58 protein-coding genes, 2 tRNA genes, 3 rRNA genes and 1 pseudogene (2 of these 64 only partly in view) are annotated in these 57,500 nt (G+C 45.2%); 63 read left to right on the plus strand and 1 reads right to left on the minus strand.

Translation table 11 applies throughout. The features are described 5' to 3' along the window. The 15 genes from MKZ04_RS17190 to rsmI form a co-directional block, all read left to right on the plus strand. A 23S ribosomal RNA gene (locus MKZ04_RS17190) occupies positions 1-330 on the plus strand (it extends 2,600 nt beyond the left edge of the window). A gap of 132 nt (positions 331-462) precedes the next feature. Then, positions 463-578, plus strand: a 5S ribosomal RNA gene (gene rrf, locus MKZ04_RS17195). A gap of 169 nt (positions 579-747) precedes the next feature. After that, positions 748-939: a sigma factor G inhibitor Gin gene (locus MKZ04_RS17200; protein WP_020449787.1), complete on the plus strand. Its 192-nt coding sequence runs from the start codon at positions 748-750 to the stop codon at positions 937-939. 212 nt (positions 940-1,151) lie between these two features. Next, entirely contained in the window at positions 1,152-1,769 is a 618-nt protein-coding gene (locus MKZ04_RS17205; protein ID WP_023855986.1) for a 5-bromo-4-chloroindolyl phosphate hydrolysis family protein, read from the plus strand. Between the two features lie 16 nt (positions 1,770-1,785). Continuing rightward, entirely contained in the window at positions 1,786-2,979 is a 1,194-nt protein-coding gene (locus MKZ04_RS17210; protein ID WP_328031813.1) for a toxic anion resistance protein, read from the plus strand. A gap of 139 nt (positions 2,980-3,118) precedes the next feature. Then, positions 3,119-4,561, plus strand: coding sequence for an aminotransferase class I/II-fold pyridoxal phosphate-dependent enzyme (locus MKZ04_RS17215; RefSeq protein WP_318602750.1), 1,443 nt, complete (start codon positions 3,119-3,121; stop codon positions 4,559-4,561). Then, a complete protein-coding gene (gene tmk / locus MKZ04_RS17220; RefSeq protein WP_026579005.1) occupies positions 4,558-5,196 on the plus strand; it encodes a dTMP kinase in 639 nt (212 codons plus the stop codon). The genes MKZ04_RS17215 and tmk overlap by 4 nt, the downstream gene beginning before the upstream one ends. 74 nt (positions 5,197-5,270) lie before the next feature. Then, on the plus strand, positions 5,271-5,600 hold the full coding sequence (locus tag MKZ04_RS17225) for a cyclic-di-AMP receptor (RefSeq protein ID WP_003178156.1): 330 nt from the start codon (positions 5,271-5,273) through the stop codon (positions 5,598-5,600). Positions 5,601-5,611: 11 nt separating this feature from the next. Continuing rightward, positions 5,612-6,052 carry a YaaR family protein gene (locus MKZ04_RS17230; protein WP_020449792.1) on the plus strand — a complete coding sequence of 147 codons (441 nt, stop codon included), beginning with the start codon at positions 5,612-5,614 and terminating at the stop codon, positions 6,050-6,052. An 11-nt stretch (positions 6,053-6,063) separates the two neighbouring features. Further along, on the plus strand, positions 6,064-7,053 hold the full coding sequence (holB, locus tag MKZ04_RS17235; RefSeq protein WP_341046471.1) for a DNA polymerase III subunit delta': 990 nt from the start codon (positions 6,064-6,066) through the stop codon (positions 7,051-7,053). Between the two features lie 2 nt (positions 7,054-7,055). Next, the gene (locus tag MKZ04_RS17240) at positions 7,056-7,883 is read left to right on the plus strand and encodes a PSP1 domain-containing protein (protein WP_020449794.1); all 828 of its coding nucleotides are present in this window, start codon (positions 7,056-7,058) and stop codon (positions 7,881-7,883) included. A 14-nt stretch (positions 7,884-7,897) separates the two neighbouring features. Further along, a complete protein-coding gene (gene yabA, locus MKZ04_RS17245) occupies positions 7,898-8,260 on the plus strand; it encodes a DNA replication initiation control protein YabA (protein ID WP_020449795.1) in 363 nt (120 codons plus the stop codon). 64 nt (positions 8,261-8,324) lie between these two features. Next, positions 8,325-9,068 carry a tRNA1(Val) (adenine(37)-N6)-methyltransferase gene (locus MKZ04_RS17250; protein ID WP_020449796.1) on the plus strand — a complete coding sequence of 248 codons (744 nt, stop codon included), beginning with the start codon at positions 8,325-8,327 and terminating at the stop codon, positions 9,066-9,068. Beyond that, entirely contained in the window at positions 9,055-9,348 is a 294-nt protein-coding gene (locus MKZ04_RS17255) for a GIY-YIG nuclease family protein (RefSeq protein ID WP_020449797.1), read from the plus strand. Before MKZ04_RS17250 ends, MKZ04_RS17255 begins: the two co-directional genes overlap by 14 nt. Continuing rightward, positions 9,323-10,198: a 16S rRNA (cytidine(1402)-2'-O)-methyltransferase gene (rsmI, locus tag MKZ04_RS17260; RefSeq protein WP_142238597.1), complete on the plus strand. Its 876-nt coding sequence runs from the start codon at positions 9,323-9,325 to the stop codon at positions 10,196-10,198. Before MKZ04_RS17255 ends, rsmI begins: the two co-directional genes overlap by 26 nt. Before the next feature lie 49 nt (positions 10,199-10,247). On the opposite strand, the gene MKZ04_RS17265 is transcribed toward rsmI, so the two are convergent. After that, on the minus strand, positions 10,248-10,538 hold the full coding sequence (locus tag MKZ04_RS17265) for an AbrB/MazE/SpoVT family DNA-binding domain-containing protein (protein ID WP_085959887.1): 291 nt from the start codon (positions 10,536-10,538) through the stop codon (positions 10,248-10,250). A gap of 507 nt (positions 10,539-11,045) precedes the next feature. Between MKZ04_RS17265 and metG the strand changes: the two genes are divergently transcribed. The 48 genes and pseudogenes from metG to MKZ04_RS17505 all read left to right on the plus strand — a co-directional run. Then, positions 11,046-13,034: a methionine--tRNA ligase gene (gene metG / locus MKZ04_RS17270; protein WP_341046474.1), complete on the plus strand. Its 1,989-nt coding sequence runs from the start codon at positions 11,046-11,048 to the stop codon at positions 13,032-13,034. A gap of 83 nt (positions 13,035-13,117) precedes the next feature. After that, complete coding sequence (locus MKZ04_RS17275) at positions 13,118-13,885, plus strand: TatD family hydrolase (protein WP_020449800.1); 768 nt, start codon at positions 13,118-13,120, stop codon at positions 13,883-13,885. 244 nt (positions 13,886-14,129) lie between these two features. Further along, entirely contained in the window at positions 14,130-15,326 is a 1,197-nt protein-coding gene (locus MKZ04_RS17280) for a G5 and 3D domain-containing protein (RefSeq protein WP_020449801.1), read from the plus strand. 167 nt (positions 15,327-15,493) lie between these two features. Next, positions 15,494-16,054, plus strand: a complete 561-nt coding sequence (gene rnmV / locus MKZ04_RS17285) for a ribonuclease M5 (protein WP_341046477.1) — start codon at positions 15,494-15,496, stop codon at positions 16,052-16,054. Further along, positions 16,047-16,925, plus strand: coding sequence for a 16S rRNA (adenine(1518)-N(6)/adenine(1519)-N(6))-dimethyltransferase RsmA (rsmA, locus tag MKZ04_RS17290; RefSeq protein ID WP_020449803.1), 879 nt, complete (start codon positions 16,047-16,049; stop codon positions 16,923-16,925). Before rnmV ends, rsmA begins: the two co-directional genes overlap by 8 nt. A gap of 159 nt (positions 16,926-17,084) precedes the next feature. Further along, positions 17,085-17,966, plus strand: a complete 882-nt coding sequence (yabG, locus tag MKZ04_RS17295) for a sporulation peptidase YabG (protein WP_023855980.1) — start codon at positions 17,085-17,087, stop codon at positions 17,964-17,966. A gap of 224 nt (positions 17,967-18,190) precedes the next feature. Beyond that, entirely contained in the window at positions 18,191-18,451 is a 261-nt protein-coding gene (gene veg / locus MKZ04_RS17300; RefSeq protein ID WP_003178187.1) for a biofilm formation stimulator Veg, read from the plus strand. A 156-nt stretch (positions 18,452-18,607) separates the two neighbouring features. Next, positions 18,608-18,793, plus strand: coding sequence for a small, acid-soluble spore protein, alpha/beta type (locus MKZ04_RS17305; protein WP_003178189.1), 186 nt, complete (start codon positions 18,608-18,610; stop codon positions 18,791-18,793). 298 nt (positions 18,794-19,091) lie between these two features. Further along, complete coding sequence (ispE, locus tag MKZ04_RS17310; protein ID WP_341047180.1) at positions 19,092-19,961, plus strand: 4-(cytidine 5'-diphospho)-2-C-methyl-D-erythritol kinase; 870 nt, start codon at positions 19,092-19,094, stop codon at positions 19,959-19,961. A 56-nt stretch (positions 19,962-20,017) separates the two neighbouring features. Beyond that, positions 20,018-20,871, plus strand: a pseudogene (purR, locus tag MKZ04_RS17315) (pur operon repressor); the annotation flags it as partial. Beyond that, a complete protein-coding gene (gene ridA / locus MKZ04_RS17320; RefSeq protein WP_020449807.1) occupies positions 20,869-21,246 on the plus strand; it encodes a 2-iminobutanoate/2-iminopropanoate deaminase in 378 nt (125 codons plus the stop codon). The pseudogene purR and the gene ridA, both read left to right, overlap by 3 nt. Before the next feature lie 180 nt (positions 21,247-21,426). Beyond that, positions 21,427-21,720, plus strand: coding sequence for a septation regulator SpoVG (gene spoVG, locus MKZ04_RS17325; protein WP_003178198.1), 294 nt, complete (start codon positions 21,427-21,429; stop codon positions 21,718-21,720). Positions 21,721-22,021: 301 nt separating this feature from the next. Then, positions 22,022-23,392 carry a bifunctional UDP-N-acetylglucosamine diphosphorylase/glucosamine-1-phosphate N-acetyltransferase GlmU gene (glmU, locus tag MKZ04_RS17330; protein WP_079289492.1) on the plus strand — a complete coding sequence of 457 codons (1,371 nt, stop codon included), beginning with the start codon at positions 22,022-22,024 and terminating at the stop codon, positions 23,390-23,392. A gap of 20 nt (positions 23,393-23,412) precedes the next feature. Then, positions 23,413-24,363 (plus strand): ribose-phosphate diphosphokinase, encoded by a 951-nt coding sequence (locus MKZ04_RS17335; RefSeq protein ID WP_020449809.1) that lies wholly within the window; start codon positions 23,413-23,415, stop codon positions 24,361-24,363. Between the two features lie 80 nt (positions 24,364-24,443). Continuing rightward, positions 24,444-25,070, plus strand: a complete 627-nt coding sequence (locus MKZ04_RS17340) for a 50S ribosomal protein L25/general stress protein Ctc (RefSeq protein WP_341046484.1) — start codon at positions 24,444-24,446, stop codon at positions 25,068-25,070. Between the two features lie 116 nt (positions 25,071-25,186). After that, positions 25,187-25,753 (plus strand): aminoacyl-tRNA hydrolase, encoded by a 567-nt coding sequence (gene pth, locus MKZ04_RS17345; protein WP_020449811.1) that lies wholly within the window; start codon positions 25,187-25,189, stop codon positions 25,751-25,753. 56 nt (positions 25,754-25,809) lie between these two features. Continuing rightward, positions 25,810-26,040, plus strand: a complete 231-nt coding sequence (locus MKZ04_RS17350; protein WP_003178210.1) for an anti-sigma-F factor Fin family protein — start codon at positions 25,810-25,812, stop codon at positions 26,038-26,040. Between the two features lie 64 nt (positions 26,041-26,104). Further along, on the plus strand, positions 26,105-29,638 hold the full coding sequence (gene mfd / locus MKZ04_RS17355; RefSeq protein WP_341046487.1) for a transcription-repair coupling factor: 3,534 nt from the start codon (positions 26,105-26,107) through the stop codon (positions 29,636-29,638). A gap of 137 nt (positions 29,639-29,775) precedes the next feature. Further along, positions 29,776-30,312, plus strand: coding sequence for a stage V sporulation protein T (spoVT, locus tag MKZ04_RS17360; protein ID WP_020449813.1), 537 nt, complete (start codon positions 29,776-29,778; stop codon positions 30,310-30,312). A gap of 224 nt (positions 30,313-30,536) precedes the next feature. Continuing rightward, positions 30,537-32,129: a putative polysaccharide biosynthesis protein gene (locus tag MKZ04_RS17365; protein ID WP_341046488.1), complete on the plus strand. Its 1,593-nt coding sequence runs from the start codon at positions 30,537-30,539 to the stop codon at positions 32,127-32,129. After that, positions 32,119-33,588, plus strand: a complete 1,470-nt coding sequence (mazG, locus tag MKZ04_RS17370) for a nucleoside triphosphate pyrophosphohydrolase (RefSeq protein WP_020449815.1) — start codon at positions 32,119-32,121, stop codon at positions 33,586-33,588. Before MKZ04_RS17365 ends, mazG begins: the two co-directional genes overlap by 11 nt. A 6-nt stretch (positions 33,589-33,594) precedes the next feature. Continuing rightward, entirely contained in the window at positions 33,595-33,858 is a 264-nt protein-coding gene (locus MKZ04_RS17375; RefSeq protein ID WP_003178218.1) for an RNA-binding S4 domain-containing protein, read from the plus strand. 76 nt (positions 33,859-33,934) lie between these two features. Further along, on the plus strand, positions 33,935-34,243 hold the full coding sequence (gene yabP / locus MKZ04_RS17380) for a sporulation protein YabP (RefSeq protein WP_011197470.1): 309 nt from the start codon (positions 33,935-33,937) through the stop codon (positions 34,241-34,243). Continuing rightward, on the plus strand, positions 34,240-34,866 hold the full coding sequence (gene yabQ / locus MKZ04_RS17385) for a spore cortex biosynthesis protein YabQ (RefSeq protein ID WP_020449817.1): 627 nt from the start codon (positions 34,240-34,242) through the stop codon (positions 34,864-34,866). Before yabP ends, yabQ begins: the two co-directional genes overlap by 4 nt. A 16-nt stretch (positions 34,867-34,882) precedes the next feature. Beyond that, the gene (locus MKZ04_RS17390; protein ID WP_020449818.1) at positions 34,883-35,260 is read left to right on the plus strand and encodes an FtsB family cell division protein; all 378 of its coding nucleotides are present in this window, start codon (positions 34,883-34,885) and stop codon (positions 35,258-35,260) included. 79 nt (positions 35,261-35,339) lie between these two features. Then, a complete protein-coding gene (locus MKZ04_RS17395; protein WP_003178226.1) occupies positions 35,340-35,738 on the plus strand; it encodes a S1 domain-containing RNA-binding protein in 399 nt (132 codons plus the stop codon). 150 nt (positions 35,739-35,888) lie between these two features. Next, a tRNA-Met gene (locus MKZ04_RS17400) sits at positions 35,889-35,962 on the plus strand. A 10-nt stretch (positions 35,963-35,972) separates the two neighbouring features. After that, positions 35,973-36,044, plus strand: a tRNA-Glu gene (locus MKZ04_RS17405). Between the two features lie 210 nt (positions 36,045-36,254). Next, positions 36,255-38,744: a stage II sporulation protein E gene (gene spoIIE, locus MKZ04_RS17410; protein WP_145654493.1), complete on the plus strand. Its 2,490-nt coding sequence runs from the start codon at positions 36,255-36,257 to the stop codon at positions 38,742-38,744. Between the two features lie 76 nt (positions 38,745-38,820). Next, positions 38,821-39,558, plus strand: a complete 738-nt coding sequence (locus tag MKZ04_RS17415) for a vWA domain-containing protein (protein WP_023855976.1) — start codon at positions 38,821-38,823, stop codon at positions 39,556-39,558. Further along, positions 39,527-40,561: a protein kinase domain-containing protein gene (locus MKZ04_RS17420; protein WP_341046492.1), complete on the plus strand. Its 1,035-nt coding sequence runs from the start codon at positions 39,527-39,529 to the stop codon at positions 40,559-40,561. The genes MKZ04_RS17415 and MKZ04_RS17420 overlap by 32 nt, the downstream gene beginning before the upstream one ends. A 102-nt stretch (positions 40,562-40,663) precedes the next feature. Further along, positions 40,664-42,094 (plus strand): tRNA lysidine(34) synthetase TilS, encoded by a 1,431-nt coding sequence (gene tilS, locus MKZ04_RS17425; RefSeq protein ID WP_341046493.1) that lies wholly within the window; start codon positions 40,664-40,666, stop codon positions 42,092-42,094. Further along, complete coding sequence (gene hpt, locus MKZ04_RS17430; protein ID WP_003178236.1) at positions 42,078-42,617, plus strand: hypoxanthine phosphoribosyltransferase; 540 nt, start codon at positions 42,078-42,080, stop codon at positions 42,615-42,617. The genes tilS and hpt overlap by 17 nt, the downstream gene beginning before the upstream one ends. A gap of 96 nt (positions 42,618-42,713) precedes the next feature. Continuing rightward, positions 42,714-44,633: an ATP-dependent zinc metalloprotease FtsH gene (ftsH, locus tag MKZ04_RS17435; protein WP_020449823.1), complete on the plus strand. Its 1,920-nt coding sequence runs from the start codon at positions 42,714-42,716 to the stop codon at positions 44,631-44,633. A gap of 200 nt (positions 44,634-44,833) precedes the next feature. Then, entirely contained in the window at positions 44,834-45,610 is a 777-nt protein-coding gene (locus MKZ04_RS17440) for a type III pantothenate kinase (RefSeq protein WP_003178242.1), read from the plus strand. A gap of 11 nt (positions 45,611-45,621) precedes the next feature. Continuing rightward, positions 45,622-46,491: an Hsp33 family molecular chaperone HslO gene (hslO, locus tag MKZ04_RS17445; RefSeq protein WP_020449824.1), complete on the plus strand. Its 870-nt coding sequence runs from the start codon at positions 45,622-45,624 to the stop codon at positions 46,489-46,491. 52 nt (positions 46,492-46,543) lie between these two features. Then, complete coding sequence (locus tag MKZ04_RS17450; RefSeq protein WP_341046494.1) at positions 46,544-47,434, plus strand: peptidyl-prolyl cis-trans isomerase; 891 nt, start codon at positions 46,544-46,546, stop codon at positions 47,432-47,434. Between the two features lie 75 nt (positions 47,435-47,509). Further along, the gene (gene cysK / locus MKZ04_RS17455) at positions 47,510-48,433 is read left to right on the plus strand and encodes a cysteine synthase A (RefSeq protein WP_023855972.1); all 924 of its coding nucleotides are present in this window, start codon (positions 47,510-47,512) and stop codon (positions 48,431-48,433) included. Between the two features lie 198 nt (positions 48,434-48,631). Further along, positions 48,632-50,062, plus strand: coding sequence for an anthranilate synthase component I family protein (locus tag MKZ04_RS17460; RefSeq protein WP_026578990.1), 1,431 nt, complete (start codon positions 48,632-48,634; stop codon positions 50,060-50,062). Continuing rightward, on the plus strand, positions 50,059-50,643 hold the full coding sequence (gene pabA / locus MKZ04_RS17465) for an aminodeoxychorismate/anthranilate synthase component II (protein WP_341046496.1): 585 nt from the start codon (positions 50,059-50,061) through the stop codon (positions 50,641-50,643). Before MKZ04_RS17460 ends, pabA begins: the two co-directional genes overlap by 4 nt. After that, positions 50,640-51,509 (plus strand): aminodeoxychorismate lyase, encoded by an 870-nt coding sequence (gene pabC, locus MKZ04_RS17470; protein WP_020449829.1) that lies wholly within the window; start codon positions 50,640-50,642, stop codon positions 51,507-51,509. The genes pabA and pabC overlap by 4 nt, the downstream gene beginning before the upstream one ends. Positions 51,510-51,514: 5 nt before the next feature. Beyond that, the gene (folP, locus tag MKZ04_RS17475) at positions 51,515-52,372 is read left to right on the plus strand and encodes a dihydropteroate synthase (protein WP_026578987.1); all 858 of its coding nucleotides are present in this window, start codon (positions 51,515-51,517) and stop codon (positions 52,370-52,372) included. Beyond that, positions 52,365-52,727, plus strand: coding sequence for a dihydroneopterin aldolase (gene folB, locus MKZ04_RS17480; protein WP_023855968.1), 363 nt, complete (start codon positions 52,365-52,367; stop codon positions 52,725-52,727). Before folP ends, folB begins: the two co-directional genes overlap by 8 nt. Next, positions 52,724-53,224: a 2-amino-4-hydroxy-6-hydroxymethyldihydropteridine diphosphokinase gene (gene folK / locus MKZ04_RS17485; RefSeq protein ID WP_025809559.1), complete on the plus strand. Its 501-nt coding sequence runs from the start codon at positions 52,724-52,726 to the stop codon at positions 53,222-53,224. Before folB ends, folK begins: the two co-directional genes overlap by 4 nt. Beyond that, on the plus strand, positions 53,176-53,385 hold the full coding sequence (locus tag MKZ04_RS17490; RefSeq protein WP_031304995.1) for a helix-turn-helix domain-containing protein: 210 nt from the start codon (positions 53,176-53,178) through the stop codon (positions 53,383-53,385). The genes folK and MKZ04_RS17490 overlap by 49 nt, the downstream gene beginning before the upstream one ends. A gap of 16 nt (positions 53,386-53,401) precedes the next feature. Beyond that, positions 53,402-54,403 carry a tRNA dihydrouridine synthase DusB gene (gene dusB / locus MKZ04_RS17495; RefSeq protein WP_020449833.1) on the plus strand — a complete coding sequence of 334 codons (1,002 nt, stop codon included), beginning with the start codon at positions 53,402-53,404 and terminating at the stop codon, positions 54,401-54,403. Between the two features lie 84 nt (positions 54,404-54,487). After that, positions 54,488-55,987 (plus strand): lysine--tRNA ligase, encoded by a 1,500-nt coding sequence (lysS, locus tag MKZ04_RS17500; RefSeq protein ID WP_026578986.1) that lies wholly within the window; start codon positions 54,488-54,490, stop codon positions 55,985-55,987. 294 nt (positions 55,988-56,281) lie between these two features. Continuing rightward, positions 56,282-57,500: ribosomal RNA gene (locus MKZ04_RS17505) — 16S ribosomal RNA — on the plus strand (it continues 331 nt past the right edge of the window).

Here is a 57,500-nt window from a genome sequence, read left to right on the forward strand (position 1 = left end):
GTACGCGAGCTGGGTTCAGAACGTCGTGAGACAGTTCGGTCCCTATCCGTCGCGGGCGCAGGAAATTTGAGAGGAGCTGTCCTTAGTACGAGAGGACCGGGATGGACGCACCGCTGGTGTACCAGTTGTTCTGCCAAGGGCATCGCTGGGTAGCTATGTGCGGACGGGATAAGTGCTGAAAGCATCTAAGCATGAAGCCCCCCTCAAGATGAGATTTCCCATTCCGCAAGGAAGTAAGATCCCTGAAAGATGATCAGGTTGATAGGTCTGAGGTGGAAGTGTGGCGACACATGGAGCTGACAGATACTAATCGATCGAGGACTTAACCTAAATGTTTGTGAATCGTCTGACCGTTATCTAGTTTTGAGAGAATGCCTCTCAAAAGCCAAAGGCAAGGAAACTCGGCTAAAGGCCCTCACATCCTGTGAGGAACGCCCAGTACCTTCATCCTGAAGGCAATAGTTTGGTGGCGATAGCGAAGAGGTCACACCCGTTCCCATGCCGAACACGGAAGTTAAGCTCTTCAGCGCCGATGGTAGTTGGGGGCTTCCCCCTGTGAGAGTAGGACGCCGCCAAGCGATGAAAAAGACCAGCTTATATAAGCTGGTCTTTTTTTGTCGGAACTTCATTGATACAAACACCTAACCCTTCCTGACTACATATACTAATCTAACCTTCAAAAACATTCTTAATTTTGTATACAAATGTTGTTCTTTGGGCATACTGAAACCCATGGAGGTGGAATGGATGAGTAAGTCTAATCATGGGGAAACGTGTATCATTTGTGAGGAAAATAAAACCGAAGGCATTCACCTTTATACGAAATTTTTATGTTCGGATTGTGAGAAAAAGATTATATCTACATCAACATCAGATCCTGAGTACTCTGACTATGTCAAAAAATTAAAGAGTCTCCGGACACCGCCATTATATTCTTAGACCGTTTTAGGTCTTTTTTTTAAGCCTTTAAGTCTGTATGGATCAAAGGTATAATGAAAGTGATGAAGACACGGTTAAGGTGTCTTTTTTGCTATACACCATGATTTTCGAGCTGAAACTTTGTTTAGCCGATATCCGTATAAGAAAGTAGTATAAAGAAACGACCGATTTATCATAAAAAAAGAAATTTATATATTAGGAGTAGTGGTGTAATGAAACCGATTCTTCATTTTATGCTTCGTGCAACTGCTGCAAGTGCATTGTCCGTGCTCCTTTGGTTCACCAGCTTCTTCGCGCTTAACCAGACTTTTCTGCTGTCTTCCGCTTATGCAGCCGGAACCTGGGTTGCCGTTTATCTTGGCGGGAAATGGTACGGAACCTATTTGTTTTTAAAAGAAAACCAGCTTACACGGCGGGAATATACCTATATAAAGCAAAATCTGCGGGAAGCTAAGCTGAAAATCGCCCGGTTAAGAAAAGCCTTGTTCGCAGTCAAAAACATTCAAACGATTAAACAAAATATAGAAATTCTCCGTATCGTCAGAAAAATTTACAGCATCACAAAGAACGAACCAAAGCGTTTTTACCAGGTTGAACGCTTTTATTATCAAAGCCTTGATTCAATTGTTGAACTGACGGAAAAGCATGCGTTTTTGGCGTCACAGCCAAAACGTAATGCGAAGCTTGAAGTTTCTTTAAGCGAAACACGCATGATGATCGATAAGCTTGCCAAGCAATTGGAAGACGACCTTTATGACTTGCTGAAAACAGACATTGACCACTTGGAGTTTGAACTGGACGTCGCAAAGCATTCAATGAAAAAAGGCTGACGGAGGAAAGCTGAAAATGAGCGAATATAAACCATCGTTACACAAAACTGGCGCACAGCTTAAAATTGATGATTTGCTTTCCGATCCTTTTGGACAAGGAGAAAAGTCTGTTTCCGGCATGGAGGAAGAACACCGCGGGCAGCAAGTAAATCTGGTTGATACGTTATCCGAAGAAAAACGCCGGCAAGCATTCCAACTGGCCGAACAGATCGATCCAAAACAACATGACAGCATGACTCTGTATGGAACGCAAGCTCAATCCAAACTCTTGAATTTTTCACACGAGATGCTTGAGCACGTCCAAAAAAAAGATATTGGTGAAATTGGGCAGGTCTTAAGCGACCTAATGAAAAAGCTTGAACAGGTCAGCCCTGATGAATTGAAAACTGAAAAAAGGAACTTTTTTTCCCGTTTTTTCGGAAGAGTATCCCATTCTGTTCAAGAAGTCTTATCAAGGTATCAAAAAACCGGCGCCCAAATAGACAGAATCAGCGTAAAACTTGAGCATTCCAAAAGCGCGCTGATCAATGATAATAAGATGCTCGAACGGCTGTATGAAAAAAATAAAGAATATTATGAAGCGCTGAATGTCTATATTGCAGCCGGTCAGCTGAAGCTTGAAGAATTAAAACATCAAACCATTCCCGAATTAAAAGAGAAATCGAAAACAGAACATCATCATATGGCCGTTCAGGATGTAAATGATATGATTCAGTTTGCCGACCGGCTGGAAAAGCGGGTTTATGATTTAACATTGAGCAGACAAATTACACTGCAGAGCGCCCCGCAAATCCGTTTAATCCAACACACAAATCAAGTGCTGGCGGAAAAGATCCAATCATCGATTATGACAGCAATTCCTCTTTGGAAAAATCAGGTTGCCATTGCGCTTACTCTGTTGAGGCAGCGCCGAGCCGTAGAAGCTCAAAAAAAGGTGTCAGCCACAACAAACGAACTGCTCTTGAAAAATGCCGAGATGCTGAAGGCCAACACGATCGAAACTGCCAAGGAAAATGAGCGCGGCTTTATCGATATCGAAACATTGAAACAAGTGCAGGACAATCTGATCGGAACGCTTGAGGAGACGCTTAAAATTCAAGAAGATGGCCGTTCAAAGCGCCTTCAGGCAGAAGAAGAAATAAGGGCAATGGAAGATGGTCTCAAGGCTAAGCTGCTGGACATGAAAGAAAACCAAAACCGTTTATCATAAGCAAGATAAACATTTACCAAAACGTCCGCCCTTTATGTAATCCGCCTTGAAGGGTATAATAAATGCAGAATGTCATACCGTCATCCGGGAGCACGAGGGTGACGAAGAAAATAGAGAAGATGACTAAAGGATCGGTTATATGAAGACACCTTTATATACAGCATTGGTGAACCATGCTGAAGGACATCATTATTCTTTTCACGTTCCGGGACATCACAATGGAGATGTCTTTTTTGATGAAGCGAAAACCTTTTTCGAAACGATTCTCAAAGTTGATCTAACTGAACTGACGGGTCTGGATGATTTGCATGAGCCATCAGGCGTCATCAAAGAAGCGCAGGATTTAGTTTCGCGGCTTTATGGCGCGGAAGAAAGTTTTTTTCTCGTCAATGGTTCGACCGTCGGGAATCTGGCGATGATCATGGCTGTTTGTCAGCCGGGTGACACGATACTTGTTCAGCGGAACTGCCATAAGTCTGTATTTCATGCGATTGAACTTTCAGGCGCCCATCCGGTTTTTTTGACGCCGGAAATTGATGAGGCGATGGCCGTTCCCACACATATATTGTACGAAACGGCAAAAGATGCAATTTCACAATATCCGCACGCTAAAGGAATCGTGCTGACATATCCCAATTACTACGGACATGCTGTTGATCTGAAGCCGATCATAGAAGAGGCCCATCAACACGACATTCCCGTTCTAGTCGACGAGGCTCACGGCGCCCATTTTGTGCTGGGCCATCCATTTCCCCAGTCGTCGCTGAAAGCGGGCGCCGATGTTGTCGTTCAGTCTGCGCACAAAACGCTCCCGGCGATGACAATGGGATCTTATCTGCATATTAACAGCCGCAGGATGAACAGGGACAGACTGGCATATTATCTCTCTGTACTTCAAAGCAGCAGTCCTTCTTATCCAATCATGGCATCTTTGGATATAGCCAGGGCATACGCCGAAGATATCTTGAAAACAAATCGAACAGCCGATATTGAGAAAGAGCTCCTCAACATGAGAGAAGCCTTTTCTCAAATAAACGGAGCCGAGATCGTCGAGCCGGCTGATGCCGGTATCCAGCAAGATCCGCTTAAGCTGTCTGTCAGATCAGCGTATGGCCACTCCGGTTTTGAACTGAAATCCATATTTGAAGCAAACGGCATCCATCCTGAATTGGCAGATGAAAGGCAAGTCCTGTTGATCCTGCCGCTTGAAGGAAAAAACAAGCCTGCGCCGGAACTGATCAGCACAATCGGCAAAGAAATCAGAGATACAGCTGTTCAACACGATTATCCTGCCGGAATCGGAATCCCTTCTGAAAAAGTCACAGCTTTGCCTTACCGGAAAAGCAAGTTGTCAGCCTTCAAAAAAGAATCGGTTCCTTTTACGGAAGCCGCGGGCAGAATAAGCGCGGAACCGGTCATACCGTACCCTCCGGGTATTCCGTTGATTATGGCGGGTGAGAGAATAACAAAAGAGACGATCAGCCGGCTGACGCGGCTCGTCGACCTGAATGTACACATTCAGGGCAGCAATCAGCTCAAACAAAAGCAATTAACTGTATATATAGAAGAGGAGAAATCATGAACGGATTATTTATTACTTTTGAAGGGCCTGAAGGTGCGGGGAAAACGACAATCCTTCAGGCTGCGGCAGACCAATTGACGAAAAACGGCTATTCTGTTCTCGCGACAAGAGAACCGGGCGGCATTGAAATATCTGAACGAATTCGCGAGGTTATTTTAAATCCAAGTCATACGGCTATGGATCCAAAAACCGAAGCCTTATTATATGCAGCCGCAAGAAGGCAGCATCTTGTCGAAAAAGTAAAACCGGCGCTTGAAGAAGGAAAAATCGTCTTATGCGACCGGTTCATCGACAGTTCACTTGCTTATCAGGGGTATGCCAGGGGACTCGGCATTGATGAAGTATTTTCTGTTAATCAATTTGCGATCGGCAATATGATGCCTAATATGACGATTTATTTCGACATCGACCCGGAAGAGGGAATGAAGCGGATCAATATAAATCATGCCAGAGAGAAGAACCGGCTTGATCTGGAAAAACTCCATTTTCATCAACTTGTTCAAAAAGGCTATAAAGAAGTTATGAACCGGTTTCCCGGCCGATTTCGGATCGTGGATGCCAGTCAGAATGTTGAACATGTGTTAAAAAGGGTAAATAACATCATTAAGGAAGCATTAAAAGAAAATCAGTTGTGACCTGTTTACCATTCATTGTTATAATGGTAGCAAGAGTATCCTTAAGTGTTTCCATCCAAAAGGGGGCTTTTCATATGAAGTTAATTATCGCTGTTGTTCAAGACCAAGACAGCAATAGGCTTTTAAAGGCTTTAACCGATCACAATTTTCGCGTGACTAAACTGGCGTCAACCGGCGGCTTTTTGAAATCGGGAAACACAACCTTCATGTTGGGTGTAGATGATATTCGAGTAGACAAAGCTTTAAGCTTGATAAAAGAAAACGGAAGCAAGCGCGATCAGCTGATTGCCCCTGTTTCTCCAATGGGCGGAAATGCCGATTCATATGTTCCTTATCCCGTTGAAGTTGAAGTGGGCGGAGCAACCGTTTTTGTACTGCCGATCGAGCAATTCCATCAATTTTAAGGGTTGAGGATATGAAAATAAGTCAAGAACTGCGTACAATGATAGAGAAACAGCAGACTCCGCCTGCAAGAGGAGAAAACGTTTCTGCTTCATTTAAAGAGAAGATGAATATACAAAGCGGCAAGCTACGAGTTGAACAGTTGACAATGCTTTTAACAGATATTGAAGCGTTCGGAAAACGCTTATCAAAGTCGAGGAACTTCAAGGATTTGGCCAGATTCAAAGGCTTGATCAAACGATTTGTAAAAGAGACCGTTGAAAACGGGCTGACGGTGGAGAATTCAAGAAGCTTCGATCTGTACGGAAACAGCCGGACATTGAGCATTGTAAAAGAACTGGACGAAAAGCTTGTGCAATTAACAGAGGACCTGATGGACCAAGAAAAATCTTCTATCGAACTTTTAGAACAGATTGGCGAAATCAAGGGTTTACTGATAAACCTTTACACATAGAGAGTGATGGTATGGCTACAACCTGGACAGAAATGCAGAAGCTTCAGCCACGGGTCATGAAGCTTTTGCAAAATAGTATAGAAAGAAACCGGCTTGCCCATGCCTATTTATTTGAAGGGCGCAAAGGGACGGGCAAATTAGACGCGGCAATCCTTCTGGCAAAAAGCTTTTTTTGCCTTGAAGACGGGGCGGAGCCATGTGAGTCGTGCCGGAACTGCCAGCGGATTGAATCAGGAAACCATCCGGACGTTCACGTCGTGCATCCGGACGGACTTTCGATTAAAAAGGGACAAATTCAGGCGCTTCAAGAAGAGTTTTCAAAGACCGGTTTGGAATCGCATAAAAAGCTGTACATTATCTCCCATGCCGATCAAATGACGGTCAATGCGGCGAACAGCCTTCTGAAGTTTTTAGAGGAGCCGAGCAGCGATACAATCGCTGTTCTTTTAACGGAACAGCCGCAAAAATTGCTCGATACGATCATATCGAGATGCCAAGTTTTATCCTTTCAGTCGTTGCAGCCCGAATCAATTGAAAAGGAACTGATCAAACAAGAGGTCTCACCGAATATTGCTGCCCTTTTGTCGAATATGACAAACAATTTATCGGAAGCGCTCGAATTGAGTCGAAATGATCAGTTTGCAGAGTCGCGAGCGAAAGTGATAAAATTGTATGAAGTCTTACACCAGCGAAAAGGACATGCTTTTTTCTATATTCAAGATCAGTGGATGCCCTTTTTCAAGGAGAAAGACCACCAAGAAATGGGTCTTGATATGCTTTTATTTATATATCGCGACGTGTTGTCCATTCAGTTGGGACATGAAGATAAAATACTATTTCAGGACTTATTCCAATCATTAAAACAGCATGCGCTGCAAACAACACAACAAAGAGTGACAAACCAGATACTTGCTGTTTTAGAAGCAAAAAAACGGCTTTATTCCAATGTGAATGCTCAAGGATTAATGGAGCACTTGGTTTTAATGCTGCAGGAGGGATAAGCTTGTACAACGTTATTGGTGTCCGTTTTAAAAAAGCGGGCAAAATATATTATTTCGATCCGAACGGATTTCAGATAGATAAAGACAGCTGTGTGATCGTCGAAACGGTTCGCGGTGTTGAATACGGGCAGGTTGTCATCGCCAACAAGAAAGTAGACGAGAACGATGTCGTGCTGCCTTTAAGAAAAGTGATCAGAGTTGCGGATGAGCGCGACCGCCTGATCGTTGAAGAGAATCAAGAAGCTGCGCTGTCCGCCTTTGATGTCTGCCAGAAAAAGGTTAACGAGCACGGCCTTGAGATGAAGCTGGTCGATGTGGAATTCACTTTTGACCGCAACAAAGTCATTTTTTATTTTACGGCTGACGGAAGAGTCGATTTTAGAGAACTCGTCAAAGATTTGGCGTCAATCTTTAAAACGAGAATCGAACTGAGGCAAATCGGCGTCAGGGATGAAGCGAAGATGCTGGGCGGCATCGGACCGTGCGGAAGAATGCTTTGCTGTTCCACATTTTTAGGTGATTTTGAGCCCGTGTCTATTAAAATGGCAAAGGATCAAAATCTGTCGCTGAATCCGACGAAGATTTCCGGACTATGCGGACGGCTGATGTGCTGTCTGAAATATGAAAACGATGAATACGAAACAGCAAAAGAACAGCTTCCGGATATTGGGGAAGTGATCGCCACGTCCAACGGCCCGGCAAAAGTCGTCGGCTTGAATATTCTTGAACGCATTCTCCAAGTTGAACTGACAGACTGTGACAAAGTCGTTGAATATACGTGGGATGAGCTGTTGCAAGAAGGTGTCGTATCTGCACAAACCACAGATTAACGAGGTGTGAAACCTTGGATAAAAAAGAATTGTTTGATACAGTGATAAGTTTAGAAGAACAAATCGGGTCCCTTTACCGCCAGCTTGGAGATCTCAAGCAGCATATCGGGGAAATGATTGAAGAAAACAATCATTTACAGCTTGAAAACGAGCATTTGCGCAAGAGGCTGGAAGAAACGGATCAAAGGCTAAAAAACGCAAAATCCGATGAAAAAGAGATAAAAGCAGAAAAGACAGGGCATGCTGATATTGGAGAAGGCCATGATAATTTGGCGCGCCTGTATCAGGAGGGTTTCCATATTTGCAACATCCATTACGGAAGTGTTCGCAAAGAAGGAGACTGCCTGTTCTGCCTCTCGTTCTTAAATAAAAAATAAGAAAGGCTTCCGGCGGAACGGAAGCCTTTTTAACGGTACAATGTGTTTAGGAAAGGGAAAAGACATGATTCAATTAAAAGACGATGAACGACTGGATTATTTACTTGCAGAAGATATGAAAATCGTGCAAAGCCCGACAGTTTTTGCGTTTTCCTTAGACGCCGTTCTGCTGTCGAAATTTGCATATGTTCCGATACAAAAAGGAAACATCATTGATCTGTGCACAGGGAACGGGATTGTTCCGCTGCTTCTCAGCACCCGCACAAAAGCCGCCATCACCGGGGTGGAAATTCAGGAAAGGCTGTATGACATGGCTCTCCGCAGCGTGGAATACAACAACCTACAAAAACAGATTCATCTCATCAGGGACGACTTGAACAATATGCCGCAGGTGCTCGGATATAATAAAGCTGATGTCGTCACATGCAATCCTCCTTATTTCAAGACGCCGCAAAAAACGGAGCAAAACTTAAATGAACATCTGGCCATTGCCAGACATGAAATTTACTGCACGCTTGAAGACGTCGTTCGCGTCAGCAGCAAGCTGTTAAAGCAGGGCGGCAAACTCGCTCTCGTTCACCGGCCGGGGAGGCTGCTCGAAATCTTTGAATTGATGAAGGCCTTCCAAATCGAGCCGAAGCGCGTCCAGTTTGTTTACCCGAAAAAAAGTAAAGAGGCCAACACCATTTTAGTGGAAGGAATAAAAGACGGCCGGCCTGACCTGAAAATTCTGCCTCCTTTATTCGTATATGATGAACAAGATCAATATACACCTGAAATAAGGAAGATTTTATATGGAGACGAGTAGCCATTATTTTTATGTGCTTTCGTGCCGGGACGGTAGCTTGTACGCCGGCTATACAAACAATATCGAGAAGCGCCTGAAAACCCATAATGACGGGAAAGGCGCGAAGTATACGAGGGCAAGGCTGCCGGTAAAACTCCATTATGCAGAGTGCTTTTCAACAAAGCGAGAGGCGATGCAGGCCGAATACTATTTTAAAAAATTATCGAGAAAGAACAAAGAACGTTATATAGAAGAAAAAAGACGGGAGGGTGTTGATTATCAACCGGCAAAAGAGCTTTGACCAAAAATCAGACATGGGCATGTTATATCTCGTTCCGACACCCATCGGCAATTTGGAGGATATGACATTTCGAGCGGTTTCTGTGTTGAAAGAGGCGGACATTATCGCTGCGGAGGATACGAGGCAGACGAAGAAATTGTGCCATGTATACGAAATCGAGACACAGCTTGTCAGCTACCATGAACACAATAAAGAAAGCAGCGGACACAAAATTTTGGAATGGCTGAAAGAAGGTAAAAATGTCGCGCTGGTCAGTGACGCCGGAATGCCGACAATATCTGACCCCGGGGCTGAAATCGTCCGCGATTTTATCGAAATGGGCGGCTATGTCGTGCCTTTGCCCGGTGCAAATGCCGCTTTGACCGCACTGATAGCCTCAGGCATTGCGCCGCAGCCGTTTTTCTTTTTCGGTTTTTTGGACCGTAACAAACGGGAAAGGAAAAAACAGCTCGAGGCTTTGAAAAACAGACAGGAGACGATGATTTTTTACGAGTCCCCGCATCGGCTGAAAGAAACCTTGTCAGCCATCAGAGAGGTATTCGGCAACCGGCAAATCGCATTGACAAGGGAACTCACGAAAAAATTTGAAGAGTTTATCAGAGGTTCGATCGAAGAAGCACTCACATGGGCTGAACAGGAACAGGTGCGCGGAGAGTTTTGCCTTGTGATCGAGGGAAGCCGTGAAGAAACGATCGAAGAGTCGTTCTGGTGGGAGCACCTTTCAGAAAAAGAACATGTCGAGCATTATATCAGCGAAGGATATCATTCAAAAGAAGCCATTAAAAAAACCGCGGTAGACCGCGGCGTTCCGAAACGGAAAATTTATGACGCTTATCATATTCAAAACTAAAAAAACCGCCCTTGCTTCGGCAAGAGCGGTTTTTGTATAATCAAAATAATTATTTTTGAGATTGAAGTTGTGCTTGAATTTCGTTAATGATTTGCTCAGCGCCTTCAGGGCTAAGAACCAATTTACCGCCTGCAAGTTTAAGGTTGTCATCAGAAACTTCACCTGTAACTTGGCAAGTCATGTTTGGTTTATATTTTTTCAAGATGATTTTTTCGTCATCTACATAGATTTCAAGAGCGTCTTTTTCCGCGATTCCAAGCGTACGGCGAAGTTCGATCGGAATCACCACGCGTCCTAGCTCATCAACTTTACGTACAATACCTGTAGATTTCATATTCATTCTCCTCCCGAAAGATTGTTATTTTTATAGGTGTTTATTATCTTCGTCATTATTCGACAAAATCCTTACAGTCCTAGCATAACAAGGTTTCCAATAAACGTCAATCATTTTCTTTTCTATTGTTTGTAAAAATTAGATCATATAGTCAAAAGACCTTGGAAGAACTGATGTAACAAGGGAAATGAAGATGATAAAACAGTAGGATCAATCAAAAAAAAGCCCTTAAATCAAGACTTTCGAACTAAGGTTTTTCCTCATATCGATTATATACGACATTATTCGACAATGAAAGCATTTTTTTGTCGAAGTATAATATTTCTTTCTGTTAAAAAATTTGTAATCGACCGTATTCATGATGGATCGACAATGTATATTTTCTTGAACTTGAAGGCTAAGATGGTATCATATAAAGAGGGATTATATATTGAGTATATACTGAATGAATACACATGCCGCTCTCGTCCTTTGGGCGGGAGTTTTTTGACATTTTAATTGGGAGGTTCCATCATGCCGCAAGAAAAAAATACGTTTTACATCACTACACCCATTTATTACCCAAGTGGAAAGCTACATATTGGACATGCCTACACAACCGTTGCCGGTGATGCGATGGCTCGGTATAAAAGACTGAGAGGCTTTGATGTCAGGTACTTAACAGGTACAGATGAGCACGGACAAAAAATCCAGCAAACGGCGGAGAAGGAAAATATTACTCCGCAGGAATTGGTCGATCGTGCGGCAGAAGACATTCAGCAGCTTTGGAAAAAGCTCGACATATCCAATGACGATTTCATACGGACGACAGAGGAACGTCATAAAAACGTGATCGAAAAGGTTTTTCAGAAGCTGCTTGACAATGGTGATATATATCTTGATGAATATGAAGGCTGGTACAGCATACCTGACGAAACGTTTTACACCGAAACCCAGCTCGTTGATGTTGAGCGAAACGAAAAAGGCGAGGTAATCGGAGGAAAAAGTCCTGACAGCGGCCATCCCGTTGAGTTAATCAAAGAGGAATCTTACTTCTTCCGCATGGGAAAATATGCGGACCGGCTGCTCGCTTTCTATGAAGAAAATCCTGAATTCATTCAGCCTGAATCCCGCAAAAATGAAATGATCAACAACTTTATTAAACCGGGTCTTGAGGATTTGGCTGTTTCCCGGACGACGTTCGACTGGGGAATAAAAGTGCCCGGCAACCCGAAGCATGTCATCTATGTTTGGATAGACGCGCTGTTTAATTACATTACGGCACTTGGCTTTAATACGGCAAACGATGAAAATTATCAAAAATATTGGCCGGCAGACGTTCATCTTGTCGGTAAAGAGATCGTCCGTTTCCATACCATTTACTGGCCGATTATGCTGATGGCATTGGACCTTCCGCTGCCGAAAAAAGTTTTTGCCCACGGATGGCTGCTGATGAAAGACGGAAAAATGTCTAAATCAAAAGGAAATGTGGTCGATCCAGTCACATTAATCGACAAATACGGACTTGATGCATTGCGTTATTATCTTCTCCGCGAAGTGCCGTTCGGTTCTGACGGCGTATTTACACCGGAAGGATTTGTCGAGCGGATTAACTATGATTTAGCGAATGATTTAGGCAACCTGTTAAACAGAACGGTCGCCATGGTCAACAAATACTTTGACGGCCGGGTTCAGTCATACGAAGGCCCGGTTACCGCTTTTGACGAACAGTTGTCATCATTCTCACAAAAGACAATTGAAGCGTACGAACAGGCGATCGAAAATATGGAGTTTTCTGTAGCGCTTTCTTCATTGTGGCAGTTTGTCAGCAGAACGAATAAATACATTGACGAGACAGCCCCATGGGTACTGGCAAAAGATAAGGACAAAGAAAAAGATCTTCAATCGGTCATGTACCATTTGGCAGAGTCGTTGCGCATCACTGCTGTATTGCTGCAGCCGTTCTTAACGCAGACGCCTGAAAAGATTTTTGCACAGCTCGGTGTTACGGATGCGTCATTGAAAAACTGGGACAGCATTAAAAGCTTCGGCCAGCTGAAATCGGTCAAAGTTCAAAAAGGAGAACCGTTGTTCCCGCGTCTTGAAGCGGAAGATGAAGTCGCTTATATCAAATCAAAAATGCAGGGAACGGCTCCAAAAGAAGAACCGAAACAAGAGGAAAAAGCAATTGAAAGGCTTCCGGAAATCACGATAGACGATTTTATGAGCACGGAGCTGAGAGTGGCTGAAGTCATCCATGCCGAACCCGTCAAAAAAGCGGACCGTCTGTTAAAGCTTCAGCTTGATTTGGGCTTTGAAAAACGCCAGGTCGTTTCAGGAATTGCCAAGCACTACAAACCTGAAGATCTTGTCGGCCGGAAAGTCATTTGTGTAACAAACTTAAAACCGGTCAAACTAAGAGGAGAACTTTCTCAAGGCATGATATTGGCTGGAGAAGACAACGGCGTTCTGTCGCTTGCAGCGGTAGACAGTTCATTATCAAACGGAACGCGAATCAAATAAATGTTGGCAAAGGGTGTTCCACGTGTAACATTTCGTCGAACACCTTTTGTTTTTCGACAATATCTAAAAAAGGTGGCATTTTGATGTTATTTGATACACATGCACATTTAAATGCCGAGCAATTTAATGAGGATTTGGAAGAAGTCATTGCTCGGGCAAAGGAAGAAAAAGTGGAGCACATTGTTGTTGTGGGATTCGATCGTCCGACGATTAAGCGCGCAATGGAATTGATTGAAGCATACGATTTTATTTATGCTGCCATCGGGTGGCATCCGGTTGATGCAATTGATATGACCGATGAAGATTTGGCTTGGATCAAAGACCTCTCTGCCCATGAAAAAGTTGTGGCGATCGGTGAAATGGGACTTGATTATCATTGGGATAAGTCGCCGAAGGACGTTCAAAAAGAGGTGTTCAGAAAACAGATTGCTTTGGCAAAAGAAGTCGGCTTGCCAATCGTGATTCACAACCGTGATGCAACAGAGGATGTCGTTTCTATTTTGCGGGAAGAAGGGGCCGAGGAAGTCGGCGGGATCATGCACTGTTATACCGGAAGCGCCGAAATTGCACAAGAGTGCATAAATATGAATTTCTACCTATCTTTCGGCGGTCCCGTCACATTTAAAAATGCCAAAAAGCCGAAGGAAGTGGTCAAACAAATACCAAATGACCGACTTTTAATTGAGACGGACTGCCCGTATTTAACGCCGCATCCATACAGAGGAAAGCGGAATGAACCAAGCTATGTGAAGCTTGTCGCCGAACAAATTGCTGAATTGAAAGGGATGACTTATGAAGAAATAGCGGCCATCACCACAGAAAATGCAAAAAAACTTTTCGGCATCAGCTGACACGATTTGATATCGAGCCTTGTTCAAGCTTGTCTCTTCGGGGGACGGTTCTAAAAAGTTCTACATGTCTGTTTGCACTCATAGGATATCTTTGTCGACAAGTCTTTCTTTCTTTTATGAGGTGGTTTTCCCATAATAAAAGAGATGGCGGGCTTGCGGAGAAATAGAGAGGAGGGTTGACAGGCTTGTAGATACTCTATATAATCTCCCCGAGGAGAAGGAGGCGTTTTTCATCATACAAAAAATGAAAAAGCTGTTTTCCGTAAAGCTTAGCAAAAGCAGGTGGATACTGATTGCTGCTGGACTGCTTGTCGCAGGAAGCGGAACTGCTTACGGAGCACATGAGCTCGCTAAACAGCAAGTCACCATTTCGATAAACGGGAAAAAGCAGGATGTTCGCACGAATGCGGAAACCGTAGGTGAACTGCTGAAAAGCTTAGACATCGAGACGAGGAAAGAAGATCACATCTCTCCCGCTGAAGATACAAAATTAACGGCGAACACGAATGTTGAGTATGTTGCCGCAAAACCTGTTCATTTCGCGGTCGACGGACAGGAAAAAGAAATCTGGACAACAGCGGGTACTGTCGGCAAACTGCTGAAAGATTTAAATCTAGAGTTGGCGGAACACGATCAAATTGAACCCTCAGTTGATAAAGAAATAACGAAAGACATGAAGCTGACTTTGCAAAGGGCTTTTAAAGTAACCGTAAAGGATGCCGGTAAAGATAAAGATATATGGACGACTTCGACTACGGTCGCTGACTTTTTAAAACATCATAAGATCAGCATAAAAGGCGATGATGAAGTTAAGCCTGCGCTTGATAAAAAGCTGACAAAAGATCAGGCGATTCACATTACTCGTATCAAAAAAGTCACCGATGTAGTGGAAGAGAACATCCCTTTTGAAGTCCGCAAAAAAGAGGACGATTCACTTGAAAAGGGGAAAGAAAAAGTTGTACGGGACGGTAAACATGGCAAGCTTAAAAAGCACTATGCCGTTGTGATGAAAAACGGCAAGGAAGTTTCCAGAGAACTGGTTAAAGAGGAAACAGCCGCTGAAAGCAAAGCCAAAATCATTGCTGTCGGTACAAAGCAAGCCGCAGTGGCTACAGTCAGCGCGAATGTATCACGCGGAAATCAATCCTCAGGAAAAGAATTTTATGTATCCTCTACAGCTTATACGGCAAGCTGCAACGGATGCTCTGGCCACACTGCGACCGGCGTTAACTTGAAAAATAATCCGGGTGCTAAAGTGATCGCTGTCGATCCGAGCGTCATTCCGCTGGGTTCTAAAGTACATGTAGAAGGATATGGCTACGCGGTTGCAGCCGATACAGGCTCAGCCATCAAAGGCCGTAAAATCGATGTATTCTTTCCGAGTAAGTCTACAGCTTACCGCTGGGGTAACAAAAGAGTTAAAATCAAGGTGTTGAACTAAATATCATTTATTACGCTTCTTATATAAGCAGAGGGATTTTGCGCCCTCTGTTTTTTTGGTTATAATAGATCCATCTTGTTTTCTAATTAATTAGACGGTTTTATTACAAAAAGGTTTCAATAATTTTAAAAATGTAATAAAAGGTTTTTCACTATACGGAGGAAGAAATGAAGATTAAAGAAATCATTGTTGTCGAAGGCCGTGATGACACAGCAAAAATCAAATCGGCTGTTGATGCTGATACGATTGAAACGAACGGATCTGCCATAGGGGAAGACGTCATCAAACGGATTCGGCTTGCCCAGGAAACGCGCGGGGTCATTATTTTAACCGATCCTGATTTCCCGGGGGAAAAAATCAGAAAAACGATTGCAGAAAAAGTCCCCGGCTGCAAGCATGCATTTTTACCCAAGCATTTGGCAAAGCCTAAAAATAAGCGCGGAATCGGTGTTGAACATGCTTCGCTTGAGGCAATCCGCAAATGCTTAAAAACCGTTCAGGAGGAAATGGAGGCGACGGAACCTGAGATTGAGGCTCGGGATTTAATCGAAGCCGGCCTGATCGGGGGCCCTCTGGCAAAACAAAGGCGGGAGCGGCTCGGCGAGATATTGAATATCGGCTATACAAATGGGAAACAGCTTCAAAAGCGGCTGCAAATGTTTCAGATCAAAAAGAGTGATTATTTAAGCGCACTGGATGTTGTGCTGCGGGAGGAAGAGCATGAATAAAGATATCGCCACCCCAATTAGAACTAAGGAAATTCTCAATAAATACGGATTTTCATTCAAAAAAAGCCTGGGGCAGAACTTCTTGATTGATACGAACATATTGGACAGAATTGTCGACCATGCGGGAGTGACGGAGCGTACCGGCGTGATTGAAATCGGTCCGGGGATCGGGGCATTGACCGAGCAGCTGGCAAAGCGTGCGAAGAAAGTGACGGCCTTCGAAATCGACCAAAGGCTCCTGCCGATTTTAAAAGATACGCTTTCTCCGTATGATAATGTGACTGTCATTCACCAGGATGTCCTGAAAGCCGATGTCCGGGCGGTAATGGACGAGCAGTTTCAAGACTGCGATGAGGTGATGGTTGTCGCCAACCTCCCGTATTACGTCACGACTCCGATCATCATGAAGCTTTTAGAAGAAAATCTGCCGCTGAAAGGGATCGTCGTCATGCTTCAAAAAGAGGTGGCGGACCGAATGGCTGCGAAACCTTCTACAAAGGAATACGGGTCCCTTTCCATCGCGGTTCAGTTTTATACCGAAGCCAAAACGGTCATGAATGTGCCAAAGACTGTATTTGTCCCTCAGCCTAACGTGGATTCCGCGGTCATCAGGCTGACGCTGAGGGGAGAACCGGCTGTTGCGGTTCAAGATGAAGCCTTTTTCTTTCAAGTCGTAAAATCCAGCTTTGCACAGCGCCGAAAAACGCTTTTCAACAACCTCGTTAACAACCTGCCGAATGGCAAGGAGAATAAATCAAAAATTGAAAGAGCGCTTCAGGATTCACAAATCGACGGAAAACGACGCGGAGAATCGCTGAGCATTGAAGAGTTCGCTGTCTTATCTGACCGCTTGAGAGCAGTCCTTCTTTAATGGAGGGCTTTTTTTATTTGAAGCCGGGCTTTAAGCCTGATCAGGCTTGTCATCCGTTCACCACTTGAAGGGCGGGCACATAGGCTAAAGAAGCACCTTTACTTTTCATTGCTTTATATTCATCAGGATGGGGCTTAGTCTATGTGTGGAGTGAAAAGCATGCAATTTAAAATAGGCGATATGGTCGTCAGAAAATCTTATCGAAGAGATATCTTATTTCGAATTATACGAATTGATCAATCGGCAAATGGAGAACCTGTGGCCGTTTTGCACGGAGATGAGGTCAGATTAATCGCTGACGCATATTTAACGGACTTGGAGATGGTCCGCGAGGCTGAGCGGCAGATGAGAAAGCGGGAAGAAGAATCGAGAATGAAGGAATCCCTCGATCTTCTCCGCCAGGATTACAAACTCCTTCACAATAAACATGAGTACCGCGCCACAAACCAATATAACAATCAACAGCAGTACTTTCATATGCCTGGAAGAGTCCTTCATTTAGACGGGGATTCGGCTTATTTAAAAAAATGTCTGGCGCTCTATGAAAAGATCGGGGTTCCTGTATACGGCATTCATTGTTATGAAAAGAAAATGTCATCGGTCATCGAGGAACTGATCGATGAGTACCGCCCGGATCTTCTCGTCATCACCGGACACGATGCCTATTCTAAGCAGAAGGGTGATATTAACAATCTGGATGCCTACAGGCATTCAAAAGATTTTATCGAAACCGTTCAAAAAGCGAGAAAAAAAATTCCCCATCTTGATCAGCTTGTCATTTTTGCAGGCGCATGCCAGTCCCATTTTGAATCACTGATCAGAGCCGGTGCAAATTTTGCAAGCTCTCCGTCAAGAGTCAACATCCATGCGCTTGATCCGGTCTATATAGTCGCAAAAATCAGCTTCACTCCGTTTATGGACCGCATTAACGTCTGGGAAGTGCTCAGAAACACCCTGACGAGGGAAAAGGGACTCGGAGGCATTGAGACGCGAGGCGTATTGAGAATCGGAATGCCATATAAAACAAAAGAAAACGATTAAACGAGCCCGCCGGATGGCGGGTTTTTGCCATACAGCCGAATGTTTTTACCTTTTTTTAAAAAAACATACATAATGAAACGAAAAATGAGGAAAATAAGGGAAAGTCGGCGTATAATTTGTCACAAATATTTTATTGACAGAGGCTTATGAACGTTGATATAATTTAAATTTTATTTGACAAAAATGGGCTTCTGGTGTATACTGAATATAGTGAGGTGGATGCAATGGCGAAAACGTTGTCCGATATTAAAAGATCGCTTGATGGACATTTGGGAAAAAGGCTGACGTTAAAAGCAAACGGTGGCCGCCGAAAAACGATTGAGCGTTCGGGCATTTTAGCTGAGACGTACCCTTCTGTTTTTGTGATACAACTAGACCAAGACGAGAATTCGTTTGAAAGAGTTTCATACAGTTATGCGGATATTCTTACTGAGACGGTTGAATTGAGATTTTCTGATGATAAAACCAGCTCAGTAGCCCTTTAATAAGCAGCGGACTTTATGTTTGCTGCTTTTTGTTTTGCCTTTTTTTATCCAGAATTTTTCGGGGAAGTTCTGCACAAATCGAGCAAAGCTAATACATGTCACTTGTTTTATGATGAGTCAGACGGATGGTATGATACTTGAAAGGGGCTGTTTCGCATGGGCAGACGTCGAAGCATCATGTCAGAGGAATTCAAAAATGAATTGGCTAAGGATCTTGGATTTTACGACACGGTAAAAACCGAGGGCTGGGGCGGAATTCGGGCCAGAGACGCCGGTAACATGGTGAAGAGGGCCATTGAATTAGCCGAACAGCATATGGCTCAAAACCAGCAAAATCATTAAAACAGTGACATACGGAGGGCGCTTCTGTCCTCCGTTTTTTTCATTGATCTGCATTCAGCCGATCAGGTGCTGCAAACGCCTTGAGGATTCGCTGAAGGGGGCAATCGCGATCTGCGGGAATGACCGCATGCTAAGAGCGCGGTGTCCTGCACGTGCGCATGCATTTGTACTTGTATGGAAAATGACCGCATGCTAAAGGCGCGGCGTCCTGCGCGGGCGCATGCATTTGTACGTCCTGTACTTCAAAATATGTTACAATGTGGATACTTATGTTTAGATGGAGAAGTAGGTGAATGGATTGCGTATTTTAGAGAAGGCGCCGGCTAAAATTAATTTGTCGCTCGACGTTCGCCGCAAACGTCCAGATGGGTATCATGAAGTAGAGATGGTCATGACGACAATTGATTTGGCGGATCGGATTGAATTAACCGAGCTGGCAGAAGATAAAGTAACGGTTTCTTCGCATAACCGCTTTGTTCCCGACGATCAGCGAAACCTTGCTTATCAGGCTGCAATGCTCATGAAAGAACGATACGGCATTAAAAAAGGTGTTTCTATATTTATTACGAAAGTGATTCCCGTTGCTGCGGGGCTTGCGGGAGGAAGCAGCGATGCGGCTGCCGTCTTCAGAGGGCTGAACCGGCTGTGGGATTTGAAGCTTTCGATGAATGAACTGGCTGAGCTTGGCGCTGAGATCGGATCTGATGTCTCCTTTTGCGTACATGGAGGAACGGCTCTTGCAACGGGAAGAGGAGAGAAAATCAGTCATATCGAGACTCCGCCGCACTGCTGGGTTGTGCTGGCAAAGCCGACGATCGGCGTATCAACTGCAGAAGTGTACAAGCAGCTGAAAGTCGATGAGATTGAACATCCGGATGTTCAAGGTATGATTTCTGCGATCGAAGAGAAGAATTTTCAAAAAATGTGCGACAAACTCGGCAATGTTCTCGAATCTGTTACATTGAATATGCATCCCGAAGTCGCGATGATCAAAAATCAAATGAAGCGGTTTGGCGCCGATGCTGTGCTGATGAGCGGGAGCGGCCCCACTGTGTTCGGATTGGTTCAATACGAATCAAAAGTACAAAGAATCTATAACGGATTAAGAGGGTTTTGCGATCAGGTTTATGCGGTGCGGATGATCGGAGAACAAAATGAACTTGATTAAATCCGTATGTTAAGTTATATTATTTTTAAAAATATTCGGATTTTGGAGGTAAGTGCATGAAGTTTCGTCGAAGCGGCAGATTGGTGGATCTGACAAATTATTTGTTGACCCATCCGCATGTCTTAGTGCCATTAACCTTCTTTTCAGAACGGTATCAATCTGCTAAATCATCCATTAGTGAAGATTTAACCATTATTAAGCAGACCTTCGAGCAGCAGGGGATCGGGACGCTTCAGACCGTGCCGGGAGCAGCAGGCGGCGTTAAATACATTCCAAAGGTAAAACGCGATGAAGCGGAGGAATTTGTAAAGTCGCTCGGTGAGTCATTGATCGATTCGGAACGGATATTGCCCGGCGGATATTTGTATTTAACCGATATCCTTGGCAAGCCCTCTGTATTAACGAAGGCCGGCAAGATTTTTGCTTCAGCTTTTTCAGACAGGGAGATCGATGTCGTGATGACGGTGGCGACAAAAGGAATTCCTCTGGCATATGCGGTAGCCAGCTACCTTGATGTGCCGACAGTGGTCGTCAGAAAAGACAATAAGGTAACTGAAGGTTCAACGGTCAGCATTAACTATGTGTCTGGATCTTCCAACCGCATTCAGACGATGTCTCTTGCAAAACGCAACTTGCAGACGGGCTCGCGCGTTTTGATTATAGACGACTTTATGAAAGCGGGAGGAACGATCAACGGTATGATCAATCTTCTCGAGGAATTCAATGCCCATGTAGCAGGCATCGGTGTTCTTGTGGAGGCTCAGGGAGTCAAGGAGCGGCTGGTCGATGAGTACATGTCCCTTTTGACTCTTTCTGAAATTGATATGAAGGAAAAAAAGGTGGAAATCCAAAACGGAAACTTTCAGTGTTTTTTTGCAGACAATGAATAGGAAATGGGGAGTTTGAGATGACAAAGGTTGTTCAGACAAAAGAAGCACCGGCGGCGATCGGACCGTATTCACAAGGAATTGTTGTCAATAATATGTTTTACAGTTCAGGGCAAATTCCACTGACCCCGTCGGGTGAAATGGTGACTGGAGACATCACAGAACAGACGCATCAAGTTTTCCGCAATTTAAAAGCCGTGCTGAAAGAAGCGAACGCCTCTCTGGAGACTGTCGTCAAAGCAACTGTGTTTTTGGCGGATATGAATCAGTTCGCAGAGGTGAATGAAGTTTACGGACAGTACTTCGATACCCACAAACCGGCGAGATCATGTGTTGAGGTGGCAAGGCTGCCGAAAGACGCGCTCGTTGAAATAGAAGTCGTCGCATTAGTAAAATAGAAAAAACGCCGAAAAGATGGTTTTGGTCTCCAAAATCATCTTTTTTGTTTGGAAAATTTGTCAATTCAGTGTTTTTTTATCCCAATATTACAAAAATATTTTTAATTATGCAGGAAAACAAAAAAAACCGTTGAATAGTTACACTAATGTTTTTATATTGGGAAAAGGTGGTGAACTACTGTGGAAGTTACCGACGTAAGATTACGCCGCGTGAATACCGATGGTCGCATGAGAGCGATTGCATCCATCACGCTGGATCACGAATTTGTAGTGCATGATATTCGTGTAATTGATGGAAACAATGGTCTTTTCGTTGCGATGCCAAGTAAGCGTACACCTGATGGAGAATTTCGTGATATCGCTCATCCAATCAACTCAAGCACCCGCGGAAAAATTCAGGACGCGGTGTTAAATGAATATCATCGTTTGGGTGACGTTGAGGAAATAGAATATGAAGAAGCTGGAGCTTCTTAAAAAAAGAAGGGCTTATGGATAAGCCCTTTTTGTTTTGAAAAAAAATAATCTTATCATAATAAAATGACAATATATGGTTCGTGATTGCGTATAACAGAAACAGGAGGTAAAACATATGGCGGTTTGAGAATCCCATCCCGAAGGAATCAATTTGTCTCCCTGATCAGTGAATCCTAAATATACTCTGAATATCCAAAATATGCTGTCTTGATTTTCTGATTTCTCATTTTGGCTTGCTTGAAATCAACTCATATTTAGGATATATTTTTCTATGGATAATAGGGATAATGGAGGCCAATACATGGATAAGCGGTTTGCAGTTGTGTTAGCAGCTGGTCAAGGAACAAGAATGAAATCAAAGCTTTATAAAGTTCTTCATCCGGTTTGCGGAAAACCTATGGTCGAGCATGTTGTCGACGAAGCTCGCAAGCTATCATTAGAAAAACTTGTCACAATAGTTGGACATGGAGCCGAAGATGTCAAAAAACACCTCGGGGAAAAAAGCGAATATGCCCTGCAGGCTGAACAGCTCGGAACAGCCCATGCCGTTAAGCAGGCCAAGTCGATTCTTGGAAGCGAAAAAGGAACGACTATCGTCATTTGCGGAGATACACCGCTTTTAACTGCCGAAACGATGGAAGCCATGCTCAATGAGCACCAGAAAAAAGCAGCAAAAGTGACGATTTTAACCGCTGTAGCGGAGGATCCGACAGGCTACGGACGCATTATTCGCAATGAAAACGGCGATGTTGCAAAAATTGTCGAACATAAAGATGCAACAGACGAGGAAAGACTTGTCAAAGAAATTAACACAGGAACTTATTGTTTTGACAACGAAGCTCTTTTTCAAACGATCGAGCAGGTTTCCAATGACAACGTACAAGGGGAATATTATCTTCCGGATGTCATTGAGATCTTGAAAAATCAAGGTGAGACTGTAGCCGCTTATCAGACTGGCAACTTCCAGGAAACGCTCGGAGTCAATGACAGAGTCGCCCTTTCACAAGCGGAAATTTATATGAAGCAGCGGATCAATAAACGCCACATGGGAAACGGCGTAAGCTTAATCGACCCCGACAACACATATATTTCACCGGAAGCCGTCATCGGCAGAGATACCGTGATTTATCCCGGCACCGTTATTAAAGGGCGGGTTGTCATCGGTGAGGACGCGGTCATCGGACAGAACAGCGAACTCGAAAACAGTACGATCGGCAGCAGAACGGTTATTAAGCAGTCCGTTGTCGTGAACAGTGAAGTCGGTGACGATGTTACAATTGGACCGTTTGCTCATATCAGACCCGATTCAAAGATCGGCAATGAGGTAAGGATCGGGAATTTCGTCGAAGTGAAAAAATCGGAATTTGGTGATCGCAGCAAAGCATCTCATTTAAGCTACATAGGGGACGCGGAAATCGGAACGGATGTCAATCTTGGCTGCGGGTCGATTACCGTAAATTATGATGGGAAACATAAGTTCAAAACGAAGATTGAAAATGGGGCATTTATCGGCTGCAACTCCAATTTGGTCGCTCCGGTGACAATCGGTGAAGGTGCATACGTCGCTGCGGGTTCAACGATTACCGACGATGTACCAGGCAAGGCTTTGTCTATTGCCAGAGCAAGACAAGTCAACAAAGAAGACTACGCTGAGAACATACACAAAAAATAATCCTAAATCGGAGGTTTACCATGTCTAAATATGAAGACGACAATTTGAAGATTTTTTCTTTAAACTCAAATCCGGGTCTTGCGAAGGAAATCGCAGATATCGTCGGAGTTGAGCTGGGAAAGAGTTCTGTTAAACGCTTTAGCGACGGTGAGGTTCAAATTAATATTGAAGAAAGCATCCGCGGCTGCGACTGCTATGTCATCCAATCGACAAGCGCACCGGTGAACGAGCATATTATGGAGCTTTTGATTATGGTAGATGCGCTGAAACGCGCATCGGCGAAAACGATTAATATCGTGATGCCTTACTACGGCTATGCCCGTCAGGACCGTAAAGCCCGTTCCCGTGAGCCGATCACAGCCAAACTGGTGGCAAACCTGCTCGAAACCGCCGGAGCTACCCGTGTGATTGCACTTGATCTTCACGCGCCGCAAATCCAAGGTTTCTTTGATATACCGATCGATCATTTAATGGGTGTTCCGATTTTAGGTAATTATTTTGAAGAGAAAAATTTCAAGGATGTCGTGATCGTGTCCCCTGACCACGGCGGTGTGACGCGTGCCCGCAAATTGGCGGACCGCTTGAAAGCGCCGATTGCGATTATCGATAAACGCCGACCTAAGCCGAATGTAGCCGAGGTTATGAATATCATCGGACATATTGAAGGGAAAACAGCCATTTTAATTGATGATATTATTGATACGGCAGGAACGATTACGCTTGCGGCTAATGCGCTCGTCGAAAGCGGCGCAGAGGAAGTGTATGCATGCTGTACACATCCGGTTCTTTCCGGTCCGGCGATCGAAAGAATCGACAATTCGAAAATTAAAGAGCTCGTTGTGACCAACAGCATTGAGCTTCCTGAAGAAAAGAAAATCGCGAAGTTCAAGCAGCTTTCTGTTGCACCGCTTCTGGCAGAAGCGATTATTCGTGTGCATGAAAAACAATCTGTCAGCTTCCTGTTCGATTAATTTGCTGATTCTGGTTTAAAGTTTTGTCGTTATGGGTATGGTTTTAGAAAGACCAATCTAACGATAGGATGGTGCTGAACATGGCAATTTTAAAAGCGGAAGAAAGAACGGATTCCAGACGGTCTTCTTTAAGAAAGATCCGGCAATCCGGGTATGTGCCGGGTGTCATTTACGGAAGAAACCTGGAAAACAAATCCGTTGCGTTAGACAGTATTGAGCTTTTAAAAATTTTGCGAGCTGAGGGCAAAAATACGATTATCAACTTGGATATAAACGGAGACCAGCACTCTGTTATGGTGACTGAGCTGCAGACGGATCCATTAAAAGATTCAGTTGTACATGCCGATTTTAAAGTGGTTGATATGGAAGCGGAAATGGAGGCGACGGTTCCTGTAAACCTTACGGGTGAAGCAGAGGGGATTAAACAGGGCGGTGTTCTTCAGCAGCCGCTTTACGAGCTGTCTGTCACAGCGAAGCCGAAGAACATTCCGCAAACGATCGAGGTCGATATTTCCAGTCTCGAAGTCAACGATGTTCTAACCGTCGGCGATATTCCGTCTAAAGGCGATTATTCATACAACCATGAGCCTGATGAAGTTGTTGCATCCATTCTTCCTCCTCAAAAGCAGGAAGAAACGGAAGCCGAATCAGCCGCTCAAGACGTTGAGGAACCAGAAAAAGGCACTGAAGAGGAAAAAGAAGAATAAGTACGTAAGACGTAATCCTCCCGCGGTTACGTCTTTTGTGCTAGAATGAGGGGAAATTAGGATGCTCCCCCTCAGTATGCTGAGGCAGGGTTTTGCTTAAGGGAGGATATAGAATAATGCTTGTGTTTGCAGGATTGGGCAATCCGGGTAAAACATATGAAAATACGAGACATAATGTAGGATTTATGACGATCGATGAGCTTTCAAAAGAGTGGAACATTCCGCTTGATAAAACAAAGTTCAACGGTCAATACGGAATCGGATTTGTTTCCGGCAAAAAGGTTCTACTTGTTAAGCCGCTTACATATATGAATTTATCGGGAGAATGTTTGAGGCCGCTTTTGGACTATTATGAGATCCCTGTTGACAATTTGAAAGTGATTTACGATGACTTGGATCTTCCGACCGGAAGAATCCGTCTGAGGACGAAAGGAAGCGCAGGAGGCCATAACGGCATCAAATCGATGATTCAGCATCTGGGAACAACTGAGTTTAACCGGATCAGAATCGGAATCGGCCGTCCGGTCAACGGCATGAAAATCGTCGATTATGTGCTTGGCGCTTTTACAGATGAAGAAGAGCCGGTGATACAAGAGGCCGTCAGACAATCGGCCAAGGCCTGTGAAGCTTCTCTGGAAAAACCTTTTTTAGAAGTCATGAATGAATTTAATGCTAAGGTATAAGGCAGAAGGGAACGGAACATACTAGTTTTAAAAAGACTCGGTATGGAGGTTCCTTTATGGCTTTACATTATTATTGCCGGCATTGCGGCGTTAAAGTCGGAAGTCTTGATCATTCTTATGTAAACAGTGAACAGTTAGGCTTTAACCACTTAACAAACGATGAAAGAAACGATATGATTTCTTATATGGATAATGGGGATTTACACGTGAAGACGATATGTGAAGATTGTCAAGAAGCGCTTGAGCGAAACCCGGATTATCACCAATATCATTCGTTTATTCAATAAATAGCTTTGGTGTAGAGACTAGACCAAAGCATTTTTCTATTTGAGGAAGAGAGGAGGGGCTCATTTGAACAATATTCAATCCTATATCACAAAAAGCGATGATTTTAAATCCATCGTCAACGGCTTGAACGAAGGGCTGAAGGAACAGCTGCTTGCGGGGCTCTCCGGATCTGCCCGGTCGTTATTTACAGCCGCTCTTACAAAAGAAACGAGACGGCCGGTATTTTTAATTACGCATAACCTTTATCAGGCTCAAAAAATTACAGATGACTTGACAGGGCTGATAAAAGATCAGCCTGTCCTTTTATCTCCTGTCAACGAATTGATTTCTTCTGAAATTGCGGTGGCAAGCCCTGAGCTGCGCTCGCAAAGGCTTGATGTCTTAAATCGGCTTGCAAGCGGTGAAACGCCTATCGTTATTGCTCCGGCAGCAGCCGTCAGAAGAATGCTGCCCCCTGTCGAAGTATGGCAAAACAGTCAGATTCGCATTGAGACGGGGCGCGACATCGACCCGGAACAGCTGCTTCAGAAGCTTGTTCAAATGGGGTATGAGCGTACGGATATGGTGGCGGCTCCAGGCGAATTCAGTATTCGCGGGGGGATTATCGATGTCTATTCATTGACCGAAGAAAACCCTGTCCGGATTGAATTGTTTGATACAGAAGTTGACTCGATTCGTATATTCAATACGGATGATCAGCGCTCACTGGAAACGCGCGATGAAATAACGATCGGCCCTGCGAAGGAACTGATCGTGCGGGATGAAGATCGGCAAAGAGCGCTTGAACAAATCGATAAAGGTCTTGCCAACAGTCTTAAAAAGCTGAAGCTTGATAAACAAAAGGAAATTCTCGATCAAAATATCGCGGAAGATAAAGAGCGGCTCAAGGAAGGTCATATCGGCCAGGAAATGGTTAAATACCTTTCTTATTTCTATGAGAGGCCTGCTAGTTTACTAGATTATTTCCCGAAAAATACTTTGCTGATACTAGATGAGATCAGCCGTATTCATGAAATGGAAGACCAGCTTCAAAAGGAAGAGGCAGAATGGATTACGAGCCTGCTGGAAGAAGGGAAAATCCTTCATGATACAGCAATGTCATTTCCTTTTCACAGCCTCATTTCAAAACAGTCCCGCCCGATTTTGTATTACTCGCTGTTTTTAAGGCATGTGCAGCACACCAGTCCGCAAAACATCGTCAATGTTTCAAGCAAGCAAATGCAGAGCTTTCACGGACAAATGAATGTGCTCAAAAATGAGATTGAACGGTTTAAGAAATCGAAATATACAACGGTTTTTCTAGGGGACAGCAAAGAACGCGTCGAAAAACTTGCGTCTGTATTGTCCGATTATGAGATCGAAGCCGCCCAGGCCGACCAGGATGCAGCGCTTGCCCAAGGCCAGATTTACATTATGGAAGGCGGTCTTCAATCCGGCTTTGAACTTCCGATGATCAAGCTGGCCGTCATTACCGAAGAAGAACTGTTTAAAAAGCGTGTCAAAAAGCAGGCGCGCAAACAAAAACTGACCAATGCCGAACGGATCAAAAGCTACTCGGAGCTTCAGATCGGCGATTATGTCGTCCATGTGAACCACGGTATCGGAAAGTATTTAGGGATTGAAACGCTGGAGATCAACGGCATTCATAAGGATTACCTGAATATTCACTACCAGGGAAGCGACAAGCTTTACGTACCGGTTGACCAAATTGATCAGGTGCAAAAATACGTCGGTTCCGAAGGCAAAGAGCCGAAGCTTTATAAACTCGGGGGAAGCGAATGGAAACGGGTTAAGAAAAAGGTTGAAAGCTCTGTCCAGGATATCGCCGATGACTTGATCAAGCTTTATGCCGAAAGGGAAGCAAGCAAAGGTTACGCGTTTTCTCCCGACCATGAAATGCAGCGTGAGTTTGAAGCCGCATTTCCTTATCAGGAGACAGAGGACCAGCTGAGATCGATCCATGAGATTAAAAGAGACATGGAAAAAGAAAGACCGATGGATCGGCTCCTTTGCGGCGATGTGGGCTACGGCAAAACGGAAGTGGCGATCCGCGCCGCCTTTAAAGCGATTGCAGACGGAAAACAGGTCGCGATCCTCGTGCCGACTACGATCCTCGCACAGCAGCACTATGAAACGATATTGGAACGTTTCCAGGACTACCCGATTAATATCGGTTTGCTCAGCCGGTTCCGGACGAGAAAAGAAGCAAATGAAACGATCAAGGGCTTAAAAAACGGAACGATTGACATCGTAATCGGCACTCACAGGCTGTTGTCCAAGGATGTCGTGTACAAAGATCTTGGACTGCTTATCATCGATGAAGAACAAAGGTTTGGTGTCACGCATAAGGAAAAAATTAAACGCATTAAAGCGAATGTCGACGTTTTGACGTTAACGGCAACTCCGATACCTCGAACCCTTCATATGTCCATGCTCGGTGTCAGAGATTTGTCAGTCATTGAAACGCCTCCGGAAAACCGCTTCCCTGTACAGACGTACGTTGTCGAATACAACGGGGCCCTAGTCAGAGAAGCGATAGAACGCGAGCTGGCCAGGGGCGGTCAGGTTTACTTCTTGTACAACCGGGTGGAGGATATTGAAAGAAAAGCGGAAGAAATCTCGATGCTTGTGCCTGATGCCAAGGTGACGTATGCCCATGGGAAGATGACAGAAAACGAACTCGAATCGGTCATGCTGAATTTCTTAGAGGGAGAATCGGATGTGCTCGTCAGCACAACGATTATTGAAACGGGCGTTGATATTCCAAACGTCAATACCCTAATTGTATTTGACGCAGATAAGATGGGGCTTTCCCAGCTGTACCAGCTGAGGGGCCGTGTCGGGCGCTCAAACCGTGTAGCTTACGCTTACTTTACGTACCGGAAGGACAAAGTCCTTACGGAAGTGGCCGAAAAAAGGCTTCAGGCGATTAAAGAATTTACAGAACTCGGGTCAGGATTTAAAATCGCGATGCGCGATTTGACGATCCGCGGCGCCGGAAACCTTTTAGGTGCGCAGCAGCACGGGTTCATTGATTCTGTCGGTTTTGATTTATATTCGCAAATGCTCAAGGAAGCAATAGAAGCTCGCAAGGGAGATGTACCGCAAGCTGAAAAATTTGAACCGGAAATCGATTTGGAGCTTGACGCATATATTCCGCAGACTTATGTGACAGACGGCAAGCAAAAAATAGATATGTATAAACGTTTCAGAGCGATTTCAACCATTGAAGAAAAGAGCGAGCTTCAAGACGAGATGATCGACCGCTTCGGCGAATACCCGAAAGAAGTCGAATATTTATTCGCCATCGCAGAGGCGAAGGTATATGCCATCACCGAACGCGTCGAGCTGATCAAGCAGGATAAAGACGCCGTCAGACTGACGATTGACGAAAAAGCTAGTGCCGAAATAGACGGCCAAAAACTGTTTGAACTCGGCAGTAAGTACGGCAGACAGATCGGCCTCGGGATGGAAGGAAAGAAATTGAAAATTTCGATTCAAGTGAAAAACCGAAATCCGGAAGAGTGGCTGGAAACGCTTCTCGAAATATTGAAAGGCCTTCAAAACGTTAAAAAGCAAACGATCGCTTCATCATAAAAATTTGTTGTTTCTCGCGTATATTACATTTGATGTGAAGGATACTAAAACCAATCAAGAGTGGAGAGTGTTACATAAGTACACAGCTCTGTTTATATCCACCAGATATATCATCAAATGAAAGAGAGGCAGCAGAGATGAAAGCAACTGGTATCGTACGTCGAATTGATGATTTAGGCCGGGTCGTGATCCCGAAGGAAATCCGCAGAACTTTGCGCATTCGTGAAGGAGACCCTTTGGAAATATTTGTGGACCGGGATGGGGAGGTTATTTTAAAAAAATATTCTCCGATCAGCGAGCTCGGTGACTTTGCAAAGGAGTATGCTGATGCGCTTTATGACAGCATGGGCCATTCCGTGCTGATTTGCGACCGGGATGTGTATATCGCAGTATCCGGGGGGTCTAAAAAAGACTATTTAAACAAATCAATCAGCGACATGGTCGAAAAGGCGATGGATCAGCGAAATTCTGTTTTGGAAGGAGACGCCAAGACAATTCAGCTTATTGATGGTATTGACGAAGAGGTTGCTTCTTATACCGTCGGTCCGATTGTTGCAAACGGCGATCCGATCGGAGCGGTTGTCATTTTTTCGAAAGACCAGTCAATCGGAGAAGTGGAACATAAAGCGGTTGAAACCGCCGCTGGTTTTTTGGCCCGTCAAATGGAACAATAGGTCTCATTCCTTTTATTTTGACATTCCTGCTCGAACGAGCTGGAATGCCGAAAGCGTTTTTCTCAGCTTGAATCAGCATCAGCAGTTGGAACAGCACCTTTTGGGCTGTTCTTTTTTAGTTCACAGTTGCAGGCGGGGTATGAGTCTTGAATATGGTATAATAAGCACGTTTCGTGCGCTTTTTAGAAAGCTGAGAGAAAGCGCATTGGAAGGAGCTTAAAGGAATGGGGTTTTTAAAAGGCCAAAGACAATGGATTTGGCAAGGCGCCTTTGTTTTATCATTGGCGGGGATATTATCAAAGATATTAAGCGCTGTATATAGAGTGCCTTTTCAAAATATAGTTGGAGATGTCGGTTTTTATATTTTTCAGCAGGTGTATCCGATGATCGGAATATCTGTGATGCTTGCCACCTCCGGGTTCCCGGTCATCATTTCAAAGTTGTTGAATGATTACGGGACGGCAAACCGGGCAAAAATTCTCCGGGTGTCTATGTTTTTTTTGTCGGTCGTGGGCCTTGGCTTTTTTCTTCTCTTGTTTGCCGGAGCCGAAGCCATCGCAGGGTTTATGGGTGATCCCGCCCTTGCCGGGGTGATCCGCGCCGTGTCGTTTTCTTATTTGCTGCTGCCGCTCGTGTCTTTGCTTAGAGGCTATTTTCAAGGAGGCGAACGGATGCTTCCGACGGCACTTTCTCAAATTGGAGAGCAGACACTCCGGGTCGGGGCGATCCTCATTTTGACGTGGTGGCTCGTCAAAAACGGCTTTTCCTTATATGACGCCGGGGCAGGGGCTGCCTTTGGCTCCCTTGTCGGCGGCCTTGCGGCGTTTTTCATTCTCGCCGTGTTTTGGGCCAAGCGTGAAAAGCAACCCGCTGCCGCCGGGATAGAGGCCGGTACAGGCGATATTTTGAAGCAGCTGTGTCTGTACTCGGTTACGATTTGCACGGCCGGCCTCATGCTGATTCTCATCCAGCTCGTCGACGCATTGAACTTGTATTCATTGCTGGCCGGACAAGGAATGGACGAACTTCAGGCGAAACATACAAAAGGGGTGTATGACAGAGGACAGCCGCTATTGCAGCTTGGAACCGTTTTTGCTGCGAGCATTGCGACAGCTCTTGTCCCGTCCCTTACAAAAGCGAAGAAAAATGGAGAAACGGCGGTTCTGGAGGAAAAGATCCGTTATTCGCTAAAAATGAGCTTCGTCATCGGCACTGGAGCAGCCGCCGGTCTGATATGCATTTTGGAGCCGGTGAATGTCATGCTGTTTAAGAACAGCGATGGAACGGCTGCGCTGCAGATTTTCAGCGTGTCGATTCTGTTTGCATCGTTGGCGATCACGATGACTGCTGTTTTGCAAGGACTCGGCAATACATGTCTTCCAGCTGTTTCCGTCTGCTGCGGCTTTTTTGTGAAAGCCGTATTGAACGAGTTCCTGATCCCCGGTTTCGGCATTTCCGGCGCCGCTTTTGCGACTATGATGTCATTCGCTGCTGTCGCTGGACTCAATTTTTTTCAGCTGAAAAGGAAAGGCTGGATCAAGTTGCCGGAATACAGGATAGCGGGAGTTTTGCTGTCGGCTGTGATCATGTCGGCCGCTCTGGCGGTGTGGCTTTTTGCTTTTGAAGCGGCCATACCTCATGAAAACAGATGGATCGCGGCGGCGGAAAGTCTTAGCGCCGTATTCGTCGGCGGCATTGTCTTTTTGTCCGGTATCTTCACATTACGCGTGTTTTCAGAAAAAGAACTTGAGCTTGTACCTTTTGGCAGCAAGCTCCTGACAATAAAACGAGAAAGGGGCGGCAGACATGGCCGGTAAAATCACGGTAGTCGGCCTGGGGGCAGGCGATATGAATCAATTAACCCTCGGTGTGTATAAACGGCTCACACAAGCGGAGGTTCTTTATGTCAGGACGAAAGACCATCCGTTAATAGAAGACCTGAAAAAAGAAATAGCTGAGATTCATTTTTTTGATGAGGTCTATGAAAAGCATGATCAATTCGAAGATGTTTACGAGGAGATCGTAGAGCGGCTGTTTGAGGAGGCGAAGCAGCGCGATGTGCTCTATGCCGTTCCGGGCCATCCGTTCGTCGCTGAAAAAACGGTTCAGCTTTTGCTTGAGAGGCGGGGCGCTCATCAGGCCGATGTCGTTGTCGAGGGAGGCCACAGCTTTATTGATGCGACATTAAATGCTTTGCAGATCGATCCGATTGACGGGTTTCAGTTTGTCGACGCCGTCCGGTTTTCCGCTGACGAAGTCGAGCTCCGTCATCATTTGATTATTTGCCAGGTATATGATCAAATGACGGCATCAGAGGTCAAACTGACGTTGATGGAAAAGCTCCCTGATGACTATGAAGTCGTCATTGTCACAGCGGCCGGAAGCAGTATGCAAGACATTCGGACAGTGCCTCTTTACGAATTGGACAGAAGTGTCGGTATCAATAATTTAACGAGCGTCTACGTTCCGCCGGTCAAAGACGAGGAGGTTCTGTACCAGGAATTTTCGATGTTCCGCAGCGTCATCAGGAAGCTGCGCGGACCGGACGGCTGCCCGTGGGATCGGAAACAAACCCATGAATCGCTCAAAAAATACTTAATTGAAGAATGCTATGAGGTGCTCGAGGCGATTGATGAAGAAGATCCCGACCACCTTGTTGAGGAGCTCGGCGATGTGATGCTCCAAGTTCTGCTGCATGCGCAGATCGGCGAGGATGACGGTCTTTTTACAATTGACGATGTGATTCGCGGCATTACGGCAAAAATGATCAGAAGGCATCCGCATGTCTTCGGAGAAGTATCTGTTCGTGATGAGGCCGACGTCATGGTAAACTGGGAAGAGATCAAGAAACAGGAGAAACAAGCGGACGATCCATCCCTTCTCGACGACATTCCAAAGCCGCTGCCTGCTTTGTCAAAAGCGAACAAGCTTCAGAAAAAGGCGGCAAAGACCGGATTCGACTGGTCGAATGTCCAGGATATTTGGGATAAAGTTCACGAGGAAATGAAAGAATTTTCTTCAGAAATTTCCGAAGCCGAACAGTCCAGCAAAAAAATGAAAGAAGAGTTCGGCGACCTTTTATTCGCTCTCGTCAACATCGGCCGGTTTTATAAAATTGAACCGGAAGAAGCCCTTGCGATGACAAATGCCAAGTTTTACAGAAGGTTCACGCATATTGAACAATCTGCAAAGCGCATGGGCAAGGATCTGGAAAGTATGACGCTTGAAGAAATGGACGAATTGTGGAATGAAGCGAAAGACATTGAAAGGAGCTGACAAGTGATGAGACTCGACAAATTTCTCAAAGTATCAAGGCTGATTAAAAGACGGACGCTTGCAAAAGAAGTGGCTGACCAGGGAAGAATTTCGATCAATGGCCAGCAGGCGAAAGCAAGCTCTGTTGTCAAAGCGGGAGACGAGCTTGCGGTGCGTTTTGGCCAAAAGCTTGTAACCGTCAAAGTCAATGAATTGAAGGATACGACAAAAAAAGAAGAAGCCGCTGATATGTATACCGTTCTCAAAGAAGAGAAGCTGGGAGGAGAATAGGCTTGTTCTAAAAAAATCCCCCGTCTCATACAATGCAGTATCGAATCTTTAGTATGAGGATATGGGGGATGAATCGATGAATGTATATTATGATCAGCACAACCCTTCCGGCGGGGCATCTGGTCCTGAACATAATGTGACGATGAAGGGCCGCAAGCTGCTGGATATATCCGGTGTCAAACAGGTCGAGAGCTTTGACAATGAGGAATTCTTACTTGAGACGGTCATGGGCATGCTGGCAGTCAGAGGCGAAAACCTGCAGATGAAGAATCTCGATGTGGAAAAAGGCGTTGTCTCCATCAAGGGAAGAGTGCTTGATCTCGTCTATTTGGATGAGCAGCAGGGGGAGAAAGCTAAAGGATTTTTTAGCAAGTTGTTTAAATGACGCTGACCACTCAGTTCTATACGATGCTGGCCATGGCCGGAATGGGGGCATGGCTTGGCGCTTCCCTTGACACCTACACCCGTTTTGTCGTTCGCTCAAAAACAGCAAGGTGGCTGTTGTTTCTCCATGACTTTTTGTTTTGGGTGGTACAAGGTCTCCTTTTTTTCTATGTTTTGCTGAGCGTGAATGAAGGGGAATTCCGAATTTATATCTTTCTGGCGGTCATGCTTGGATTTGCCGCTTATCAAAGCCTTTTTAAGCAGATCTATATCAAGCTTTTGGAATGGATGATTTCCTTTTTCATATTCATCTCCAGGCTGGTCTCAAAGATGATGCAGATGATGGTGTTTCGGCCTGTTGTATGGACGTTTCAAGCTATTTTTGCCATCATTCTCTTTACAATGAGAAATATCTATGTTCTTTTTCGTTTTTTTGCGGTATGTTTATATAAGATATTAAAATTTGCAGGATATCCGATTTATTTTATACTATATCAATGCTGCAGGCTTCTTCCCGCCCCGGTTCGGGGATTGTTGAGACGCTTTTTGCAAAAAGGAGCAGGATTTTTCGAAAAGGGGAAGAAACTATTCATAACAATTAAGGCAAAACTTTTAAAAAAATGAGGGGAGGCCGTCTGGAATGAATGATCCCATGAGACGCAACATATCGCAAATACAGAACGAATACAAAGAGCAGATGGAGCGAAAACAGCAGCAGCTGAAAAGAAAAAGACGCGGTCTATACAGACGGTTGATGGTTTTCGGCGCCGTTGTGCTGCTGTCGGCGATTGTGATTGTCAGTTCTCTTTGGTCGCAGACTTCGGATATCAGCGCGAAGCAAGAGAAGAAAGAAGACCTTTTGAAACAATTGGAACAACTGGAAGCAAAAAAATCGGATTTGAAAGATGAGATTGTGAAATTAAAGGATGAGGACTACGTTGCAGAGCTTGCCAGAAAGGATTATTACCTCTCAAAAGATGGCGAAATCATCTTCAAGTTTGAAGATAAGAGCAAGTAGCCTTGTTGACACTTATTTTTTTCTTTATGTATAATTAAACAAATGATCTTTTTTAAGTCTAAGGAGGAGCACTTTTTTTATGTCGATTGAAGTTGGCAGCAAGTTGCAAGGGAAAGTAACAGGTATTACAAATTTCGGAGCGTTTGTTGAACTGCCTGGAGGATCAACAGGTCTTGTTCATATTAGCGAAGTAGCCGATAACTACGTGAAGGACATTAATGATCATCTGAAGGTTGGTGATCAAGTAGAAGTTAAAGTCATCAATGTTGAGAAAGATGGGAAAATCGGCTTGTCGATCAAAAAGGCTGTAGACCGTCCTCAATCATCAAGACCTGCGAGACCTAAAAATGATTTCCGCTCTAAAGAAACGTTTGAACAGAAAATGAATAAGTTTTTAAAAGACAGTGAAGATCGCTTATCGTCTCTAAAACGCAACACGGAATCAAAACGTGGAGGGCGCGGAGCAAGAAGAGGTTAACTTGCTGCTTTCTATATATACGAAAGGCATTCGTCTTATCCCAACGGATGCCTTTTTATTGTCTTATAAAATTTTTATTAAAATTTCTATTGACGGATAGGACAATCCTTTGTATTATAGAACTTGTGCGTTAAAAGAAATCAACAACATGGCGGTGTAGCTCAGCTGGCTAGAGCGTACGGTTCATACCCGTGAGGTCGGGGGTTCGATCCCCTCCGCCGCTACTTATATGAAGGCCCGTTGGTCAAGTGGTTAAGACACCGCCCTTTCACGGCGGTAACACGGGTTCGAATCCCGTACGGGTCATTCCGGAAACCGGCTTCTTCTGAAGCCGGTTTTTTTGCTGCATAAAAATACGCAAAATAACGGGAATGGACTCGACTTATCAAGAGTGATTGAAGCATGCTACAAAAAGCGTCGAACAGTTCTTTGAATTCATTACCTTCTTTTGACAAAATCCTATTTCATCTTTCGTTATAATGGCAAGCAACGAATAAACGAGTGGGAGATGAGAGCATGGAAAAAGCGGAAAGAAGAGTGAACAGCCCAATAGCTGGACCTGTTGTTCAAAAATTGTATTCATGGATTGGCAGCAAGACGAAGCTTGTAATGCAGCATTTATATTCCCTCTTTTTTTATAAAGGGCTGATCTATATGATCATCGGTTTTTTATTGGGACGAGCCTTCATTCTGTCAGAGGTCATTCCCTTTGCTCTTCCATTTTTCGGAGCGATGCTTTTAATTAAAAAAGATAAAGCTTTTCTTGCATGCCTGGCACTTCTTGCCGGGGCTCTGAGCATATCGCCTCAGCATTCGCTGTTCGTGCTTGCGGCTCTGTTTGCATTTGCGATATGTTCCAAAATGACGTCTCTTATTATAAAAGACCGCGTCAGAACGCTGCCTGTCGTCGTCTTTTTAGCGATGGCTGTGACAAGATGCGGATTCGTATATGCCGAATACGGAACGGTTTCGGGTTATCACTATATTATGGCTTTTGTTGAAGCCGGGTTATCGTTTATCCTCACACTGATTTTTTTGCAAAGCCTGCCGATTGTTACATCAAAGCGGGCGAAACAGTCGCTGAAAATTGAAGAGATCATTTGTTTTATGATTTTAATCGCTTCTGTTCTCACAGGTTTGACAGGCGTTTCTTTTCAAGGCATGCAGGCTGAACTGATATTGGCCCGTTATGTCGTGCTCGCTTTCGCGTTCATCGGGGGCGCGAGCATCGGCTGTACAGTCGGGGTTGTGACGGGGCTGATCCTCAGCCTTTCAAATATCGGCAATTTATATCAGATGAGCCTGCTGGCTTTTTCAGGCCTTCTCGGCGGTTTGTTAAAAGAAGGAAAAAAGTTCGGTGCAGCGGTCGGCTTATTGATCGGATCTCTATTGATTTCTCTGTACGGAGAAGGTTCAGCTGAACTTGTGCCGACGCTTTATGAATCACTGATTGCAATCGGTCTGTTCCTTTTAACCCCTCAGTCGATTACGAAAAAAGTGGCTAAGTATATACCGGGAACGACTGAACACGCTCAGGAACAGCAGCAATATGCAAGAAAAATCCGCGATGTCACCGCGCAGAAGGTCGATCAGTTTTCGAGTGTTTTTCACGCATTATCCGAAAGCTTCGCTACCTTTTATCATTCGGTTCCGGATGATGGAGGAAAAGAAAAAGAGATCGATCTGTTTTTGAGCACTGTAACAGAACACTCCTGCCAGTCCTGTTATAAAAAAAACAAGTGCTGGGTTCAGAACTTTGATAAAACATATGACTTGATGAAACGAGTTATGCAGGAAACAGAAGAAAAGCAATATTTTAAAAACCGCAAGCTGAAAAAGGAGTTTCATCAGCACTGCTCCAAATCAAAGCAAGTAGAAGCGCTGATGGAAGACGAGCTGTCTCATTTTAGGGCAAACCAGACATTAAAACAAAAGGTGCATGACAGCAGGCGTCTCGTCGCAGAGCAGCTGCTCGGGGTTTCTCAGGTCATGGCGGACTTTTCTCGGGAAATAAAAAGGGAGAGGGAGCAGCATTTTATTCAAGAAGAACAAATTCGGGATGCGCTGCAGCATTTCGGCATTGAAATTCAACAAGTCGAAATTTACAGCCTAGAGCAGGGAAATATCGATATCGAAATGAGTATCCCGTATTGCAACGGCCACGGGGAGTGTGAAAAAATCATCGCTCCGATGCTGTCCGATATTTTGGAAGAACAAATTATCGTCAAAGCGGAACAGTGCGCCGGCCATCCGAATGGATATTGTCATGTTGCTTTCGGTTCGGCGAAGTCATACAGGGTGGTGACGGGAGCCGCACATGCAGCAAAAGGAGGAGGGCTTGTCTCCGGCGACAGCTACAATATGATGGAGCTCGGCACCGGCAAATATGCGGCCGCCATCAGCGATGGTATGGGAAATGGCGCAAGGGCCCATTTTGAAAGCAATGAGACGATCAAGCTGTTGGAAAAGATTCTTCAGTCGGGCATCGACGAAAAAGTGGCGATTAAAACGATCAACAGCATTCTTTCATTAAGGACGACAGATGAAATATATTCGACATTGGATTTATCGGTCATCGATCTTCAGGATGCGAGCTGCAAGTTTTTGAAAATCGGCTCCACCCCGAGCTTTATTAAAAGAGGCGATCAGATTATCAAAGTGCAGGCCAGCAATCTGCCGATCGGCATCATTACAGAATTCGATGTTGATGTAGTCAGCGAGCAATTAAAAGCGGGAGACCTTTTGATTATGATGAGCGACGGAATCTTTGAAGGGCCTAGACATGTTGAAAATCATGATCTGTGGATGAAGCGCAAATTGAAATCTCTGAAAACCGAGGAGCCGCAGGAAATCGCCGACTTGATCATGGAAGAAGTGATTCGGACAAGGTCGGGTCTGATTGAGGACGATATGACGGTGATTGTTATCAAGCTGGACCATAATACGCCAAAGTGGGCCTCCATTCCGGCGCCGTCTTTTTTCCAAAAGAATCAAGAGATTTCTTAGCCTTCGTATAAATCAAATTTCTTCTGGCGATGATGGAACTAAATCAAGATATCTTTGTCCAGGAGGAATAAAAACGATGAAAAAGGGGCACTTGAATCAAATCCTGCTTTTGACGGACGGCTGTTCAAACCGCGGCGAAGACCCGCAGGCCATGGCCGCCTTTGCGAAGGAGCAGGGAATTACCGTGAATGTGATTGGGATTATGGACGAGCATGAAATGGATCAGGAGGCGATGAAAGAAGTTGAAGGGATCGCCCTCGCAGGCGGGGGAGTTCACCAGGTTGTTTACGCGTCGCAGCTGTCGCAGACCGTTCAAATGGTGACAAAAAAGGCGATGACGCAAACCCTTCAAGGCGTTGTCAATAGTGAGCTCAAACAAATTCTCGGCAAGCATACCGAAATGGATGAACTGCCTCCTGATAAACGCGGTGAAGTTATGGAAGTCGTAGATGAGCTCGGTGAGACCGTACATCTTCATGTATTGGTTCTTGTCGATACAAGCGCGAGCATGAATCCGAAGCTGCCGACTGTTAAAGAAGCATTGATAGACCTTTCCATCAGTCTCAATTCAAGAATCGGCGAAAATGAATTTGCGATGCTTATATTTCCCGGGAAAAAACAAGAGGTCGAGCTTGTGCTTGATTGGACCCCGAAGTTTGAATCTCTTTCTTCAATATTTTCCAAGCTTTCAGCCGGCGGCATTACGCCGACAGGACCCGCAATACGAGAGGCGATTCAGCATTTTAACAAAATCGGCTCAAGAAGGAGAATGTTAGAAGACGATGAAAAACGCTTCGACGAGTTTGGCGGCTAGTCTAAAGCCGGGTGCAGCCGTTGTTGGAAAGTGGAACAATCATTCCTACAAGATCATCAGACAGCTTGGAAAAGGGGCGAATGGCGTTGTGTATCTGGCCGATTCGGGAAAGGGCCGCGTTGCATTAAAAGTGAGCGATGACAGCCTGTCCATTACCTCGGAAGTGAATGTTCTGAAATCTTTCTCAAAGGCCCAGGCAAAAGCAATGGGGCCTTCTTTTTTTGATGTGGATGACATGATGGTTGCGGGTGCGGGCAAAAAACTTTCATTTTATGTCATGGAATATATTGAAGGTCCGCTTCTTTTAAGATATGTAAACGAAAAAGGCGAGGAATGGATACCGGTGCTGATCAGCCAGCTTCTCTCAAGTTTGTCGGCCATTCATCGCGAAGGATGGGTGTTTGGAGATTTAAAGCCCGAGAATTTAATCGTGACGGGCCCGCCGCCGCAAATCCGCTGCATTGATGTGGGCGGGACGACAAAAGAAGGCCGGGCAATCAAGGAATATACAGAGTTTTTTGACAGAGGCTATTGGGAATTTGGAACCCGTAAGGCTGAGCCTTCGTATGATCTGTTTTCAGTCGCCATGATTATGGTGAACTGTGCGGTGAAAAAAGAATTTAAAAAGACAGCAAGACCTCAGGAACAGCTTATGTCAGTCATCGACGGACAGTCGTTTTTAAAGCGGTATAAGCCGGTTCTTGCTTCTGCTTTAAAAGGAAGCTATCGAACAGCTGATGAAATGAAGGGAGACCTCCTGGCAATCGGCCGGCCGGCCAGAATGCAAAGCATCCGCCAGTCGAGAACCGCCCGTTCTTCATCGGCATCCGCCCCGTCTCAAGGCCCGCGGCATAAGCGGGGGACGCCTCAGCAGCAAATGTTAAGAAGCGGGCGCAGAAAGCAAAGAAACAGTTCTAAATCCGGCGGTGTTTTTGAAACGCTGCTGATCGTCGTAAGCGTTCTTGCCCTTTACTTTGCGTATATCGTTCTCTTTTTTATTTAGCTCTGCTTTGCCGGCGGATAGCTCTTCTTTGCAGGGACCGATTGAAAGTGTTAGGATATTTATATCTTTTGAAATACACCCTGCTCTTAGTGGGAGGACATTGTGAAAAGTATTGAAGATTTCATGAGAAAATACGAACTGTCATTTGATGGAGCGACACTGGTTGCAGGCGTCTCCGGCGGGCCTGATTCGATGGCGCTGCTGCATGCTCTGCAACGTACGGTTCCTGCCTCGGCGACGCTGATTGCCGCACACGTCGATCATATGTTCAGAGGCGAAGAGTCTGAGCATGATATGCGGTTTGTTCAGGACTACTGCGAGGCGGAAGGCATACAATGCGAGGCGGTGCAAATCGATGTCCAGACATTTGCCGCGGAAAACAATCTGAATAAACAGGCTGCTGCGAGAGAATGCCGGTATGCGTTTTTTCAAGAATTAATGAAAAGGCGCCGGGCTGAATACCTGGTTCTGGCTCATCATGGCGATGATCAGGTGGAAACGATGCTGATGAAGATGGCAAAAGGCACTGTCGGGCTCGGGCTTGCTGGAATTCAGCCAAAGCGCCGTTTTGACAGCGGCTGGCTGCTTAGGCCGTTTCTAAAGCTGTCAAAGGATGATCTTTTGGCTTACTGCAAAGAGAATCGAATACCGTATAGAACCGATCCGAGCAACAGTGAGGATGATTACACAAGGAACCGGTTCAGGCACCATGTTCTCCCTTTTCTGAAGAAAGAGTCGGAAGATGTCCATAAAAGGTTTCAATCCGTCAGTGAATTCCTGACAGAAGACGAATTATACTTACAGGCATTAACGAAAGACAAAATGAATACAGTAATCACAAGCAAGTCAAGTTCCGGTGTCGAAATCAGCATCGATCGGCTTCTTGCGCTCCCTATGCCTTTACAAAGAAGGGGAGTTCATCTAATATTAAACTATCTTTATGAAAACGTTCCATCAGCGTTTTCAGCCCATCATATTCAAGTGTTTCTGGATTGGATTTCACAAGGTGGACCATCCGGTTCCCTTGATTTTCCGAATGGGCTAAAAGTTGCAAAATCTTATCATACATGTTTGTTTACATTTCAGCGTTTACAATGTGAAAATGTTTCCTATCATTATGAAATAAGCGGGGCAGACGAAGAAGAACTGAAGCTTCCCGACGGCTCCTCCCTTCATGTGAGCGGACCCGGTTCAACCCGGAAGCTGCAAGGAAACGATGTTTTTGCAACAAGTCCCAAGCAGGTTCAATTCCCCCTTTATGTACGGACAAGGCAAAACGGAGACCGAATCAAACTTAAAGGGATGAACGGCTCAAAAAAGGTTAAAGATATATTTATTGATGAAAAAGTGCCTCTTGCGAAAAGAGACAGCTGGCCCATTGTAACAGACGCGGTTGGAAACATTATTTGGATACCTGGTCTGAAAAAAACCATTTTTGAGGAACTTGATGTTACAAACAATGATCGCATTGTATTACAATATAGACAGCATGAAAAGTGTAGGGGGCTAGCAAAGAATGAAACAGGATATTGAAAATATCTTGATCTCAGAAGAAGAGATCCAAAAGAAAGTCAAGGAGCTGGGCGCAACTCTGACAGAAGAGTACAGCGGCAAGTTTCCGCTGGCAATCGGTGTGTTAAAGGGAGCCATGCCGTTTATGGCTGATCTTTTGAAGCATATTGATACATATTTGGAAATGGATTTCATGGATGTATCAAGCTACGGCAGTTCAACGGTTTCTTCCGGAGAGGTAAAAATCATTAAAGATTTGGACACATCTGTAGAGGGCCGTGACATCTTAATTATTGAGGATATCATCGACAGTGGGCTGACCTTGAGTTATCTTGTAGAGCTTTTCCGATACCGCAAAGCAAAATCGATTAAGATCGTAACCCTTCTTGATAAACCAAGCGGACGAAAAGCGGATATCAAAGCGGATTACGTCGGCTTTGAAGTTCCCGATGCATTCGTTGTCGGATATGGTCTCGATTATGCTGAACGCTATCGTAACCTTCCGTACATCGGAGTGCTGAAACCTGCGGTTTATGAGAGCTGATTCGGGCTTGTTAGCGAAAGGGATATCTGTTGTATTGGAACGATTTTCTATGATACTATTGAACATAGTTGTGCTTACTGTGGGAGGAGGTAAGGAATGAATCGGGTCTTCCGTAATACCATTTTTTATTTACTTATTTTATTAGTTGTGATCGGAGTTGTGAGCTACTTCCAAACCGCAAATCCGAAAACAGAAAATATGACGTATAGTGACTTTGTTTCAAACCTAGATAAAGGGAAGGTTGAAAATGTCTCCATCCAGCCTGTCAGGGGCGTGTACGAGGTTCGGGGACAGCTGACGACCTATGAGAAAGATCAATATTTCCTGACCCATGTTCCTGAAGGAAAAGGGGCAGATCAAATCATTGATCAAGTGAAAAAAACGAAGATACAAGTAGAACCTGCACAGGAAGCAAATGGATGGATGACGTTCTTTACCACCATCATCCCTTTTGTTATTATCTTCATTCTTTTCTTCTTCCTGCTTAATCAGGCTCAAGGCGGCGGAAGCCGTGTTATGAACTTTGGAAAAAGCAAGGCGAAGCTCTATACAGAAGAAAAGAAACGCGTCAAATTCAAAGATGTGGCAGGAGCGGATGAAGAAAAGCAAGAGCTTGTGGAAGTCGTTGATTTCCTCAAGGATCCCCGCAAGTTCGCTGAACTCGGAGCAAGGATTCCGAAAGGCGTGCTTTTGGTCGGACCTCCGGGTACCGGTAAAACATTGCTGGCGAAAGCTTGTGCCGGAGAAGCAGGGGTGCCTTTCTTCAGCATCAGCGGTTCTGACTTCGTTGAAATGTTCGTCGGGGTTGGTGCATCACGTGTTCGCGACTTATTCGAAAACGCTAAGAAAAATGCACCGTGTCTGATTTTCATCGATGAAATTGATGCTGTCGGACGCCAGCGGGGAGCAGGTCTTGGCGGAGGGCACGATGAACGTGAACAGACGCTCAACCAGCTTCTTGTTGAAATGGACGGATTCAGCGCCAATGAAGGAATCATCATTATCGCTGCGACAAACCGCGCCGATATTTTAGACCCTGCATTGCTGCGTCCGGGACGTTTTGACCGTCAAATTACAGTTGACCGCCCAGATGTTAAAGGCCGTGAAGCTGTACTTCAAGTACACGCAAGAAACAAGCCGCTTGATGAATCCGTAAACTTAAAAGCGATCGCGATGCGGACGCCTGGATTCTCAGGTGCAGATCTTGAAAACCTTTTAAATGAAGCGGCTCTCGTAGCAGCGCGTCAAGATAAGAAAAAGATCGATATGCGAGACATCGATGAAGCGACAGACCGCGTCATCGCCGGACCTGCAAAGAAAAGCAGGGTCATTTCGAAAAAAGAACGCAATATCGTGGCTTATCACGAGGCGGGACACACTGTAATCGGACTTGTCTTGGATGAAGCGGATATGGTGCATAAAGTAACGATCGTACCGCGCGGCCAAGCGGGCGGATACGCCGTTATGCTTCCTAAGGAAGACCGTTATTTCCAAACCAAACCCGAACTTCTCGATAAGATCGTCGGCTTGCTTGGAGGCCGTGTAGCTGAAGAGATCATCTTCGGTGAGGTCAGCACGGGTGCCCATAACGACTTCCAGCGCGCTACAGGCATTGCCAGACGAATGGTAACTGAATTCGGTATGTCTGAAAAGCTCGGTCCTCTTCAATTCGGACAATCGCAAGGCGGGCAAGTGTTCTTGGGACGCGATTTCAACAATGACCAAAACTACAGCGACGCGATTGCGTATGAAATCGATAAAGAAATTCAGCGCTTCATTAAGGAATGTTATGAACGTGCAAAAACAATCCTTACTGAAAATCGCGACAAACTTGAGCTGATCGCTCAAACATTGCTGGAAGTTGAAACGCTCGACGCTGAGCAAATCAAACATTTGTCTGAGCACGGAAGACTTCCTGATCGCACATATTCGGATGATCAGGAAAAGACAGACGATGTGAAAGTCAACATCAATAAACGAGATGACGAAGAAAAAAACGAGGATGAGAAAGAGTAACGACTCATTTCCGCCTCTTCAGGAAAACTGCCAAGCTCTGCTTTTGGCAGTTTTCTTTTTTTATGGTTAAAAAACCTCTTTGGAAAATCTTTGTTCACTACGATTTGATTCGTTTACAAACAGAATCGGCATCGTGTATTGTATGATGGTAGAATGTTTTATGCCCAAGTAAGGGAAACTAGTCAAAAGTGGTGATCAGAATGTTGCTTGTTATAGATGTGGGAAATACAAACACCGTCCTTGGCATCTACCACGAAGGAGAGCTCGAATATCATTGGCGGATTGAGACAAGCCGCCATAAAACGGAAGATGAATTCGGCATGCTTCTTCGTTCTTTATTTGATTATGTCGGACTGATGTTTGACCAGATCGAAGGAATTATTATTTCATCAGTTGTACCTCCGATCATGTTCTCCCTCGAAAGAATGTGTATTAAATATTTTCAGATCGAGCCTCAGATTGTCGGTCCGGGAATGAAAACAGGATTAAACATAAAATACGATAATCCGAAAGAAGTCGGAGCAGACCGCATTGTAAATGCAGTGGCGGCTATTCATCTCTATGGGAGCCCCCTGATTGTCGTTGATTTTGGAACCGCTACGACGTACTGTTATATTAACGAGCGCAAGGAGTACATGGGCGGTGCGATCGCGCCGGGCATCACGATTTCAACTGAAGCGCTTTATTCGAGAGCTGCCAAGCTTCCCAGAATTGAAATTGCACGGCCCGATCATATTGTCGGCAAAAGTACGGTCAGCGCGATGCAGTCCGGAATCCTTTACGGCTACGTCGGACAGGTTGAAGGCATTGTCAAACGGATGAAATGGCAGTCCAAGAAAAATCCGAAAGTCATTGCGACGGGAGGTCTTGCTTCCTTGATAGCAGACGAATCGGACTGCATCGATATCGTTGACCCGTTCCTTACATTGAAGGGACTAGAGCTTATTTATGAACGGAATCGTGTTGAAAGTGTATAGGAGGATGAGGTATGGATTATTTAGTGAAAGCCATCGCATATGACGGCAAAGTGAGAGCATATGCAGCGAATACAACAGAAACGATTCATGAAGCCCAAAGAAGGCATAACACATGGCCTACCGCTTCCGCCGCTTTAGGAAGAACGATGACGGCGGCTGTCATGCTCGGTGCCATGCTGAAAGGCGAAGACAAGCTTACCGTCAAGATTGAAGGAGGCGGACCGATCGGCGCGATTGTCGCTGACGGAAATGCAAAAGGAGATGTCAGGGGCTACGTGTCCAATCCGCACGTTCATTTTGACTTAAATGAACACGGCAAACTGGACGTCAGAAGAGCCGTCGGCACGTCCGGCACACTAAGCGTAGTAAAAGATCTCGGTCTCCGCGATTTATTTACAGGCCAGGTTGAGATCGTTTCCGGAGAAATCGGCGAGGATTTTACATATTATCTCGTATCTTCTGAACAGGTTCCTTCTTCGGTGGGTGTAGGGGTGCTCGTCAACCCTGACAATACGATTTTAGCTGCAGGCGGATTTATCCTTCAGCTGCTGCCGGGCACGGACGATGAAACAATCACGAAGCTTGAAACAAACCTTTCTCAAGTGGAGCCCATTTCAAAGCTGATTCAGAAAGGTTTGACACCTGAGGAAGTGCTGGCTGCGGTATTGGGAGAAGAACCGGAAATACTGGAAACCGTTCCTGTCCGGTTTACATGCAATTGTTCAAAAGAGCGTTTCTCAGGAGGCATCATCGGTCTTGGCAAAGATGAAATTCAACAGATGATTGATGAAGATGGCCAAGCTGAGGCTCAATGCCATTTTTGCAATGAAAAGTATCTGTTTACAAAGGAAGAGCTTGAAGCGCTTCGAGATGAAATATAAGCCCGCTATGCAGTAGCGGGTCTTTTACAATGGGGAAAGGGGAGACACCATATTGAAATCAAGAACACTTTGGCCGATTATTTTAGGTGCGATCTTTGTCAACTGTATCGTGATCGCGTATGTTTTGACGAAATCGCAGACTGCTTCTTCACCGTCCGCTCAAGAAGTCATTGCACATATCGGAAAAAACGGCATCACGCGTGAAGAATGGCTGAGCGAAATGGAAGAGCGCTATGGAAAATCAACGCTTGAAGATATGATCAACGACCGCGTTGTTACCCAAATGGCCGAAAAAAATAAGATCAAAGTGTCTGATGAAGACATTGAAAGAGAATTTCTGCTGATTAAAGCTGTATACAATTCCTTCTACGAAGACGAAGCCACAACAGAAAAAGAATGGAAAGAGCAGATCAAGCATAATATTCTTCTAGAAGAGCTCCTGACAAAAGATATTGTCATTTCTGACAGCGAATTGAAGTCATTCTATAACAAAAATAAGGACTTATATAAATTCGATGATTCTTATCGCCTCAAGCATATCGTTGTCAAAGATAAAGACGAAGCAGAACAAGTTCTTAAAGAGCTGAAGGAAGGATCCAGCTTTGAAGCGGCCGCGGCTGAACATTCGACTGACCGGTATACTTCTCCTTACGGCGGCGACCTCGGGTTCGTCAATGATCAGCACGAAAACATTCCGGCCGAATATTTAGAGAAAGCTGAGCAGCTAAAGGAAAATCAATGGGTGGATGAACCGATTAAAACGAGCCAAGGCTATGCAATCATCCAGCTCAAAGAAAAGCTCCCGGGGCAAGCTTTCACTTACAGCGAAGTGAAAAATCAAATCAGAAGGCAGATCGCGATGGATCAATTAGGCGACAAAGCTTCGGTGAAGACACTTAGGAAAGATGCGAAAGTATCTTGGTTTTATGACGATAAAAAATAAAGATTGACAAAATATTTTGATATTGATAAATTAGATATAATCCCAATAAAATTACTCGGAAATTGAGGTGTTCAAATGGTTCGCGTTGCAAACTCTGTTTATGACTTAATCGGAAATACACCTGTCGTTAAATTAAATCGACTAGTTGATGAAGACAGTGCTGAAGTATATGTGAAACTGGAGTATATGAACCCTGGAAGCAGCGTAAAAGACCGGATTGCGCTTGCCATGATAGAAGATGCTGAAGAGAAAGGCCTTCTGAAAGAAGGAGATACACTGATTGAACCGACCAGCGGAAATACGGGAATCGGACTTGCCATGGTCGCTGCAGCGAAGGGCATCAAAGCGATTCTTGTTATGCCTGATACAATGAGTTCTGAGCGCCGCAACCTTCTGCGTGCATATGGAGCTGAGCTTGTGCTGACTCCGGGTGCTGAAGGAATGAAAGGCGCGATTAAAAAAGCGGAAGAACTGGCTGAGGAGCACGGCTATTTTATGCCTCAGCAATTTAACAACCCTGCGAACTCAGAAGTTCACCGCCGCACAACGGGAAAAGAAATCGCCGAACAATTCGGAGACGGTTTAGATGCATTCATTGCAGGTATCGGAACCGGCGGAACGATAACAGGTGCCGGAGAAGTCCTGAAAGAAAAAAATCCGTCCATCAAGATTTTCGCGGTGGAACCGACTGATTCTCCTGTTCTTTCCGGAGGAAAACCAGGTCCGCACAAAATTCAGGGAATCGGAGCGGGATTCGTTCCGAAAATCTTGAATACGGACATTTACGATGAAATCATCACAGTGAAAAACGAAGAAGCCTTTGAATTTGCCCGTAAAGCGGCGAGAGAAGAAGGAATTCTCGGAGGAATTTCTTCGGGTGCTGCGATCTGTGCTGCTCTTCAAGTCGCTAAAAAGCTTGGGAAAGGCAAAAAAGTTCTCGCTGTTCTTCCTAGTAACGGAGAGAGATACTTAAGCACGCCTCTTTATCAATTTGAATAGGCTCCAGTTGAAACGGGAGGCTGCCGACAATGTCGGCGGCCTTTTGTTTTTCACGGGCGAAGCCCTTTTAAAAGCTCGGTGTCCTTGAGTGAACATGCTCAAGGACTTTTTTCTATATTGGAAATGAAATTCTCTTTTCCTAGAAAAAAGATATGCATTACAATAAGGACATTAGACTAACGGCAGAGGAATGATATGATGAGACAACGAAGGCCTGTAGCCAGAGCGTTCCCATTTTCCAATCAACGGTTTTTAGAGCAATTTGAAAGCCTGTCGAAAGGAAAGCAATACCGCGTTCTGCTCGAAAGTGCGAGAGGCGGAGAATACAGCATAGCCGGGCTCGACCCTGTCGCAATAGCAAAAGGGAAAGACGGCATCACGACGATTCAATACAAAGGGGACATCATATTCAAAGAGGGGGATCCGTTTCAGCAGTTTTCTCAGTGGTTTGAAACGCTGAAAACGGAGACGGTTGCAGATTTTCCCGACTTTCAGGGCGGGGCTGTCGGTTTTCTAAGCTATGACTATGCCCGATATATTGAGAAATTCAAAATCCTGTCTATCGATGATCTGCAAACGCCGGATTTATTCTTTCTCGTATTTGATGATATAGCCGTCTATGATCATAAGCAGCAGCAGCTTTGGGTGATTACCCACACCGTTGAAGAATCGCCGGCCGCTTCGGAAGAGAAACTGGACAGGCTTGAGCAAATGTGGAAGACGGAACATCCGAAGACCGCTGGCGGTCATCAAACAAATGATAATAAAAGCCCGTTATTCGCAGCTTCATTTACAGAAGCCGGCTTTTCTCAGGCTGTTGAGAAGGTGAAGCAATACATTGCAAGCGGCGACGTATTTCAGGTGAACCTTTCTGTTCGCCAGTCGGAGCGCCTGTCTGCGCCTCCTTATGAGGTATACAAAATGTTAAGAGAAATCAACCCTTCGCCATACATGTCCTACTTGGAAACCCCGGATTTTCAAATCATCTGCGGGTCGCCCGAACTGCTCATTAAGAAAAAGGGCACCAGGCTTGAGACAAGACCGATTGCCGGGACGAGATCCCGCGGGGCGGATGAAGCGGAGGATGAAGCGCTCGCGAACGAACTGATCATGAATGAAAAAGAGCGCGCCGAACATGTGATGCTCGTTGATTTAGAGCGTAATGACCTCGGCAGGGTCTCCAAGTACGGTTCGGTCAGGGTCGATGAATTCATGGTGATTGAGAAGTATTCCCATGTCATGCATATCGTCTCTAATGTGTGCGGGGAACTAAGGGACGAATGCGATGCCGTGGATGTCATCCATGCCGTGTTTCCCGGCGGTACGATTACAGGAGCGCCGAAAGTTAGAACGATGGAAATTATAGAGGAGCTTGAGCCGACGAGACGGGGGCTTTATACTGGTTCTATAGGATGGTTCGGATATAATCAGGATATGCACTTTAATATCGTTATCCGAACGATATATGTGAAAGCGGGCCAGGCGTTCATGCAGTCCGGAGCTGGAATCGTCATCGATTCCAACCCTAAGCATGAATATAAAGAGTCAATTAAAAAGGCCCTGGCGATGAAAAAGGCGCTGCAGTTGAGTGAAGAAGAGAAAAAAGAGCAGAGGAGAGCTGAGATATGATTCTAATGATCGACAATTACGATTCATTTACGTACAATTTGGTTCAGTATTTAGGCGAGTTTGGCGAGGAGTTAGTCGTCAAGCGGAACGATGAGATCACGCTTCAGGAAATAGAGGATATGTCGCCTGACTTTTTGATGGTATCTCCCGGTCCTTGCAGTCCGGATGAGGCCGGGATCAGCCTTGAAGCGATCCGCCATTTTGCCGGGAAGATACCGATTTTCGGGGTCTGTCTCGGACATCAGTCGATCGCCCAGGTTTTCGGAGGCGATGTCGTCAGGGCGGAACGGTTAATGCATGGGAAAACTTCCGAAATCTTGCACGACGGGTTGACGGTCTTTAAAGACTTGGAACATCCGCTCACGGCCACGAGGTATCATTCGTTGATCGTCAAACCGGATACGCTGCCCGGTTGTTTTGTGACATCGGCTTGGACGGAAGAAGGGGAGATTATGGCCATCAGGCATAAAGAACTGCCTATTGAAGGCGTTCAGTTCCATCCGGAGTCGATTATGACTGCCTCCGGAAAAGAAATGCTGAAGAATTTTATTGAGACTTACCGAAAGAAAGTGAACACATGATCATTTACCTGAACGGTCAATATGTGAAGGAGGAGGAAGCAAGACTTTCTCCTTTTGACCATGGTTTTTTATACGGAATCGGGGTATTTGAAACGTTCCGCCTTTATGAAGGGGAGCCCTTCCTTTTAGACTGGCATATGGACAGACTGAACAACGCTTTGGAACAGCTGAGAATTGAGCTTGAGCTGACAAAAAGCGAAGTGCTTGCCATTCTTGACAGGCTGCTTCAGTTGAATCAGCCCCCAAATCTGGATGCCAAGGTCCGGTTAAATATATCTGCCGGTCCCGGTGACTCAGGTCTTTTTCCTGATTCATACAAAAAACCCGGTGTTATGGTGATGATGAATCCTTTTCATCCTGAATCGGTTCCGGTTGAAAAGGAGGGTGTCATTTTACAGGTCCGACGCAATACGCCAGAAGGTCCGTTCCGCTTGAAATCACATCACTTTTTAAATAATCTGTTCGGAAAAAGAGAGCTCGGACCAGACGCTGCCAAAGAAGGGATTTTTCTTACCGAAGGCGGAGCTGTAGCCGAAGGGATCATTTCCAACATTTTTTGGGAAAAAGACGGTTGTGTGTATACACCTTCTCTTGATACCGGCATATTAGGCGGCGTCACCCGTCGTTATGTCATCGAGCGCCTTGCAGATATGGGAATCGAAGTTATGCAGGGGGTATACCCTTTAAAGGAGCTTCTCTTTGCGGACGAAGCATGGATGACCAATTCCGTTCAGGAAATCGTTCCATTCCGGAGAATCGGCAGCACTCAATTTCCGGGAAAGGATGGAAATTTGTCGAAACGTCTGCAAGAGGCATACACTAACGATAGAAAAGCAGCAAAAGACTATATTTCAATTAAAGGGTGAAGGATATGGCGCTTCAAACAGCGGTGCGTTCAAAGAAGTTGATCGCAAAGCAATACACATTGTCTTATGAAGATAAAACATTGATCATGGGGATTTTAAATGTGACGCCCGATTCTTTTTCAGACGGCGGAAAATATAACAGCATCGACCGCGCCGTTATTCATGCAAAGCAAATGATCGAAGACGGCGCCCATATCCTTGATATCGGAGGAGAATCAACGAGGCCGGGGGCGGAAAAGGTTTCTCTTGATGAGGAGCTGTCAAGGGTCATACCTGTAATTGAAAAACTTGTTCAGGAAATCGACGTGCCGATTTCTGTTGACACTTATAAAGCAAAAGTGGCGGATGAAGCCCTTAAGGCCGGTGCAACGATTATCAATGATGTCTGGGGAGCAAAAGCAGACCATGACATGGCCCGGGTTGCGGCCGCTCATAATGTGCCGATTATCTTGATGCATAACCGCGAGGAACGAAATTATAAGGACTTGATCCCGGACATGCTGTCTGATTTGATGGAATGTGTGAGCATTGCAAAATCAGCAGGCGTTCAAGATCATCACATCGTACTTGATCCGGGTATCGGCTTTGCCAAAACGTATCATGACAATCTGGCGGTCATGAACCAGCTTGAGAAATTCAGCGAACTCGGATACCCGGTTTTATTGGGGACGTCACGCAAAAAATTTATCGGCCGCGTTCTGGATCTGCCGCCTGAGGAGAGGGCGGAAGGCACGGGCGCGACGGTATGCCTCGGTATTCAAAAAGGGTGCGATATCGTCAGGGTGCATGACGTCAAGCAAATTTCCAGGATGGCAAAAATGATGGATGCCATGATTGATAAAGGAGGCGTTTATCATCGATAAAGTGTATGTAGAGGGCATGGAGTTTTACGGATATCACGGTGTTTTCAAAGAAGAAAACAAACTTGGCCAAAGATTCCGCGTTGATCTGACAGCATTTCTAGACTTAAGCGAAGCCGGAAAAACGGATCGTATTGATGCCACCATTAATTATGCTGATTTGTATAAGCTGTGCAAAGAGGTTGTGGAGGGAGAGCCGGTCAACCTTGTGGAGACCCTCGCAGAAACGATTGCCGCAAAAGTGCTGAAGCATTTTGAAGCGGTTCAGGAATGCACGGTCAAAGTCGTCAAGCCTGACCCGCCTATACCGGGACACTATAAATCGGTGGCCATCGAGATGACGAGGAAACGACAATGAACAATTCGGCATATATAGCGCTCGGCTCGAATATCGGCCAGCGGGAAGAATATTTAAAAAAAGCTGTCTCTCTCCTCCATCAACATCCGTCTGTACAGGTGACAGACATCTCGTCGATTTATGAAACAGATCCTGTCGGGTATACAGACCAAGATCTATTTTTAAACATGGCTGCAGCTGTTAAAACATCTCTTTCACCGTTTGAATTGCTTGATTTGACTCAGCGTATTGAAAAAGAACTCGGCCGCAAACGCGACATCAGATGGGGGCCGAGAACTGTAGACCTTGACATTTTGTTGTATAATCGTGAAAATATTGAGACAGAGCAACTTATCGTTCCTCATCCTAGAATGCATGAACGTTTGTTTGTGCTCATCCCGCTGCTGGAGATTTATCCCGAGCTTGAGGGAGCTGTCAATCATGCGAAAAATCAAGAAGGTGTAAGAGTATGGAAGCAGAAATCTGGGGTAGACGAATTCGTGCATATCGAAAGCTGAAGGGTTATACTCAAGAAGGGTTTGCAAAAGCATTGGGTATATCCGTTTCTGTGCTTGGTGAAGTAGAACGCGGGAATCGTATGCCGTCGGAGAGCATGCTCAGGGATGTAGCCAATACTTTAAATATAACAGTGGAGGAATTATCTCCATCAGAAGAATAAGAAAGGAGGACTAAAAATGTTTAAAATCGGTGATATAGAATTAAAAAACAGGGTTGTGCTTGCGCCGATGGCCGGTGTCTGCAACTCCGCCTTCCGCTTGACGGTTAAGGAATTCGGAGCGGGTTTGGTCTGCGCCGAAATGGTCAGCGATAAAGCGATCCTTTACAATAATGCAAAAACGATGGGAATGCTTTATATCGATGAACGTGAAAAACCGCTCAGCCTGCAGATCTTCGGCGGCGAAAAAGAAACGCTTGTCGAAGCGGCGAGGTTTGTTGACCAAAACACAACTGCGGATATTATTGATATAAACATGGGATGTCCGGTGCCAAAGATTACAAAATGTGATGCAGGAGCCAAATGGCTGCTTGATCCGAATAAAATTTATGAAATGGTTTCTGCAGTAGTGGAGGCTGTTGACAAGCCGGTGACCGTAAAAATGAGAATGGGCTGGGATGAAGACCATATCTTTGCCGTTGAGAATGCGAAAGCTGTAGAGCGCGCAGGCGGAAAAGCGGTCGCTCTTCACGGGCGGACCCGCGTGCAAATGTACGAAGGAACGGCAAATTGGGATATTATCAAAGAAGTGAAGCAGTCCGTTTCAATACCGGTAATCGGAAACGGTGATGTCAAAACTCCGCAAGATGCAAAACGCATGCTTGATGAAACAGGGGTTGACGGTGTCATGATCGGCCGTGCAGCGCTGGGTAATCCGTGGATGATTTACCGTACGGTTCACTATTTAGAAACAGGCGAATTGAAAGATGAGCCGAAAGTGCGTGAGAAAATGTCTGTCTGCAAACTTCACCTTGACCGATTAATCGGACTGAAAGGCGAAAATGTTGCGGTTCGCGAAATGAGAAAGCACGCAGCCTGGTATTTAAAAGGCATAAGAGGAAACGCAAAGGTCCGGAATGAAATTAATCATTGCGAAACGAGGGATGAGCTCGTTCAGCTTTTAGACGCGTTTACGATTGAAGCCGAGGCAAAAGAGCTTCAGGATGCAAAAGTAGGATAAATCCGACCTCTGCTCACTGCCAGTTTTCACTGGCAGTTTTTCTGCTTTTTTCCTGAAAGACTAAAAGTAACGGAGTGATATATGATGAGTCATGAAGAGCATAACCATGAAGAATTAAACGACCAGCTGCAAGTCAGACGCGATAAAATGAATCAATTGAGAGAAAACGGGAAAGATCCTTTCGGGCAGCGTTTTGACCGCACCCATCAATCAACTGATCTCATTGAATCATATAATGAATTCTCAAAAGAAGAATTAGAGGAAAAAGCAATTGAAGTGACGATTGCCGGCCGGATGATGACAAAGCGTGGAAAAGGAAAAGCGGGATTCGCGCACATTCAGGATTTAAAGGGCCAGATTCAGATCTATGTCAGGAAAGACAGTGTCGGTGAAGAGCAGTACGAATGGTTTAAAAGCTCTGACCTCGGGGACATTGTCGGCGTTACAGGCGTCATGTTTAAAACGAATGTTGGCGAATTGTCTGTCAAAGCTACATCCTTTGATTTATTAACAAAAGCACTTCGTCCGCTTCCGGACAAATATCACGGATTAAAAGACATCGAACAGCGCTACCGTCAGCGTTATTTGGACTTGATCGTAAACCCGGAAAGCAAAAATACGTTTATTACGCGCAGCAAAATCATTCAATCGATGAGAAGATACTTAGATGACCACGGATACTTAGAAGTTGAGACGCCTACGATGCACGCGATTCCGGGCGGAGCGTCTGCCCGTCCGTTCATTACGCATCATAATGCGCTTGATATGCCGCTTTACATGAGGATCGCTATCGAGCTCCATTTGAAAAGGCTGATTGTCGGCGGATTGGAAAAAGTCTATGAAATCGGACGTGTATTCAGAAATGAAGGAGTTTCCACACGGCACAATCCTGAATTTACGATGATCGAACTTTACGAAGCTTATGCTGACTATAAAGATATTATGAGCTTGACGGAAAACCTTATCGCTCATATTGCACAAGAAGTGCTTGGCACTACAACCGTTCAATACGGAGATTATGAAGTTGACCTCAAGCCTGAATGGAAGAGACTTCATATGGTCGATGCTGTTAAAGAAGCCACCGGTGTAGACTTCTGGAAAGAAGTATCGGTAGAAGAAGCAAGAGCATTCGCGAAAGAACACGGAATTGAAATTTCTGAAAGCATGTCAGTAGGACATATCATTAATGAGTTCTTCGAGCAAAAAGTTGAAGAAACGTTGATTCAGCCTACTTTTATATACGGACACCCTGTGGAGATTTCTCCGCTTGCTAAGAAAAACCCTGAAGACCCTCGATTTACAGACCGTTTTGAGCTGTTTATCGTCGGCCGTGAACACGCGAATGCATTTACTGAATTAAATGATCCTATCGACCAAAAAGAACGCTTTGAAGCTCAATTAAAAGAACGTGAAGAAGGAAACGATGAAGCGCATATGATGGATGAAGACTTTGTCGAAGCACTGGAGTACGGAATGCCTCCTACCGGCGGACTTGGAATCGGCATTGACAGACTGATTATGCTTTTGACGAATTCTCCTTCAATCAGGGACGTTTTACTATTCCCGCAAATGAGACATCGTTAAATGACGTTTGGGCAGCAGCCGTGTAACAAGCGGCTGCTGCGCATTTAAAACAAATTAAATTTTTTCTCAAAAAAGTATTGCACAATCATAAATACGGTGGTATATTATTATTCGTTGCCGCAAAACGGCGGCGAAAGAAAAAAAGAACTTAAAAAAGTTCTTGACTTAATATCCGAGATTGGATATAATATAAAAGTCGCTTTAATAATGATCTTTGAAAACTAAACAAGACAAACGTACCTGTTAATTCATTAAATAAATCGCACATGCGAATGTGCGTAGTCATTATCAAACTTCATGGAGAGTTTGATCCTGGCTCAGGACGAACGCTGGCGGCGTGCCTAATACATGCAAGTCGAGCGGACAGATGGGAGCTTGCTCCCTGATGTTAGCGGCGGACGGGTGAGTAACACGTGGGTAACCTGCCTGTAAGACTGGGATAACTCCGGGAAACCGGGGCTAATACCGGATGCTTGATTGAACCGCATGGCTCAATTATAAAAGGTGGCTTTTAGCTACCACTTACAGATGGACCCGCGGCGCATTAGCTAGTTGGTGAGGTAACGGCTCACCAAGGCGACGATGCGTAGCCGACCTGAGAGGGTGATCGGCCACACTGGGACTGAGACACGGCCCAGACTCCTACGGGAGGCAGCAGTAGGGAATCTTCCGCAATGGACGAAAGTCTGACGGAGCAACGCCGCGTGAGTGATGAAGGTTTTCGGATCGTAAAACTCTGTTGTTAGGGAAGAACAAGTACCGTTCGAATAGGGCGGTACCTTGACGGTACCTAACCAGAAAGCCACGGCTAACTACGTGCCAGCAGCCGCGGTAATACGTAGGTGGCAAGCGTTGTCCGGAATTATTGGGCGTAAAGCGCGCGCAGGCGGTTTCTTAAGTCTGATGTGAAAGCCCCCGGCTCAACCGGGGAGGGTCATTGGAAACTGGGGAACTTGAGTGCAGAAGAGGAGAGTGGAATTCCACGTGTAGCGGTGAAATGCGTAGAGATGTGGAGGAACACCAGTGGCGAAGGCGACTCTCTGGTCTGTAACTGACGCTGAGGCGCGAAAGCGTGGGGAGCGAACAGGATTAGATACCCTGGTAGTCCACGCCGTAAACGATGAGTGCTAAGTGTTAGAGGGTTTCCGCCCTTTAGTGCTGCAGCAAACGCATTAAGCACTCCGCCTGGGGAGTACGGTCGCAAGACTGAAACTCAAAGGAATTGACGGGGGCCCGCACAAGCGGTGGAGCATGTGGTTTAATTCGAAGCAACGCGAAGAACCTTACCAGGTCTTGACATCCTCTGACAACCCTAGAGATAGGGCTTCCCCTTCGGGGGCAGAGTGACAGGTGGTGCATGGTTGTCGTCAGCTCGTGTCGTGAGATGTTGGGTTAAGTCCCGCAACGAGCGCAACCCTTGATCTTAGTTGCCAGCATTCAGTTGGGCACTCTAAGGTGACTGCCGGTGACAAACCGGAGGAAGGTGGGGATGACGTCAAATCATCATGCCCCT

This window comes from Bacillus sp. FSL W7-1354 (assembly GCF_038002405.1).
In the GTDB taxonomy this organism is placed as follows: domain Bacteria; phylum Bacillota; class Bacilli; order Bacillales; family Bacillaceae; genus Bacillus; species Bacillus paralicheniformis.

Coding starts and splice junctions, on each gene's coding strand:
- metG (WP_341046474.1), top strand. CDS start 11,046: ATGCCGCAAGAAAAAAATACGTTTTACATCACTACACCCATTTATTAC.
- veg (WP_003178187.1), top strand. CDS start 18,191: ATGGCGAAAACGTTGTCCGATATTAAAAGATCGCTTGATGGACATTTG.
- MKZ04_RS17420 (WP_341046492.1), top strand. CDS start 39,527: ATGAAAAACGCTTCGACGAGTTTGGCGGCTAGTCTAAAGCCGGGTGCA.
- MKZ04_RS17205 (WP_023855986.1), top strand. CDS start 1,152: ATGAAACCGATTCTTCATTTTATGCTTCGTGCAACTGCTGCAAGTGCA.
- glmU (WP_079289492.1), top strand. CDS start 22,022: ATGGATAAGCGGTTTGCAGTTGTGTTAGCAGCTGGTCAAGGAACAAGA.
- rnmV (WP_341046477.1), top strand. CDS start 15,494: ATGAAGATTAAAGAAATCATTGTTGTCGAAGGCCGTGATGACACAGCA.
- MKZ04_RS17440 (WP_003178242.1), top strand. CDS start 44,834: ATGTTGCTTGTTATAGATGTGGGAAATACAAACACCGTCCTTGGCATC.
- MKZ04_RS17250 (WP_020449796.1), top strand. CDS start 8,325: ATGATTCAATTAAAAGACGATGAACGACTGGATTATTTACTTGCAGAA.
- folK (WP_025809559.1), top strand. CDS start 52,724: ATGAACAATTCGGCATATATAGCGCTCGGCTCGAATATCGGCCAGCGG.
- MKZ04_RS17365 (WP_341046488.1), top strand. CDS start 30,537: ATGGGGTTTTTAAAAGGCCAAAGACAATGGATTTGGCAAGGCGCCTTT.
- MKZ04_RS17375 (WP_003178218.1), top strand. CDS start 33,595: ATGAGACTCGACAAATTTCTCAAAGTATCAAGGCTGATTAAAAGACGG.
- folP (WP_026578987.1), top strand. CDS start 51,515: ATGGCGCTTCAAACAGCGGTGCGTTCAAAGAAGTTGATCGCAAAGCAA.
- MKZ04_RS17335 (WP_020449809.1), top strand. CDS start 23,413: ATGTCTAAATATGAAGACGACAATTTGAAGATTTTTTCTTTAAACTCA.
- MKZ04_RS17265 (WP_085959887.1), bottom strand. CDS start 10,538: ATGAATATGAAATCTACAGGTATTGTACGTAAAGTTGATGAGCTAGGA.
- MKZ04_RS17275 (WP_020449800.1), top strand. CDS start 13,118: ATGTTATTTGATACACATGCACATTTAAATGCCGAGCAATTTAATGAG.
- MKZ04_RS17305 (WP_003178189.1), top strand. CDS start 18,608: ATGGGCAGACGTCGAAGCATCATGTCAGAGGAATTCAAAAATGAATTG.
- MKZ04_RS17280 (WP_020449801.1), top strand. CDS start 14,130: ATGAAAAAGCTGTTTTCCGTAAAGCTTAGCAAAAGCAGGTGGATACTG.
- MKZ04_RS17255 (WP_020449797.1), top strand. CDS start 9,055: ATGGAGACGAGTAGCCATTATTTTTATGTGCTTTCGTGCCGGGACGGT.
- MKZ04_RS17390 (WP_020449818.1), top strand. CDS start 34,883: ATGAATGATCCCATGAGACGCAACATATCGCAAATACAGAACGAATAC.
- hpt (WP_003178236.1), top strand. CDS start 42,078: ATGAAACAGGATATTGAAAATATCTTGATCTCAGAAGAAGAGATCCAA.
- lysS (WP_026578986.1), top strand. CDS start 54,488: ATGAGTCATGAAGAGCATAACCATGAAGAATTAAACGACCAGCTGCAA.
- mazG (WP_020449815.1), top strand. CDS start 32,119: ATGGCCGGTAAAATCACGGTAGTCGGCCTGGGGGCAGGCGATATGAAT.
- spoVT (WP_020449813.1), top strand. CDS start 29,776: ATGAAAGCAACTGGTATCGTACGTCGAATTGATGATTTAGGCCGGGTC.
- MKZ04_RS17490 (WP_031304995.1), top strand. CDS start 53,176: ATGGAAGCAGAAATCTGGGGTAGACGAATTCGTGCATATCGAAAGCTG.
- hslO (WP_020449824.1), top strand. CDS start 45,622: ATGGATTATTTAGTGAAAGCCATCGCATATGACGGCAAAGTGAGAGCA.
- rsmA (WP_020449803.1), top strand. CDS start 16,047: ATGAATAAAGATATCGCCACCCCAATTAGAACTAAGGAAATTCTCAAT.
- MKZ04_RS17210 (WP_328031813.1), top strand. CDS start 1,786: ATGAGCGAATATAAACCATCGTTACACAAAACTGGCGCACAGCTTAAA.
- MKZ04_RS17460 (WP_026578990.1), top strand. CDS start 48,632: ATGAGACAACGAAGGCCTGTAGCCAGAGCGTTCCCATTTTCCAATCAA.
- MKZ04_RS17395 (WP_003178226.1), top strand. CDS start 35,340: ATGTCGATTGAAGTTGGCAGCAAGTTGCAAGGGAAAGTAACAGGTATT.
- tmk (WP_026579005.1), top strand. CDS start 4,558: ATGAACGGATTATTTATTACTTTTGAAGGGCCTGAAGGTGCGGGGAAA.
- MKZ04_RS17215 (WP_318602750.1), top strand. CDS start 3,119: ATGAAGACACCTTTATATACAGCATTGGTGAACCATGCTGAAGGACAT.
- MKZ04_RS17340 (WP_341046484.1), top strand. CDS start 24,444: ATGGCAATTTTAAAAGCGGAAGAAAGAACGGATTCCAGACGGTCTTCT.
- pabC (WP_020449829.1), top strand. CDS start 50,640: ATGATCATTTACCTGAACGGTCAATATGTGAAGGAGGAGGAAGCAAGA.
- spoIIE (WP_145654493.1), top strand. CDS start 36,255: ATGGAAAAAGCGGAAAGAAGAGTGAACAGCCCAATAGCTGGACCTGTT.
- yabP (WP_011197470.1), top strand. CDS start 33,935: ATGAATGTATATTATGATCAGCACAACCCTTCCGGCGGGGCATCTGGT.
- MKZ04_RS17350 (WP_003178210.1), top strand. CDS start 25,810: ATGGCTTTACATTATTATTGCCGGCATTGCGGCGTTAAAGTCGGAAGT.
- pth (WP_020449811.1), top strand. CDS start 25,187: ATGCTTGTGTTTGCAGGATTGGGCAATCCGGGTAAAACATATGAAAAT.
- yabQ (WP_020449817.1), top strand. CDS start 34,240: ATGACGCTGACCACTCAGTTCTATACGATGCTGGCCATGGCCGGAATG.
- MKZ04_RS17200 (WP_020449787.1), top strand. CDS start 748: ATGAGTAAGTCTAATCATGGGGAAACGTGTATCATTTGTGAGGAAAAT.
- MKZ04_RS17415 (WP_023855976.1), top strand. CDS start 38,821: ATGAAAAAGGGGCACTTGAATCAAATCCTGCTTTTGACGGACGGCTGT.
- cysK (WP_023855972.1), top strand. CDS start 47,510: ATGGTTCGCGTTGCAAACTCTGTTTATGACTTAATCGGAAATACACCT.
- pabA (WP_341046496.1), top strand. CDS start 50,059: ATGATTCTAATGATCGACAATTACGATTCATTTACGTACAATTTGGTT.
- ridA (WP_020449807.1), top strand. CDS start 20,869: ATGACAAAGGTTGTTCAGACAAAAGAAGCACCGGCGGCGATCGGACCG.
- holB (WP_341046471.1), top strand. CDS start 6,064: ATGGCTACAACCTGGACAGAAATGCAGAAGCTTCAGCCACGGGTCATG.
- yabG (WP_023855980.1), top strand. CDS start 17,085: ATGCAATTTAAAATAGGCGATATGGTCGTCAGAAAATCTTATCGAAGA.
- MKZ04_RS17225 (WP_003178156.1), top strand. CDS start 5,271: ATGAAGTTAATTATCGCTGTTGTTCAAGACCAAGACAGCAATAGGCTT.
- ftsH (WP_020449823.1), top strand. CDS start 42,714: ATGAATCGGGTCTTCCGTAATACCATTTTTTATTTACTTATTTTATTA.
- MKZ04_RS17230 (WP_020449792.1), top strand. CDS start 5,612: ATGAAAATAAGTCAAGAACTGCGTACAATGATAGAGAAACAGCAGACT.
- dusB (WP_020449833.1), top strand. CDS start 53,402: ATGTTTAAAATCGGTGATATAGAATTAAAAAACAGGGTTGTGCTTGCG.